Here is a 55,624-nt window from a genome sequence, read left to right as displayed (position 1 = left end):
TCGGACAGCCGCCTGGGCAACAACTCCCATGGCGAAAAGTGCATGGAACTGCAGTTGGAAAACCCCAGCTTCGTCATGCTCAACCAGCAGCGCAACGGCGCCAACCCCCAGACCCATCGCGACACCACCGCCCCGGAAATCATCCGCGCCTTTGGCCAGCGCCAGGTCGACTACTTCGTCAGCGGCATCGGCACCGGGGGCCATATCACCGGTATCGGTGAAACCCTCAAGGCCACCTGGCCGCAGATCCGCGTGATGGGTGTCGAGCCCGAGGAGTGCGACCTGCTCAGCGACCGTCATGCGCCGCACCATATCCAGGGCCTGTCCATCGGCCTGATCCCGAGCATTCTCAACCTGAATGTACTGGACGGCATGCTCAAGGTTTCGCGCCTCGATTGCCTGGAAATGATGAAGCGCATCATGCGTACCGATGCCATCAGCCTGGGGCTGTCGTCCGCCGCCAACATGGTGGCCATCGCCAGGCTTGCCCCGGAACTGCCCACCGACACCGTCGTCCTGACCATGGTGTACGACAGCGCCGACAGCTATCTGCCCTGTTTCGAATAACGACAATTGCGGGGGTGCCTTCCATGGGAGGCTTTATCGACATGCAACAGTTGCACGATGAGCTGCTGACGCACCTCATCAAGACCCTCTCGCCGGCACAGATCTCACAACTGCAGCCACACTTGGCGGCATTGATCCAGCCAGCGGCGCAGGAAGTGGCCGAGGACCTGATCGCCTATGCCTGGCGCGACCCGGCGTCCAGGGGCCGGGGCGAATTGATCCTGGAGTCCTACGCCTCGTTCAAGGCCGTGCTGTACTACCGCTTGGCGCATCGGGTATGGAACCTTCCCGACCAGCCCCACGGCCAGTTCTGCGCCATTGCGCTGACTTTGAGCAACCAGGGCAAGATCCTGTCCGGGGCCGAAATCCACCCGGCAGCCCGCATTGGCCGGCGCTTTGTGCTGGATCATGGCTTTGGCACGGTGATCGGCGAAACCTGCGAGATCGGCAATGACTGCTACATCCTGTGCGGCGTGACCCTGGGCGCCCGGGGCATCGCCAACAACCCCGACGGCAAGCGCCACCCACGCCTGGGCAACAACGTCGAAGTCGGCTCGGGCGCGAGGGTGCTCGGGTATGTGCTGATCGGCGACGACGTGTTTATCAGCCCTTCCTGCGTCATCACCCAGGACGTGCCTGCAGGCACCAAGGTCAAGGTGGTCAACCAGATCCAACTGCAAAAGAACGACGAATCAGATGCCAGCAATTACCTCGGGGCGTTTGCCCTCGACGAGCGCCTGCATGTGGTCGGCGAAGTCAGCACCAGCCACCGGGTCACGGTGCTGGATGCCGACTTCCATCCGCTGTCCAGCCTGGTGCTGGAGCCAACGGTCAAGGAACGTCATCACCTGCAATTTCGCCTGCGCACGCTGCAGGCACCCACTTGCTCACCGCGCCTGCCCCTGAACCTGAAAGTGTGTGGGCCGAAGTTCGAGGTCACCCTGCTTTCCCCACCCGGGCTTAGCGCAATGGTGCGGCGCCTGCTGCAAACCAGCCCACTGATCGTTGGAGGTTGAACATGTCCGTACACACCATGGAAACCCTGGCGCTGTTCGACAGCGCGCCTTACCAGAATGCCTTCAGCGCCCGGGTGATCGCCGTCAGCGAACAGGGCGTCGCCCTGGAACACACCCTGTTCTATCCCACCGGAGGCGGCCAGCCGGGCGACACCGGCTACTTCACCCTGCCCGACGCAAGCCAGGTCAACGTGACCGGGACGGTGCGCGACCCCGTGCTGCGCTCGATCATCTGGCATCAAGTGGAGCATTGCCCCGAATCATTGCGAGCAGGCGTGCAGGTAGACGCCGGCCTGGACTGGGAGCGGCGCTACCAGCACATGAAGATGCACACCTGCCTGCATCTGCTGTGCGCGATCATCGACGCACCGGTGACCGGTTGCAGCATCAGCGCCGACAAAGGCCGCCTGGACTTCGACCTGCCGGAAATGACCCTGGACAAGGAGCAAATCACCCGCGACCTGAATGCCCTGATCGAACAGGCCCATGCGGTCAAGTCGCTGTCGATGCCGGCCTCCGAGTATTCCACCCTGCTGCAGATCACCCGCACCCAGGCCGTCGCGCCACCGGTGGTCCAGGGAGCGGTGCGGGTCATCGAGATTGCCGGCATCGATATCCAGCCGTGTGGCGGCACCCATGTGGTCAACACCGAGGAAATCGGCCGGGTGTTCTGCGAGAAAATCGAGAAGAAGAGCAAGCACAACCGTCGGGTGATCCTGCGCTTTGAAACCTGAACCGGCCACCTGTAGGCGCTGGCTTGCCTGCGATATGAGCACCTCGGTATCGCAATCGCATCGCGGTGATGCTATCGCAGGCAAGCCAGTTCCTACAGGGGTCGGGGGCCTCCGGCGTCAGATGACGAGCAGATCTACAAACCGGTTCACCGGCGTTGCTTCAAGCCGTGCCTGATCCTTGCACAGTGTAAAAATCTCGGCGCTACGCTGCGCGGTGAAGCGTGTCGCCAGGTTGGCCTTGAACTTGTCTTCCAGCAAAGGAATGCCATCCGCCCGGCGCCGACGATGGCCAATCGGGTATTCCACCGCAACCTGCTCGGTGCTTGAGCCATCCGTGAAGAACACCTGCACCGCGTTGGCAATGGAACGCTTGTCGGCCTCCAGGTATTCGCGGCTGTAGCGCGGGTCTTCGACAATAACCATCTTCTCGCGCAATTGATCGATGATCGGGTGCGCGGCATGGAACTCATCTTCGTACTGCTCGGCCACCAGGTTGCCAAACGCCAGTGGCACGGCCGTCATGTATTGCAGGCAATGGTCGCGGTCAGCCGCATTGGCCAGTTGGCCGACCTTGGAGATGATACGAATGGCCGACTCGTGGGTGGTGATCACGATCCGCTCGATTTCATGCAGGCGCTGCTTGACCTGCGGGTGCAAGGTGACGGCCGCTTCACACGCGGTCTGGGCGTGGAACTCCGCAGGGAAGCTGATCTTGAACAGCACGTTTTCCATCACATAAGTGCCATAGGGCTGGGGCAGGCTGAATGCGCGCTTGTCCTCAGGCTTGAGGGCCAGATCCTTGTTGGTATGGCTGAACAGTACGTCGTAGAACCCCCACTGCGGCGCGCTCAGCACACCCGGGATGCCCATTTCGCCACGCATGGCGATATCCGCCAGACGCACGCCACGGCTCGACGCATCCCCCGCCGCCCACGACTTGCGCGAACCGGCATTCGGCGCGTGACGGTAAGTGCGCAGGGCCTGCCCATCGACAAACGCCTGGGACAGTGCCGCCAGCAGTTGCTCGCGATTGGCGCCCATCAACTTGGCACAGACCGCTGTGGACGCAATCTTGACCAACAGCACATGGTCAAGGCCGACGCGGTTGAAGGAGTTTTCCAGGGCAATCACCCCCTGGATTTCGTGGGCCATGATCATCGCTTCCAGCACAGCCCGCACGGTCAACGGCGCCTCGCCCTGCGCCACGCGCTTTTGCGACAGGTGATCGGCAACGGCCAGGATGCCCCCGAGGTTGTCTGAAGGATGGCCCCATTCGGCGGCGAGCCAGGTGTCGTTGTAATCGAGCCAACGCACGATACAGCCGATGTCCCACGCCGCCTTGACCGGATCCAGGCGATAGGACGTGCCCGGCACCCGCGCACCAAACGGCACCACCGTGCCTTCGACAATCGGCCCCAAATGCTTGGTGCACTCTGGGAAACGCAGGGCCAGCAGTCCGCAGCCGAGGGTGTCCATCAGGCAGTTGCGGGCGGTGTCCAGGGCGTCCCGGGAATCAACGCGGTAGTTGAGGACGTAATCGGCGATGTCCTGCAAAACCTGGTCGTAGTCGGGGCGGTTGTTCTGGTCGACGTTGGCGCTCATGGCAGTACTCCAAAATAGGTTGGGTGTGTTCCTTCCTCAGGCTCAGGGTTGGTTGTTTGTGGCAGGTCTGAGTGCCTGCTCTCGTACATAAATTCAGAAGCTACCGATAATCCCCAGTGGAAGCGGGTTTGTGTGGGAGCGGGCTTGCCCGCGAAAGCGGTGGATCAGTCAGTACAGATGCTGACTGAAAATACCGCAATCGCGGGCAAGCCCGCTCCCACACAAGCCCGCTCCCACATTGGGGCCGGTGCAAGGTTTAGAACGCGTCGCCGGGGACGCGCACGAAGCCTTCCATCAATACGCGCGCACTGCGGCTCATGATGGCTTTTTTCACCACCCATTCGCCGTTGACCTGGCTGGCTTCGGCACCCACGCGCAGGGTGCCGGACGGATGCCCGAACCGCACCGCATTACGCTCCACGCCGCCGGCCGCGAGGTTGACCAGGGTTCCGGAAATCGCCGCCGCCGTGCCAATCGCCACCGCCGCCGTGCCCATCATCGCGTGATGCAGCTTGCCCATGGACAACGCCCGCACCAGCAGGTCCACATCCCCTGCCTTGATCGCCTTGCCGCTGGAGGCCAGGTAATCCGCAGGCTTGGCCACGAACGCCACCTTCGGCGTGTGCTGGCGCTGGGCGGCTTCGTCCAGGTGTTTGATCAGGCCCATGCGCAACGCGCCATGGGCACGCACGGTCTCGAACATGGCCAGGGCTTTGGGATCGCCATTGATCGCGCCTTGCAGCTCGGTGCCGGTGTAGCCGAGATCTTCGGCGTTGATAAAAATCGTCGGGATCCCCGCGTTGATCAGCGTCGCCTTGAACGTGCCGACACCCGGCACTTCCAGGTCGTCGATCAGGTTGCCGGTGGGGAACATCGAACCACCGCCGCCCTCTTCTTCCGCTGCCGGGTCGAGGAATTCCAGTTGCACTTCGGCCGCCGGGAAGGTCACGCCATCGAGCTCGAAGTCGCCGGTTTCCTGCACCGCACCGTCGGTGATGGGCACATGGGCGATGATGGTCTTGCCGATATTCGCCTGCCAGACCCGCACCACGGCTACGCCGTTATGGGGCACGCGGCTAGGGTCAACCAGCCCGGCGCTGATGGCGAACGAACCGACCGCCGCCGACAGGTTGCCGCAGTTGCCGCTCCAATCGACAAAGGGTTTGTCGATAGACACCTGGCCAAACAAGTAGTCCACGTCATGATCGGCGCGGGTGCTTTTGGCGAGGATCACGGTCTTGCTGGTGCTCGACGTGGCACCGCCCATGCCGTCGATCTGCTTGTCATAGGGGTCGGGGCTGCCGATCACCCGCAACAGCAAGGCATCGCGGGCCGCGCCCGGGACCTGGGCCGATTCGGGCAGGTCCTTGAGGTTGAAAAACACGCCCTTGCTGGTGCCGCCACGCATGTAGGTGGCGGCGATCTTGATTTGCGCTACGTGTGTCATGGTCATCCTCTTCAGGCCGTCGCCGCCGATTCCAGGAAGTCCTGGGCAAAGCGTTGCAATACGCCGCCCGCCTCGTAGATCGACACTTCTTCGGCGGTGTCCAGGCGGCAGGTCACCGGCACTTCGACACGCTCGCCATTCTTGCGGTTGATCACCAGGGTCAACTGCGCGCGCGGGGTGCGTTCACCGATCACGTCATAGGTTTCGCTGCCATCGATCTGCAGGGTCTTGCGATCCGTGCCCGCCAGGAACTCCAGGGGCAACACGCCCATGCCCACCAGGTTGGTGCGGTGGATGCGCTCGAAGCCTTCGGCGGCAATCGCCTCCACTCCGGCCAGGCGTACGCCCTTGGCCGCCCAGTCGCGGGACGAACCCTGGCCGTAGTCGGCCCCGGCAATGATGATCAGCGGCTGCTTGCGTTCCATGTAGGTTTCGATGGCTTCCCACATGCGCGTGACCTTGCCTTCCGGCTCGATCCGCGCCAGGGAACCCTGCTTGACCTTGCCGTTTTCCACGACCATTTCATTGAACAGCTTGGGGTTGGCAAAGGTCGCGCGCTGGGCGGTCAAGTGGTCGCCGCGGTGCGTTGCATAGGAGTTGAAGTCGACTTCCGGCAGGCCCATTTTCGCCAGGTATTCGCCGGCGGCGCTGTCGAGCATGATCGCGTTGGATGGTGACAGGTGATCGGTGGTGATGTTGTCCGGCAGCACCGCCAGCGGGCGCATGCCCTTGAGCGGACGCGCGCCGGCCAGGGCACCTTCCCAATAGGGAGGGCGGCGGATGTAGGTACTCTGCGCACGCCAGTCGTACAGCGGCGTGACTTTCGGGCCGGTGTCCTCGTGGATCGCAAACATCGGGATATAAACCTGGCGGAACTGCTCCGGCTTGACCGAAGCCTTGACCACCGCGTCGATTTCTTCGTCGCTCGGCCAGATGTCCTTCAGGCGAATTTCCTTGCCGGTCGCATCCAGGCCCAGCACGTCTTTCTCGATATCGAAACGGATGGTGCCCGCAATCGCGTAGGCCACCACCAACGGCGGCGACGCCAGGAACGCTTGCTTGGCGTACGGATGGATGCGCCCATCGAAGTTGCGGTTGCCGGACAACACGGCGGTGGCATACAGGTCGCGGTCGATGATTTCTTGCTGGATCACCGGGTCGAGCGCACCGGACATGCCGTTGCAGGTCGTGCAGGCGAAGGCTACGACGCCAAAACCCAACTGCTCCAGCTCGCTGGTCAGCCCGGCTTCGTCGAGGTACATGGCCACGGTTTTCGAACCCGGCGCCAGGGACGACTTGACCCACGGTTTACGGGCCAGCCCCAGCTTGTTGGCATTGCGCGCCAGCAGGCCGGCGGCGATCACGTTGCGCGGGTTGCTGGTGTTGGTGCAACTGGTGATGGCAGCGATGATCACCGCGCCATCGGGCATTTGCCCCGGTACGTCGTCCCATTGCCCGGAAATGCCCTTGGCCGCCAGGTCGCTGGTGGCCACGCGAGCGTGCGGGTTGCTTGGGCCGGCCATGTTGCGCACGACGCTGGACAAATCGAAGCTCAAGCCACGCTCGTACTGCGCGCCCTTGAGGTCATCGGCCCACAGGCCTGTGTGCCGGGCGTACTGCTCGACCAGGGCAACTTGCTCGTCTTCACGCCCGGTGAGCTTGAGGTAGGCAATGGTTTGCGCGTCGATGTAGAACATCGCCGCCGTGGCGCCATATTCCGGAGCCATGTTGGAGATGGTCGCGCGGTCGCCCAGGGTCAGGGCCGAGGCGCCTTCGCCGAAGAACTCCAGCCAGGCACCGACGACTTTCTGCTGGCGCAGGAACTCGGTCAGCGCCAGCACCATATCGGTGGCGGTGATGCCCGGTTGCAGCTTGCCCGTCAGTTCGACGCCAACGCTTTCCGGCAAGCGCATCCACGACGCGCGGCCGAGCATCACGCTCTCGGCTTCCAGGCCGCCAACGCCGATGGCGATCACGCCCAGGGCGTCCACGTGGGGGGTATGGCTGTCGGTGCCGACGCAGGTATCCGGGAAGGCCACGCCGTCACGCACCTGGATCACCGGGGACATTTTCTCCAGGTTGATCTGGTGCATGATGCCGTTGCCGGGCGGGATCACGTCGACGTTTTTGAAGGCTTTCTTGGTCCACTCGATAAAGTGGAAACGGTCTTCGTTGCGGCGGTCTTCGATGGCGCGGTTTTTCTCGAAGGCGTCCGGGTCGAAACCACCGGCCTCGACGGCCAGGGAGTGGTCGACGATCAGTTGGGTCGGCACCACTGGGTTGACCTGGGCCGGGTCGCCGCCTTGCAGGGCAATGGCGTCACGCAGGCCGGCGAGGTCCACCAGGGCGGTCTGGCCGAGGATGTCATGGCACACCACACGCGCCGGAAACCAAGGGAAGTCAAGGTCGCGCTTGCGCTCGATCAGTTGGCTCAGGGAAGCGTTGAGGGTCGCCGGGTCGCAACGGCGCACCAGGTTCTCGGCGAGCACGCGGGAGGTGTAGGGCAAGGTGGCGTAGGCACCAGGCGTGATTGCCTCGACTGCCGCACGGGCGTCGAAGTAATCCAGGCGGCTGCCGGGGAGCGATTTGCGAAATTCAGTGTTCATCGTCAGGACTCGGTCACGGTAGTTACAAAAGGAAGACCTGCGCCGCCCCAGAATTGGAATGCGGTCAAAATGTGGGAGCGGGCTTGCTCGCGAATGCGGTGTGTCATTCAACACATTCAGTGACTGTTACCCTGCATTCGCGAGCAAGCCCGCTCCCACATTTTTGACTCGGTTACCCATTCGGGACTGGCGGCCTCCTCACTCAGCGACGTTCGATTGGCACGAACTTGCGCTGCTCGACGCCGGTGTATTCGGCGCTTGGACGGATGATGCGGTTGTTGGCACGTTGCTCGAACACATGCGCGGCCCAGCCGGTAAGGCGCGAGCACACGAAGATCGGGGTGAACAGCTTGGTCGGGATGCCCATGAAGTGGTACGCCGAGGCATGGTAGAAGTCGGCGTTGGGGAACAGTTTCTTCTGTTCCCACATGGTCTTGTCGATGGCTTCGGAGACCGGGAACAGCACCTTGTCGCCCACTTCATCAGCGAGTTTTTTCGACCAGCCCTTGATCACTTCATTACGCGGGTCGTTGTCTTTATAGATCGCGTGGCCAAAGCCCATGATCTTGTCCTTGCGCTCCAGCATGCCGAGAGTGCCCTTCACAGCCTCTTCAGCCGAGGAGAAACGCTCGATCATTTCCATCGCCGCTTCGTTGGCGCCGCCATGCAGCGGGCCGCGCAGCGAGCCGATGGCGGCGGTGACGCAGGAATACAGGTCCGAGAGGGTCGAGGCGCAGACACGCGCGGTAAAGGTGGAAGCGTTGAATTCGTGCTCGGCGTAGAGGATCAGCGACACGTTCATGACCTTGACGTGCAACTCGCTCGGCTTTTTGCCGTGCAGCAGGTGCAGGAAGTGGCCGCCAATCGACGGCTCGTCGGTCACACAGTCGATGCGCTTGCCGTCATGGCTGAAGCGGTACCAGTAGCACATGATCGCCGGGAAGGCCGCCAGCAGGCGGTCGGTGACATCGCGCTGCACGCTGAAGTCTTTTTCTGGCTCGATATTGCCCAGGAACGAGCAACCGGTGCGCATCACGTCCATCGGGTGGGCGTCGGCGGGAATGCGCTCCAGCACTTCTTTAAGCGCTTGGGGCAGGTCGCGCAGCTTGGCCAGCTTGGCGGTGTAGGCCGCGAGTTCGGCTTTGCTTGGCAACTCGCCGTACAGCAGCAGATAGGCAACTTCTTCGAACTGCGCATCGGCGGCCAGTTCGCGCACATCGTAGCCGCGATAGGTCAGGCCGGCACCGGCCTGGCCCACGGTGGACAGTGCGGTCTGCCCGGCCACCTGGCCACGCAGGCCGGCGCCACTCAGTACTTTTGCTTCAGCCATGGTTCTTCTCCAATTTTGTAGTTATCTGGGAGGCGCTGCGCTTATTTCTTGGCGGCGAACAGCGCGTCAAGCTTTTGCTCGAAGGTGTGGTAGTCGATGCGATCGTAAAGCTCCATGCGCGTTTGCATGGTGTCGATCACATTCTGTTGGGTACCGTCGCGACGGATCGCGGTGTAGACGTTTTCGGCGGCCTTGTTCATGGCGCGGAATGCCGACAACGGGTACAGCACGATGGAAACATCGGCAGATTTCAACTGTTCGGTGGTGTACAGCGGCGTCGCGCCGAATTCCGTGATGTTGGCCAGGATCGGCGCCTTCACACGGGAGGCGAACAGCTTGTACATCTCCAGTTCTGTGATGGCTTCGGGGAAGACCATGTCAGCGCCGGCCTCGATGCACGCGGCGGCACGCTCCAGGGCAGACTCCAGACCTTCCACGGCCAGGGCGTCGGTGCGCGCCATGATCACGAAGCTGTCATCGGTGCGGGCATCCACGGCCGCCTTGATGCGGTCGACCATTTCCTGCTGCGAGACGATTTCTTTGTTAGGGCGATGACCGCAGCGCTTGGCGCCCACCTGGTCCTCGATATGAATCGCAGCAGCGCCGAACTTGATCATCGACTTGACGGTGCGCGCCACGTTGAACGCGGAGGAACCGAAACCGGTGTCCACGTCCACCAGCAGCGGCAGGTCGCATACATCGGTGATACGGCGCACATCGGTCAGTACATCATCCAGGCCGGTGATGCCCAGGTCCGGCACGCCCAGGGAGCCCGCGGCCACACCGCCACCGGACAGGTAGATGGCCTTGAAACCGGCGCGCTTGGCCAGCAGGGCGTGGTTGGCGTTGATCGCGCCGACGACTTGCAGGGGGTGTTCGCTGGCGACTGCGTCACGGAAACGCTGGCCTGGGGTGCTGTTTTTATAGGAACTCATGACTCACCTCTGGAGGGGGCGCCGTCGGGGAAGTGACGGGCGATATTGCGTTTGGAAGCGCCGATATGGCGGCGCATCAACAACTCGGCCAGTTCACCGTCGCGATCGGCAATCGCGTCAAGAATGCGGTGATGCTCGGCAAATGCCTGGCGTGGACGATTGGGGGTGGCGGAGAACTGGATGCGGTACATGCGCACCAACTGATACAACTCGCCGCACAGCATTTGGGTCAAGGTACGGTTACGCGCGCCCTGGATGATGCGGTAGTGAAAGTCGAAATCGCCTTCCTGCTGGTAGTAACCGACCCCGGCCTGGAACGCGGCATCACGCTCGTGGGTGTGCAGGACCTGGCGCAGTTCCTCGATTTCTTCGTCGGTCATGCGCTCGGCGGCCAGGCGGCAGGCCATGCCTTCGAGGGACTCGCGGATTTCATAGAGTTCCACCAACTCGGCCTGGCTCAGGGACACCACCCGCGCGCCGACATGGGGCACGCGCACCAGCAGGCGCTGGCCCTCCAGGCGGTGGATCGCCTCGCGCAGCGGGCCACGGCTGATACCGTAGGTGCGCGCCAGCTCCGGTTCCGAGATCTTGCTGCCGGGGGCTATCTCGCCCTTGACGATGGCGGCCTGGATACGGCGGAAAACGTTCTCGGACATCGTCTGGGAATCGTCCTGCCCTGCTACCGGAATTTCCAGCTGACCCAGCATGATTGTCGACACCTTTAAAAGCAATGCCGCAAAAACTAGCCAATCAGCCCCTGATAGTCAAAGAATAAATACACATTGTCGACAATCATCTAATAACCCCTGTTGCACTCTATGGGGGCATGGCCGCCTGCCAGCGCTGGCGCCAGAAAACCTTCATGTTAGAATGCCCGCCGCATTTGCCTGACATCTCCGGATGAAAAGGCGCACGAGGGAGCTTGCGCAGCAATGCCAGTCGCCTTGAATCAAACATCGCACTGCACCGCCTCAGGATCTATGAGACTCAAGCCCTTCCCCCTATTGTTCTGCCTACTGATGTTCCCGGACCTTGGCTTCGCCGCCGAGAAGACCGTTTATGGCCTCAATGAATACGCCAAGTTGGCGGGTATTGACCTGGAAGTCGCCGCCAAGCTCGACACCGGTGCCAAGACTGCGTCCTTGAGTGCCCGGGATATCAAGCGCTTCAAGCGCAACGGTGAATCCTGGGTACGCTTCTACCTGGCCATCGACACCGCCCACTCGCACCCCATCGAACGCCCACTGGCCCGCGTCAGCAAGATCAAGCGGCGCGCCGGTGACTACGACCCCGATGAGGACAAGAACTACACCGCCCGTCCGGTGATTGCCCTGGACATCTGCATGGGCACCGCTTTACGCAGCATCGAAGTGAACTTGACTGACCGCAGCGCCTTCCAATATCCGCTGCTGATCGGCTCCGAAGCCTTGAAACGCTTTGATGCGCTGGTCGACCCCAGTCTTAAATACGCAGCGGGCAAACCTGCCTGCGCCACCGACGCTCATACCGCCGAGTAATTCCAATGCGCTCTCTTACTATGCACCTGAAGATTCTGATCGCCGTCCTGGTGGTACTGGGCATTTCGGTCACGGCCTATCAGATCTTCGTCCTCGGCATCCCAGTGACCGAAGACGCCACCGATGACCTGTGGAACATCGACGCCAAGGTCGAGTTCGTCGCCAACGCCAAGGACCCGGTAAAGGTCCAGATGTTCGTGCCGCCCCTGAGCCGCGACTTCGTCAGCCTCAATGAGAGCTTCATCTCCAATAACTACGGGGTGAGCGTCAACCGCATCGACGGCAACCGCAAGGTCACCTGGTCGGCCCGGCGCGCCAAGGGCAACCAGACCCTCTACTACCGCCTGGTGCTGACCAAGCGCTACAGCGGTGAAAAGGTCAAGGTCAAGGGCCCGACCTTCCGCGACAGCATCGCCGTGGAAGGCCCGGAAAAAATCGCCGCCGAGGCCCTGCTGGCGCCGATCCGCCAACACTCGGCCGACGTCGAGACGTTTATCAGCGAAGCCATCAAGCGCACCAACAACCTCAACGACGACAACGTCAAGCTGCTGCTGGCGGGCGATCCATCGACGCCGCACAAGGCCAAGATCGTCGAGTTGCTGCTGTCCATCGCCCACGTACCGGTGGAAAAGGTCCACACCCTCCGCCTGGTAGCCGACCAGCCGCAGACCCCGGAGTTGTGGCTGCGCAGCTTCAATGGCAACGACTGGCTGTACTTCAACCCGGAAACCGGCGAACAGGGCCTGCCCTCCGACCGCCTGCTGTGGTGGACCGGCGATGAAAACCTGATCACCGTCGATGGTGGCAAGAAAGCCGCCGTGACCTTCAGCCTGAACAACAGCGAGATGAACGCGATCCGCCTGGCCAAGCTGACCGACGAGAACACCGACGCCAACTTCCTCGAATACTCGCTGTATGGCTTGCCGCTGCAAACCCAGCAGACCTTCATGATCATGGTGATGATCCCGATTGGCGTGCTGGTGATCCTGATCCTGCGCAACCTGATCGGCTTGCAGACCCTGGGTACGTTCACACCGGTGCTGATCGCCCTGGCGTTCCGCGAGACGCAGTTGGGCTTCGGTATCGTGCTGTTTACCGTGATTACAGCGCTTGGGCTGTCGCTGCGTTCATACCTGGAGCACTTGAAATTGCAGATGCTGCCGCGCCTGTCGGTGGTGTTGACCTTCGTGGTAGTGCTGATCGCGGCCATCAGCCTGTTCAGCCATAAGCTGGGCCTGGAGCGCGGCCTGTCGGTGGCGCTGTTCCCGATGGTGATCCTGACCATGACCATCGAACGCCTGTCCATTACCTGGGAAGAACGCGGCGGTGGCCATGCGATGAAAGTCGCGATCGGCACCCTGTTCGCCGCGTCCCTGGCACACATCATCATGAGCGTGCCGGAGCTGATCTACTTCGTGTTCACCTTCCCGGCGATCCTGTTGATCCTCGTGGGCTTCATGCTGGCCATGGGTCGCTATCGTGGCTACCGCCTGACCGAGCTGGTGCGTTTCAAGGCCTTCCTCAAGGCTGATTCGTAATGTTCGGGTTCTGGAAGACCTGGAAGGCCCTGGAAGCGCGGGGCATCATGGGCATCAACCGGCGTAACGCCGACTACGTGCTCAAGTACAACAAGCGCAGCCTGTACCCGATTGTCGATGACAAGATCATCACCAAGGAACGGGCGATCCAGGCCGGCATCCACGTGCCGCAGATGTACGGGATCATTTCCACCGAGAAAGAAATCGACAAGCTCGACGAAATCATCGGTGGCCGTAGCGACTTCGTGATCAAGCCGGCCCAGGGCGCCGGCGGCGACGGCATCCTGGTGATCGCCGACCGCTTTGAAGGACGCTATCGCACGGTGTCCGGCAAGATCATCAGCCATGAGGAAATCGAGCACCAGATTTCCAGCATCCTTACCGGCCTGTATTCCCTGGGCGGTCACCGTGACCGCGCATTGATCGAATACCGCGTGGTGCCTGACCAGATCTTCAAGAGCATCAGCTACGAAGGCGTGCCGGATATCCGCATCATCGTGCTGATGGGCTACCCGGTGATGGCCATGCTGCGCTTGCCGACCCGTCAATCCGGCGGCAAGGCCAACCTGCACCAGGGCGCGATTGGCGTCGGTGTGGACCTGGCGACCGGCCTGACCCTGCGCGGTACCTGGTTGAACAACATCATCACCAAGCACCCCGACACCACCAACGCGGTGGACGGTGTGCAACTGCCCAACTGGGACGGTTTCATGAAACTCGCCGCCGGCTGCTATGAGCTGTGCGGGCTGGGTTACATCGGCGTGGACATGGTGCTGGACCAGGAAAAAGGCCCGCTCATCCTCGAACTCAATGCTCGGCCTGGGCTGAATATCCAGATCGCCAACGACTGCGGCCTGACCTTGCGCACCCACGCCGTGGAAGCGCGCCTCGAAGAGCTGAAAGCGGCCGGAGTGACAGAAACGGCGGAAGAACGTGTGAAATTTGCCCAGCAAATGTTTGGGCATATTCCGCCCGTGGAAGGCTGAACCCAAACCCGGCTCCGCCCTCCACCCAACAATCCCCGACATCCCCTCTAGGAGCAAATCCTACAGGGGACTACAATGCCATCCCCACGCCCATGGCTGATCCACCCCCCGCATGTCGACTTGCTCCGTACACCCACTGCCCTACCACGCCAACCCCGCCGAGTATTTTGCGGCGATCCGCCATGCACCCGGCGCCGTGCTGCTGGACAGCGGGCGACCGGCCGCCGAGCGTGGTCGTTATGACCTGCTCAGCGCCTGGCCAGAAGTAACACTGGCGGTGTGGCCGGACGAAAGTGGTAGCGATTTTTTACAACGGCTGCGGGAAAATCTGACGCTGCTGGGCAAGGCCAGCCTGCCGGCCCCCTATGAACTGCCGTTTGCCGGCGGGTTGATCGGCTACCTGAGCTACGACTTTGGCCGCCACCTGGAACGACTGCCGCATCAGGCTATCGACGACATCGGCTTGCCCGATGCCCGTTTTGGCCTGTACGCCTGGGCGTTGGTCAGCGACCACCAGGCGCGCACCAGTCAACTGGTGTTCCACCCCAAACTGCTGGAAAGCGAACGGCAGCGGCTGCTGACCCTGTTCAGCCAACCTGCCGTACACACCCCTGCCAGTTTCAAGCTGCACACCCGGATGGCTCCGGACCTCAGCGCCGTAGCCTATGAACAGGCCCTGGCCCGTATCCAGGCCTATATCCAGGCCGGTGACTGCTATCAGGTCAACTTCGCCCAACGCTTTCGCGCAGCGTGCAACGGTGATCCGTGGGTCGCCTATTGCGCCCTGCGCGCAGCGTGCCCAACGCCGTTCTCCGGCTTCCAGAGCCTGCCGGACGACGGCGCGGTGGTGAGCCTTTCACCGGAGCGTTTCGTGCGGGTCAGCCAGCGCCAGGTGGAAACCCGCCCGATCAAGGGCACCCGCCCCCGGGGGCTGACGCCTCAAGAAGATGCCGCCAATGCGGCCGAACTCCTGGCCAGCCCCAAGGACCGTGCAGAGAACCTGATGATCGTCGATCTGCTGCGCAATGACCTGGGCCGCACCTGCCGCACCGGATCGGTCAAGGTGCCGGAGCTGTTCAGCCTGGAAAGCTACCCGAATGTGCATCACCTGGTCAGCAGCGTCACCGGTGAACTGGCCGACGACAAAGACGCTCTGGACCTGATCGCCGGCAGCTTCCCGGGCGGCTCGATCACCGGCGCACCGAAGATCCGCGCGATGCAGATCATCGACGAACTGGAACCGACCCGGCGCGGGCTGTACTGCGGCTCGTTGCTCTACCTGGATGTGCGCGGCGAGATGGACAGCTCCATCGCCATTCGTAGCCTGCTGGTCAAGGATGGCCAGGTCTGTTGCTGGGGCGGCGGCGGGATCGTCGCGGACTCCGAGTGGCAGGCGGAATATCAGGAATCGATGACCAAGGTGCGGGTGTTGCTGGAAACGCTGGAAGGACTCTAAGCGCACCTCCCAGGGAAAAAACCTGAATCAGAACGGCCGTGGACAGCATCGGGGCGCAGGGATAGCGTCTCGCTTCGATATTACTTGGCCGTCTGTGAGGGATCACATGAATCGACTGCTTGCTGCCTTTGTCGTTGTATCGCTTGCTGCGTTGAAACAAAGCCCATTTCCTACACATCGCGCTCCCTACCAGGACTTGAAAACCCCGGAAGTGACGCCTAATATCTCCCAAATTGGGAGGTTCAATAGATGCGAATAATCGCAAGAGCCGCCTTAAGGGAGTTCTGGGAAAAGCAGCCCGGCTTATACCGACTCAAAAACACCACTGGTTGAATGGTATCGCCATCTAGAGAAATCCACTTATCACACGCCACAGGACCTGAAGAGGGTGCTTCGAACCGCAAGCACGCTCAAAGGAGCAAGGGTCGTGTTCAATATTGGTGGCAATAAGTATCGGGTGGTTGTGGCGATCGACTATTTGCGGCAGCTGGGTTTCATACGGTTTGTTGGCACCCATGCCCAGTACGACCAGATCAACGCGGAGACTGTGTGATGAACATCAAACCTATTCGTACCCCAGAAGACCTGGCCGCTGCGCTGGCGCGGGTGGATCAGCTGTGGGGGGCAGAGATCGGCTCGCCGGCAGGTGATGAGCTGGAAATTCTCGCGCTGCTGATCGAAAAATACGAAGACGAACACTTCCCCATGCTGCCTTCCGATCCGGTGGAGGCGATCAAGTTTCGCATGGACCAGATGGGCCTGACGGCGCGCGACCTGGAGCCCTTTATCGGCTCCAGCGGTCGCGTCTCCGAAGTGCTGAACCACAAGCGCAAGCTGAGCCTGGCCATGATCAAGCGCCTGCATGAAGGTTTGCGCATTCCTTATGAGCGGTTGTTTGAAGGGGCTTGAGGGCCTTGTCGCGGGCAAGCCCGCTCGCACATTTTTGCCCTGCAAACACAGTCGAAAATGTGGGAGCGAGCTTGCTCGCGATGAGGCAGTGAGCCTCGCTAAATCACTTACAGGCTCAACGAACGATTCGACGCCTTGATGAACTCCCGCTTCAAGTCCTCAAAGGTATGCACCGCCGGGAATTGCGGGAACTCGCGAATCACATTCTCCGGCGCATGGAACAGAATCCCACGATCAGCCTCACCCAGCATAGTGGTGTCGTTGTACGAATCACCCGCAGCAATGACCCGGTAGTACAGGGTCTTGAAGGCCAGCACCGACTGGCGCTTGGGGTCTTTCTGGCGCAGTTGATAGCTCACCACCCGATCGTTTTCATCGGTAATCAAGCGATGGCAAAGCAGGGTCGGGAAGCCCAGTTGACGCATCAACGGCTGGGAGAACTCATAGAAGGTGTCCGACAGGATCACCACCTGGAAGCGCTCGCGCAGCCAATCGACGAACTCGATGGCACCTTCCAGCGGCTTGAGGGTGGCGATCACTTCCTGGATATCCGACAGTTTCAAGCCGTGCTCGTCGAGAATCCGCAGGCGCTGCTTCATCAATACGTCGTAGTCAGGAATGTCCCGGGTGGTAGCCCGCAAGGATTCAATACCGGTTTTTTCAGCGAAGGCGATCCAGATTTCCGGAACCAGCACCCCTTCCAGGTCGAGACAGGCAATTTCCACAAGACACTCCCATTTTGATTTTTTTTCAGTTGAGCGAGTAAAAGGACTGCCGAACTCTAGCGATTCGCGCTGGCCGCCGCAACGCAGAGCGGATTTTGTTAACATCTCACTCCTATAGAGCGCTCAGCGCCACTGACCTGTAGGAACCGTCCTGATGAACCAAGCCTTCGACGTCGCTGAACTCGCCGCGACCTATGCCAACAAGTCCGCCCAGGACATCCTCAAGCTGGCGTTCAGCCAGTTCGGCGATGACCTGTGGATTTCCTTCAGCGGTGCCGAGGACGTGGTGCTGGTGGATATGGCCTGGAAGCTGAATAAAAACGTCAAGGTCTTCAGCCTCGACACCGGCCGCCTGCATCCGGAGACCTACCGGTTTATCGAGCAGGTGCGCGACTTCTACAAAATCGATATCGAGTTGATCTCGCCGGACCAGAGCAAGCTGGAACCCTTCGTCAAGGAGAAGGGCCTGTTCAGCTTCTACAAGGACGGCCATGGCGAATGCTGCGGCGTGCGCAAGATCGAACCGCTGCGCCGCAAACTCTCCGGCGTCAGCGCCTGGGCCACCGGCCAGCGCCGCGACCAGAGCCCCGGCACCCGCAGCCAGGTGGCGGCCCTGGAAGTAGACACGGCGTTCTCCACGCCGGAACGCACCCTCTACAAGTTCAACCCGCTGGCACAAATGACCAGTGAAGAGATCTGGGGTTATATCCGCATGCTGGAGTTGCCCTACAACAGCCTGCACGAGCGCGGCTTTATCAGCATCGGCTGCGAGCCGTGCACTCGCCCGGTGTTGCCGAACCAGCATGAGCGCGAAGGCCGTTGGTGGTGGGAAGAAGCAACCCAGAAGGAATGCGGGCTGCATGCGGGGAATATCATCAGCAAGGCCTGAAACCGGCCCCCTCCGATATAGCGCTGTGTGGCGAGCCCGCTCGCCACAACAAGCCCGCACATTTCATTCACCCCGCCGAAAAATCCCGTACACAATATTGTCACTAACAGTGCCATTTTTGTGTGCACTTCAATTATTTCGCACCGAAAAGTTACACCCCACTTCGACCAACTTCCTACATCCTCCACACCTACATTCCCGCAACAAAATAAATACCTGTTCAAGCGGTCAATTTATAGTTGTTTAAATTCAGCTATTTATTAATAGAACCTGCAAAAACGAAATTAGCCAAGCTTTTGATAGATAAAAACCTGGCACACAAGTGGCTAAGGGAGTTGAAGTATTTGTATACAACTTCAACAACAACCTTCATACACTTTGTGTCCGCATGCCAGGCGCCCTGCAACCCAGCGCCTGCTGCAGATGCCAGGAGCCTGCCGGAATGCGCACCACTCTCTCCAATAATCTCGCACTGGATCTGCCCTCCTCCACAGCCAGCCCCACGGCCGCAAACCCCGGCCCGCTGGTGCTCAGCCCACGCCTGCACAACAAGGACCTGGCGCCCACCAAGGTCGAAGGCCGGCGCTGGGGTGGCTATAGCATCTTTGCCTTGTGGACCAACGATGTGCACAACATCGCCAACTATTCCTTCGCCATCGGCTTGTACGCCCTGGGTCTGGGTGGCTGGCAGATTCTGTTGTCACTGGGGATCGGCGCGGCGCTGGTGTATTTCTTCATGAACTTGTCGGGTTACATGGGCCAGAAAACCGGTGTGCCGTTTCCGGTGATCAGCCGTATCAGTTTCGGCATTCATGGCGCACAGATTCCCGCGCTGATCCGCGCAGTCATTGCCATCGCCTGGTTTGGTATCCAGACCTACCTGGCCTCGGTGGTATTCCGGGTACTGTTGGTGGCGATTCATCCAGGATTCGCCGACTACGACCACAACGCGATCCTCGGCCTCTCAACCCTGGGCTGGGCGTGTTTTGTGATTATCTGGTTCGTGCAACTGGTGATCCTGGCCTACGGCATGGAAATGGTCCGCCGCTACGAAGGCTTTGCCGGCCCGGTGATCCTGCTGACTGCTGCGGCGCTGGCCGGTTGGATGTACTTCCAGGCTGGCGGCAATATCGCCTGGTCCATCCGCGAGCCCCTGAGCGGTGGTGAGATGTGGCGCAATATCTTTGCCGGTGGCGCCTTGTGGTTGGCGATCTACGGCACCCTGATCCTCAATTTCTGCGACTTCGCCCGTTCATCGCCCTGCCGCAAGACCATCCAGGTCGGCAACTTCTGGGGCCTGCCGGTGAACATCCTGGTGTTCGCGATCATCACCGTGCTGTTGTGCGGCGGGCAGTTCCAACTCAATGGCCAGGTGATCGAAAGCCCGACCCAGATCATCGCGGCCATTCCCAATACCTTCTTCCTGGTGCTGGGATGCCTGGCATTCCTGATCGTCACCGTGGCGGTGAACATCATGGCCAACTTCGTTGCCCCGGCCTTTGTATTGAGCAACCTGGCGCCCAAATACCTGAACTTCCGCCGCGCCGGGCTGATCAGCGCGTTTCTCGCGGTGCTCATCCTGCCGTGGAACCTCTACAACAGCCCGCTGGTGATTGTGTACTTTCTCTCCGGCCTGGGCGCCCTGCTGGGCCCGCTGTATGGCGTGATCATGGTGGATTACTGGTTGGTCCGTAAGGGCCGGATCGACGTGCCGCAGTTGTACAGCGAAGATCCCAACGGCGCGTATTACTACAGCCGCGGAGTCAACCTGCGGGCGGTGGCCGCGTTTGTCCCGGCCGCGGTGATTGCCATTGTGCTGGCCCTGCTACCGGGTTTTGCCAGTGTCTCACCGTTCTCGTGGCTGTTTGGCGCCGGCATTGCCGGGATGCTGTATTGGCTGATCGCCAAGCGCCAGCCGTTCTATGCCGATATCAGCGGCGAGAGCATCGCTGTCGACAACGTCAGCCATTGATCAAGGAGCATTCCATGCGCATTCTCGTCGTCAACGTCAACACCACCGAATCCATCACCGAAGCCATCGCCCAGCAGGCCCGCAGCGTGGCGGCGGCGGGCACCGAAATTGTCGGGCTGACCCCGTTTTTCGGCGCCGAATCGGTAGAAGGCAATTTCGAAAGTTACCTGGCGGCCATCGCGGTGATGGATCGGGTGATGACCTACGATCAGCCATTCGATGCGGTCATCCAGGCCGGTTATGGCGAACATGGCCGCGAAGGCCTGCAAGAATTGTTGAACGTGCCGGTAGTAGATATCACCGATGCCGCCGCCAGCACCGCCATGTTTCTCGGCCATGCTTACTCAGTGGTTACCACCCTGGACCGCACGGTGCCGTTGATCGAAGACCGGCTCAAGCTTTCCGGGCTGTATGAGCGCTGCGCCTCGGTGCGGGCCAGCGGTATGGCGGTGCTGGAACTGGAGGAACACCCGTTGCGAGCCATGGAAGCCATCGTGCGCCAGGCCGAGTTGGCCATCAGCGAAGACAAGGCCGAAGTGATCTGCCTGGGTTGCGGCGGCATGGCCGGGCTGGATGAACAGATCCGCCAGCGCACCGGGGTACCGGTGGTGGATGGCGTGACCGCCGCCGTAACCCTGGCCGAAGCACTGGTGAGGCTGGGGTTGTCGACTTCGAAGGTGCGCACCTATGCGACCCCCCGGCCAAAGAACATCATCGGTTGGCCGGGCAGGTTCGCACGCTGAATCGCCGATTTCGGTCAGTTCAAGACGTCATTGAGCACTTCATAAATGATCCCGGTGGCAATGGTTACCAGGATCAGGTCGGTGCCCGCCTGCTGCCATTCGTAGCCGTCGTAATGGGGCAACCGCCCCAACAGGCGCCCATCGAGCTTCTTGGCAATCCCCGGTGGCAGGGGTTTGCCACGGGCGAGGTTTTTCTGGATGCCCGGCGGCAGGGACGAACCGCCGCGCCAATAGTCGCGGTTGTCACCGAGGATTACCCGCACGCCCCCGATGTCAATTTGCGGGCCATTGTAATGGGCTCCCGCGCCCTTCTTGCCTCCACCCTGGCCCTGATTACCCTGGCCGCCCTTATTGCCATGGGCACTGCCTTTGTCCTTGCCGTTGCCGTTGCCGTTGCCGGGATCGGCCAACAGCGCCGGGGAGCCTGCAATCAACGCCAAGCTGGTAAATACGAGTAAAGCGCGTGATATGGACATGATCCGTCTCGACAGTCGCAAGCCCAATTGGCTCGTATCAGCTTAGAACAGTAGTGGGTAACACGTTCAGTGGCGAGCGCTAAACCGCACTGAAGCGCTGCGCCAACTGCTGCTGGGCAAACTGCTCGAGGATGAAATCAACAAACACTCGGGTCTTGCCCGGCAGCAGTTTGTGCTCGGCGTAATACAGGGAGATGTTGCCGTCATCGACGTACCAGTCGGGCAACACCCGTACCACGGCGCCACTGTCCAGAAACGGCACGGCCATCGGCATGCTGACCAGGGCAATGCCCAGGCCTTGGGTGCAGGCACAGCACGCGGCTTCGGAGTCGCCCATGGTCATGCGCGGCTTGAGCATCAACGGCCGCTGTTCGCGGGCGCGGTTGCTCAATTGCCAGGTCCGCACGCGGCCGGTTTGCGGCGATCGGATCAGGATGCCGTTGCACAGCGCCAGGTCTTCGGGAGCACGCACGGGCAGGCGTTGCGCCAGGTAATCGGGCGAGGCCACCAGAATCCGGTGAGCGGGGGTCAACTTGCGCGCAACCACGCCCTGGGGCAGCTCGAACCCGCCGCCGATGGCCGCGTCAAAACCCTGGCCGATCAGATCAACCTGGCGATTATCAAAATGCCAGTCAGGGCTGATATCGGGAAACCGCCGCAGGAACTCTGCCAGCAGCGGTACCACATAGCGGTTGCCGAATACCGTACCCATACTGACTTTGAGCGTGCCCACGGGCCGGCCTTCAGCGCTGGCCAGGTTGGCCACGGCATTCTGGATAGTGGTGAGACTGGCGCTGACCTCTTGCAGGAACAACTTGCCGGCTTCGGTCAATGTCAGGCGCCGGGTGCTGCGCTGGAACAGCCGCACGCCCAGGCGTGCCTCCAGCTTGGCGACGCTCTTGCCGACAGCCGCCGGCGTCAGGCTCAGGTGCCGGGCCGCTTCGGCAAAGCTACCGCCTTCGGCGCTGCGCACGAAGCATTCGATACTGCCGAAGCTCTCCATACCACCTCACTCTAAACTTTTGGTTTACACAGACTATAGCAATCACGGCCTACCGGGACCGGCCAGTGCGGTCGATACTCGCCTCCAACGACGCGGCAACCCTGCCTCGAATGATCTGGAGATCGACATGACCACACAAAACCTCAGCGGCAAAGTTGCCTTGATCCAGGGCGGCTCCCGCGGCATCGGTGCCGCCATCGTCCAGCGCCTGGCGGCCCAGGGCGCAGCTGTGGCCTTTACCTATGTCAGCTCTGCCGCCAAGGCCGAAGACTTGCAAAACAGCGTCATCCGCGCTGGCGGCAAGGCCCTGGCAATTCACGCCGACAGTGCCGATGCGAGCGCCATCCGCAATGCAGTCAGTGCCACTGTCGAAGCGTTCGGGCGCCTGGATATCCTGGTGAACAACGCCGGTGTGCTGGCGGTCGGCCCGCTGGAGGATTTCACACTGGAAGACTTTGACCAGACCCTGGCCGTCAACATCCGCAGCGTGTTTATCGCCACCCAAGAAGCGGCCAGGCACATGGGTGAAGGTGGTCGCATCATCAATATCGGCAGCACTAACGCCGAACGCATGCCATTTGCTGGTGGCGGCCCTTATGCCATGAGCAAGTCCGCACTGGTGGGCTTGACCAAAGGCCTGGCGCGCGACCTGGGGCCACGTGGGATTACCATTAACAACGTGCAACCAGGCCCGGTGGACACCGATATGAACCCGGCCAACAGTGAGTTTGCCGAGAGCCTGATTGGCCTGATGGCGGTGGGCCGCTATGGGCAGGTGGAAGAGATCGCCAGCTTTGTGGCTTACCTGGCTGGGCCAGAGGCTGGCTATATCACCGGTGCAAGCTTGTCCATCGATGGTGGCTTCAGCGCCTGACCCTTGTAGGAGCCGGCTTGGCGGCGATAGCCGTCATGAGGACGCCATCGCCGCCAAGCCGGCTCCTGCGATTCAGCGCAGCGGCGGCAGGCCGTAGGCAGCCAGATCGAAGTCCGCGAGTTTGCGGATGATCTGGTCGGCGTGAGCGTATTTACTGTCGGCCATGGCTTCATCAGGCACCGCGATGGCAGTCATGTTCGCGGCCTTCGCAGCGGTCACGCCAAACGGTGAGTCTTCAAACACCAGGCAATCCTCGGGCGCAACGCCCAGGCGGCGGGCGGCGGTGAGGAAAATGTCCGGCGCGGGCTTGGCAGCGCCAACCTCCGGATCGTCGGCGGTGACGATGGTACCGAACAGGCCAAACCACTCCCGGTGCAGCGTGGTCTTGTGGCCAAACGAATTGCGCGACGAACTTGTACCCACGGCGATGGGGATGTTATGCGCCTTCAAATGCCGCACCAACGCCTCGGCGCCCGGCATGCCCAACGCCTTGGGAAAACGCTCGCTCATCAACGGCTCGCGGATGCGCAGGAATTCTGCAGGCGTGATCGGCAAGTCCAGGGCCTCGACCACATATTCGGCCAGGTCCTGGGCGCCACGGCCGATGATGTGCTGCTTGATACCCCAGTCGTAGGTGCGGCCATAGCGCTCGGCGATGATCTGCGTGACTTCGGTGTAGATGCCTTCGGTGTCCAGCAACAACCCGTCCATATCGAAAATCACGGCCTTGATCGGGCCGACAGCAGTACGCGATGCGCTCATCACAAAAGATCCGTGGCAAAGGACTAAAAGGATTCAGCACAATAACGGCCCTGCCAGCCTGCAAGCAACTCATTATCCCTTAGACTGGCGGCCTACCCGTTCAAGCGAACCCGATATGCTTTTGCGCATTGCTGCCGACAGCCTGGTGCTGTTTCACCTGTGTTTTATCCTGTTTGTGCTGTTCGGAGGCCTGCTCGCCCTGCGCTGGCGCCGGGTCATCTGGCTGCATTTGCCCGCCGCAGCCTGGGGCATGGCCGTCGAGTTCTTCCACCTGCCCTGCCCCCTGACACGCTGGGAAAACCTGCTGCGCCATCTCGCCGGGCAGGAGGGGTACGGCGCAGGTTTTATCGAGCATTACATCATTGCCCTGATCTATCCCGCCGGGCTGACACCACAGATCCAACTAGGCCTGGGCGCGCTGGTGCTGGTGATTAACATTGCGGTGTATACGCGCCTGGTCAGGCGCTGGTAGCGACTCAACGCAGGCATGGGTAGCCCGATCACAACTCTTCGCCTGACCATCGCGCCAGAAATTCAACGATCAATGAGGTGGTCTGCTGCTGGATCACCTCACGCGGTCGGGCCCCCGCGCCATCCCGGCAGATCATGCCATCGCCCGGCGAACTCTCTTCGATCAACGCCTCCCCGCCCGCCTTGCACACCGCCATAAAGCTGAAGTGAGTGGCGTCGCTGATTTCGACATAACGGGTCGCTGCCGACGGCAGGCGCTTGGCCAGATCAGCGGACTCCAGCTCGGCGGGAAGCTCGGTCGAGGGCACGCCCGCCACAATCACCAACGTCGGCACCGACACCGCCGCCAGGCTTTGATCAGTAAACCCACGGGACAGGCCCAGGTCCAGCGACACGATGGCGCTGACCCGCTTGTCGCTCAAATCCGCCGCCAACTGCGCCTGGGCTGCCGGGGTACTGGCGGGGTTCATCTGCTGGTAGACCGCGCAAGGGGCCAACTGCGAGTGAACCTTGCAGTCCTGGGCAAACCGCGCGGGGTCGAATCGTGCGCCGGCGACTTCCAGCGCCGTCCAGCCGCCGAGTGAATGACCTACGACCGCTATGCGGCTCGGCTGCACGTTGCCGAATTGATTTGGCTGCGCCAGTACCGCGTCGATAGCGCGGCGGATATCCACCGGCCGCTGCCATAACTGCGCAGCGGCTGGAGCACTGCGGTCTTTGCTGGTAGTGCCAGGGTGATTGACCGCCGCCACGATAAACCCCTGATGCGCCAAGGCACTGGCCAACCACGCCTGGTTGCCCCAATTGCCACCAAAGCCATGGGAAAGCACCACCAGTGGATGCTTGCCGATCGACGGTGGCGCATCGCGCACGGCTGAGGCGCCAATGAATACGGCGTTATCGGCGATCAACTCGGGCGTGGTGGTGGTGGCGCTGGGGTACCAGACGACCATCTCCAATGGGCGGTCGTTGCTTGGGTCTGCCAGCGTGGAGGCCTGGAAGCCGATGGAATTATTGCTGGCGAGTGCGGGAGTGGTTGCACAGATCAGAAGCAGAGCGCCGAGGGATGCTTTCAATGGATCTTCCTTGATTGGGCCAACTGCGAGAGCGTTGGAATATAACGGAACAGATTCGCTGCGTATGCCCATATCACCCGCTTTCAGGCGCCGGAAAATCAAAAACCACCGACTTTATCTAGCCGAATCATGGGGTTGTGTTGTAGAAATCCCACGGTAATAACGTGCGCGAGCGCATTACCTATGCGCTGTGCCCTCGACTCAGATCCGGCTCAAACAACAAGACCATATAAAAATGAAAATACTGCTCATCGCTTCGCTGGGATTGCTATCGCTCATTCAAACTTCACTATCCATTGCGGATAATGCCAATGGAAAAAACCTCTTTTTGCAACGATGTGCCATGTGCCACGGAACAGATATCAAGGGAACAGGGCCCTTGGCAAATAAGAGCAATCCCCCTACGCCGAACCTCACAACAACCGCCTTCAAGAAACGGCTGCATGATTATCCGGGCGTTATTGTCTCCTCGATAATACTTAGGCCAAATGGAGACTTGATTCCAAGAACCCTAAAAGAGAATGGTGTGAAGTTGTCGCCACACGCTTGGAGCATTCAGGACTTACGCGATTTAAATCAATACATGAGCCGGGTGATTTCAAAAAGCTGATAACGCTTAGAAAAGAGCAGCCTCAAAAAGGCTGCGCACCGGGCTTCAAGGCTTACCTAAGCGGCGATCAACACTGCACCTGCGTCCTGTTCTGGCACTTCAAGGCAAAGGCGCAGCATTGACGGTATACCAACCCGACGGGGTCTTGGCACATACCTGCGGTCTTAGCGGCGTCTCCACTGTGGTATTGGCCTGAGTGGAGAGTTGGCGAACGGCAATCACGCAGCCGGCCTTGAACGTGCTGAGCTTAATAACTTGAAGTTCCATCTCATAGTCTTTGCCAGGCTCGGGGATGAGCGTGACGGGCGCTGGAAAGCAGGAGATTTGCGATCCGCCCATGGCAAACCCCGCAATAAAGGGTTTACCGGCCGCAATAACATGCTCATCAAACACCTTGGGCGACTGATTGATGGCTTTGCTCGCCTTGCTGGCAGGCATGCCAATCACACTGTTCTGGCTGTCGGTCGCCCGAAAAGGGTAAAGACCCGGCGAGTCGACATGCGCAGGTTGCCACCCAGCTTCTTCAGGCGTTTTGGTCAGCAGGGACTCGTTGTAAAACATTTCGCAGGTCTGACCACTGATAAAGCCCGCGTTGGTGGTATCACCCGTGATCAGGCGAATACGAGCAGTGTTGGCCGGGTCATATTGGCTGATTTGTACTTCGTTGCGAACATCGGTTTTAGTTGTGGCGCAGCCAATAAGAGCCAGGCTGACGGCCAGCGGGAAAAGTAAACGCATGGGTAACCTTCATATCCTGTGAGGGTTGGTGGCCGCGACGATACTATAAGGACGCGCAGTTGCCCACTTGCCACCCGGCCACGCAGAAATGCTGCTTCGCTCAAAAAGACCGGCTGGCCAATGGGGTGGGGAACCGTTCGCAGACATGGAAAACCAGTCATCTGCCCCGTGTCGCCTTTTTCCAGATGCCAGAAACCACAAACCCCCGGCTTTCTCTAGGAAAACCGGGGGTTTGTGTTTGTAAAATGTGGCGGTGAAGGAGAGATTCGAAACTACCCATTCGCGGTTTTCGAAACCAAGCCCCCCGGTTTATAAGGGCTGCAGCCCGGTGGTGCGCACAGAATCTGTCCCATGGCAGTCCCATGGCTTAAATGCACCAGGTTGCAGAAAACGGTCACAACAGGCGTTTTGAACGATTTATGTTGAGCCATGGGAAAAAGGTAATTTTGGTAATGAGCTGTCAAAAACCGGATAAAGACCAATAAAATCAGTCAGTTGATATAATTTATAGAGGTAATAAGAAGGTAAGTAAGTGGTTAGAAAATTACTTTCAGAGCTAGTAATGCCAGTGAGCTGCCAAACCCAGTAAAATGGGGGGCTGAACAAAATATTACCTCTCTCGTTACCTTATATTACCCTCCGAGGTAATAGCTGAAAGCCACGTTCCATAAGGGCCTCAGCCCGTTCAGACCTGCCAATTACTAAAATTACCCTTTCCCATCCCTCGCCTGGAAAATAGCCATGCGCCCACCCTTTCGGCGTTTTTTTCCACACGCTCTGGATTGGTAATGACAGCCTGAAGTTGATGGTGATGCTGTGCAATGCCGCAGAATGCTGGAAACCACGACAGGCTGGGCCTCACAGTCGCTTTTGCGTAGGGTTCGACAGCGACTGGTCGAGCCCTAATATGAACGGTTCCGAAAACGAAAACACCGCCTGCCGCAGGTTTTCACAGCCATAGCCCTCGTAAACCGGGCACCTCGTCTGCGTGACCACTCCCCTACCGCCTTGTGGCGCATGTGCAAGGCCACTGCACTTTTTTGCAAAGCCTTGCACTCTGTGCAATTGCGAAACCTCCCCCAGAGCCCGCAGCGGGCTTGAGCTGGGGCGTCGTTTGCACCCCACTACCCGTTTGCACAAAAAAGGGACACAAAGCCCGTCGGCGGGAGGGGGATAAGTGCTTTTTCATCGAATTTTTCTTATTGCAGCTCCTTTCTGGCTTGTCATAAGGATTCCGACGCTTGACTTGCCTAACGTCCTGTTCAGGACAAAAAGTGCTTGATCAAATTTGATGGGTTGACCCATACTTTGACTGTAGCCACAACGTAGCTACATTTTTGTGAGGGAGTGATATCATGTCCGCATTACTGAAAACCACTGACGTGCGTTGCCGCATCGACGAGGATTTGAAGAATCGCGCCACTGCTGTGCTGAATGCTTGTGGGTTGAGCCTCAGTGACGCTATGCGTCTTTTCCTCCGTCAGGTAGTGACAACGCAAGGGCTGCCTTTTGAAGTGCGTGTCCCTTCGGAGAAAACCGCTCGTGCCATGGCGCAAGCGCGTGAAATTCGTGGCCAGTTCGACTCGATCGACGACATGCTAAGGGATGCTGATGGCAAAGCCGGAGAAGAAGCAAAAGCGCGCTGATCTGCCAAAGCAGTGCGCGCAGACATCTGAGTTCAAGAAGTCCTGGGAGCGTTACAAGCGTGCAGGGCTTCGAGACTTGAATGAAGTCCGTGATGTAATGGTGATGCTGTTCCTTGGCCAGCAGCTTCCCCCGGAGTATCTAGACCATGAACTGAAAGGTGAGTGGGCAGGCTTCAGAGAGTGTCATATAGGTGGAGACTTTCTTCTAATTTATGATGTAGCTCGCGCCGGGTTGGTGACCTTTGTAGATCTAGGCAGCCATGCCGAGTTATTTAAATAAATCACATAAACATCCGGGCCCGCTAATTAGCGGGCTTCTGTTTTGCGTGGCCGTACAACCGCCTAAATAATCATCAACTATAAAGGCCGCTCATAATGAAGTACACAAAAACACTAAAAAAACTGTGTAGACACCCAAAGTTAACCTCAGAGCTGATAATAGGCGCTTTTAAAAAACATGAGAACCTTGGCGTAGAAGTGGCTAGCACGCACATAGGAGTACCAGGCTTTGAAATAGCTACCGATGAAGGACTGTGTTTCGTCACAGAGCGCCCAATTTCTTATTACAATGAGAAGGCAGGCCGCATAACTCGCTATCAAGAAAGCGCCATCCCATTTTCTCTACCTATACCCCTGCACCTAGGGCAAGGGCAGGTTGATCAAGCAATATCCGAAATAAGCCACGCAAGCAATCCGAAAGACGCAGCAGATTACTGGCTAAATGAGATTTTCTGTCCCGAAATTGCAGCCACCTACTTTAATAAGTACTTTTCCAACAGCAATTCACTTAAAGACTATCGCATTATAATTTTCGAAGCAATTGAGGCCTATTATCTAGGAATGGATCATCTAGCAATAATGTCTCTAATACCTGTATTTGAGGCAGGCTTGCGGAACATCCAAAACTCGATGCTGAGCACTCAACAAAACAACATAAGCGCTGATGTTTTTGAAAAGCAACTTAGAGACATAATAGTTCAGTGGGGCAGGCGTAGGCTAAACGCTTACATCTGGCATCCCGGCAAGGACTATAACTCGGTGTTAGAGATAGACTTTCTAACTCACATATGTCCTCAGTCTGACGTAGTGAACGCATTTAGGAACTATTTCAGACACGTTCTCTACAAGCCCAGCTATGGTAATGCTGACGGTTTCAATCGCCACATAATTATGCATTTACTAAAAAATGACTTTAACAATCCAGCGAACTTTCCAAGAATCTTTATCTGTTTAACGCACATAACGTTTATGGAAAGCCTCAACAATCAGAACGTACCATTTTTTTGGCCCGGTATCGACGAAAAGGATTATGCCGTGGCAGACTATTTGATTCAGATATCGAAGAGTTTTGGAGATCCTCGACGCCCCTCTTTGAAGCTCTTGGGAATAGATGGATATTAACCTTTACACGCGACTTTATTAGAGTATAAAAACATGCAACCAGCTGACATTATTGATGCCATTACAAAAGCCTCTGAGAGTTTTATTTCGACAGAAGTATTTGTAGCTCTGATCGCTGCATACATAGGAGCAAAAGCAACCAGCAAGGCAACAACAAAAGCGCATGAATACTCAACTAAAAAAACAGTAGACGATGAGCTTCTGAAAACCCGCAACACACTTCAACTAATCAAGATCGAGCTTACTTCTGCCTGGGATATATATATTTCAGAATATGGGTCTGACCTTCTGGAGTTATCAGAAGGCGACGCATGCGTCGATATCTTTCCTATCGGAGAAAATCCTTTTCCTATTTATGACTCTGCGCCCTCCTGCTTAGCGAATATTGACCCAATGATATCGGCAAATATTATCCGCATCTATATGAGAGTCAAGGGACTGATCTCAATGATCAATCTGAATAATACTGACTGCCAAACCATATATGACGCCGGAAGGAATGCAACTCAAGAACTAGCAAACAAATTTGTTGCCGAAGGAAAGGAGCTTAATGAAGAGCTTGCTAAAAAACTAGAGGAGTATCATGATTATTACGCCCATCAGGAAGCCAAAAAACTACGAATGGACCGAACTGCTTACTCTATGAAGTTGCTAACAATCGAACTTCAAAGCTCACTAGCGATTGCAATGGCTGATATTGATCGCCTTACTGCCACTACGAATCAATAACAGATATTACAGAGTAATCAAATCAACTTTAGCGCCCATGCTTTTAGAAGACTCAGCATACTGAGTAAAAGCAACTGCATTAGAAGGAGCAGGTGTAGGACCGTGTGTGTGTGCTGCTATTTGAGAATTCATGTGTTCCACGAGTTTGAGCAAATCACAAAGGATCTGAAAAATATTCACGCTTTCAGACCCGATATGGTTCTTTGGTGCCACCAACCGCTGGCTGACCGAAGCCACGCTTTTACGCAGCCCCTCAATCCTTTCTTCCATATCACCACCCACCGTGGCGTTGTGCTTTTGCCCCACCACCAGGTTCAAGTCCCGCCCGGTCGCCTGGTGCAGATCATCCACCGCCGCCAGGCTCGCAGATCCGCCCGACAGCAGTTTAAGTGCTCCCAGCGCCTCGATCGTCTTGATTCCACCCACTGACTCAGTTGAATGGTCGTCCACCGTCCTGGTGTGATTCTGGAACGTCTCCGTGTTCCCCATCGCCTCTACTTCCCGCTCGATCGCCTTGTCGTGAATCTTGCCGTCAGTCTGACGTAGCCAGTTGCCGTCAGCATCCACACGCTGCTGACAGGCTTCGCTGTGCTGCCACACCTGGTCACCCTTCGGCACGCGGGGCATGCTCAGGCCGTGGGGCAGGATGGTTTGGATATAGGGCTTGTGCGGCAGGCCGTAGGCGAAACACACCACGACTCGGGTGCCTTCTTCGGGAAAGGCATAGATACCCATTTCCTCGCCGCCGGTGGGCAATGGTAGGGGCACACCGGCCAGGATCGGCAGCTTGCTGTCTGGCTCGCCATCCGGCCCCAGTACCTCTATATCAACCGCATAGCGCGGTCGGAAGTCGTCACAGATCCCGGCGCCGGCCGGGGCGTCGGCCACGCCGACAACCCGGGCAAAGCGTGGCAGGTGATATCCGCCGGTCAGTTCAGGGAATTGTCGTTCTACGCTGCGCTTGATTGCGTCGTCCATCGGATGGCCATCTGGTTATCGACGAGGGCCACACTGGTGATGCGCTCGCCGTGGTTGATCGTTGCACCTGGTCGTAACCCGGGAAGGGCCGCAATCATTGCGCTTTGGTTGCCCTGATAGTCGTCGAACAGTTCCGCCGGCAGCTGCAGCGGCGGGCGAACGCCAAAGAAGCTGTCGGCCCAACTGCCCACGAACACCTCCCCGTCACCCTGCTGCTGCCAGATAAAGTCGGGGATGTTGAACACCCGGGCCAGGCTGTCCATCGCTTGATAGCCGGCGGCCAGGCTGTAGAAGAAAGGCGCCTTAACCCCGGCGTAGGGCTTGTCCGGCACGCGAAAGCGCAGGCCGGTGTGCTGGCTGATCTCGACCAGGACGGCGCGCAGATCAACGTGGCGCAGGTTCAGCGGCTGCGGGTTGGCCAGGATTGCCGCCAGTTCGCGGCAAAACAGCACCTGGTGGGTGCTGCTGGCCGTGGTGGAGCGTTCGACGTAGCCGATAAAGTGGCGCTGCAGCGTGCTGTCGTTGTAGCCGATATCGAGCGTCACCAGGCCTTTGACCGGGGCGGTGGCCTGGATGGTGAAGGTCGCCCGGCCGGGGCTCTTGGCGTCCAGCCGCACTTCGTTTTTGACTAGGACATAGGGCACGCCACCGATGGCCAACACTTTGTGCAGCTTCATGGGGTGTTACTCCCGCCCAGCCATCCATCCACCTTTTTTAGCGTGGCTTCAAAGCCTGTCAGTTCCTCGGGGCCTTCGCTGGAGTCTCCACCGCCGCCGGTACCGCCCACCGCCCCGCCGGGGCCTGACTGGGCTGTCACCTTGTTACCTGGGCGCCGGCCTTCGACTTTCTCAGGGTTGGACAGCTTTTCGGTCAGGGTGAACTGGATCAGCCAACCGCGCAGGTTGTCGTCTTTACATGAGTGGGGTCGAAGCTCGAGGGAAATCCGTGAGAATCTATTTTCAGTACAACGGGGAAAAATGCCGGGAAGCAATCCCGGGGGGCAACACACCGGCCAACGTGGCCCAAGCTAAGCGCATGGTCGAAATCATCGAATACGAAATCCAGGCCGGCACCTTCGACTACGCACGGCACTTTCCCAACTCGGTCAAGTTAGTGGAAAACACATTCGGCCACTACCTGGACCTGTGGCTAAAGATCAAAGCCAACAGCGTCGCGGCGTCCAGCTATCGGGGCTACGCCAACAAGGCGGAGGTTCACGTACGGCCGCGCTGGGGAAAGGTACAGATCCACAATATCGACCACCTGGACCTGCAGGAATGGATACAGGTAACCCTGTCCAAAACGCTCAAAAACAAGACCATACGCGACATCATCAGCAACGTACGCCAGGTGTTCCGGCTCTATCGCACCAGGATGAAAGTGGCGCACGACCCGACTGAGGGTTTAATGGTGCGACTGCCAGATCCCGAGGCACCCGACCCATTCACCAGGGCGGAAATCAAACAGATCTTGGACACCCACACCAACCGCACGCAAGAACTGTTAATGGTCCAGTTCATGATATGGGCCGGCCCCCGTGTATCCGAGACCATCGCCCTGGCATGGGAGGATGTGGATCTGGCGCAAGGGACCGTGACATTCCGCAGGTCCAAAGTGCGCGGGGCTTACAGGGTGACGAAGACCAGGCGTTCAACGCGCAAGGTTCGACTACTCGCCCCGGCCTGGGATGCGCTGCAGAAGATCGACGCACTGAATCGGAAAAGAAAGGCGGAAACCGTCGATATTGTCGAGCGTGACAACAAGACGGTACGGCAGCACAAGCTGCACTTTGTCTTCTTGAATACGAAAAGCGGTTTACCGCACGTCAGCGACTTAGTGGTCAGGGATAGGTTTTTCAAGGCTCACTTGCTCGCGGCCGGGGTTCGCTATCGTGGGCCCGGTCAGTGCCGGCACACTTACGCCAGTCAGTTGCTGACCACGGGGATAGCGTCGATAGACTGGATCGCGGAGCAGATGGGGCATACCAACGGAAACATGATCCGTCAGCACTATGGAACGTGGATCAATGAAGACGGACCGGACGTGGTCGGAATGTTGCAAATGGCCTTGAAACTGTCACCCATCACAGCTCCACACTGAGCAACTTAAGTAAGTCCGGGTGACTGGTGAGGGAGGTGCCCGCCCCGGCGCCACGCTTCGCCTTGAGCCACGCTGATGGCCACGCCCATGGCTTCATCGACCTTTTTGTCGATCAACTTCCCCGCGAGTAGGCCCAAGGCAAAGCCCTTGGCGATCGCCACATGATAGGCAATCGACTGTGGGTCGATCGACTGGGTAATGCCAAACAGGGAGCGATCCCAGTGATGACGCAAGAGATCCGTCGTTAGTGCGTCAGCGATGATCGTGGCGTATGGGGGGATATGCGGTGAGTTGGACATTGAGGACGATTCCTTTCGAGTGAGTGGAGCTCTGTTCGTAAACTAAGCGGCTGGATTCTGGCGATCCAGTCTAGGGGATTCCGGCATACATGGGCAAAAAAAGCCCACCAAACCAGGGCGAGGTGTGGGGCCTATTGAATATATGTGGCGTTCTATCTATCTGTCATGGACGCCAACAATCGGTGGCCAATCATTCCTGTTTGCAGAGTCGGGCGCGCTCCCCTAGGACTGCCGTATTCGCAGAATCGCATCTGTGATCGTTTCAGCATTTCTATCCAGGGTTTCCATGGCCACGACTGCGTTATCGGCAACACTCTCCACCCCATTCTCTGATAGCCATTTGGTGATCTCTTCTATAGCCGCACCCAGAGCATGCTGGTTGTGTAAAGGCAACGTTAAGGCATCTGCTGTTGCGATGTTGTAGTCTGAGTTATCTGGCATGGCGGTCTTCCTTGGGAGTGGTTCAGGAAGCCTAGATCATCTGCTGCTGGTTAAGAATAGGTTCTTTTAAATAGAGCTTTGAAACGCAAGCAGTGCTAGCGAATGGTCGCTACGAGCCGACTCCTGCCCGTCGCCATTGGCAGAAATCGGCCCGGCGCTGACCTCCGCCGTATAACGTCAACGGCGGAACCGAAATACTAAAAATGGCCGCTATCATTGTAAGTTCCACTTATTACATTTAGAGTCCTATGGGAAGAGTAGCCATATCAAAAGGGTTAAGTCATTAACTTGAGGTAAAAAATGGAAGTTTTAATTTCGCTAGACAAAAATGAAGACCCCAACAAAAGAATAACTTTATTAAAAAACACTGAGTACTCGAATTACTTTAAAAACAGAGAACAAGAAATAGCTTTTTATTTCAAAATCAATAACGTAATATTTGACAAATATCTTGGAATAAAAAAAATTCACATGACTGATATGCGCAAGGCGAAGGAGCTGAAAAATGCATACTTGCGCATGTTTCATCCTGATCGCAAGGCACAGGATGAATCGGGCGTGAATTACAATGAAATATCCGCAGATATCGATGCTACATTTCATCGCGTCTCGGGTGGAAAAATATGACAACTAATCTTCCATCTACCCATTTTTACACATTAGCAAATCTTGATATCGATCTGCGGCGACAAGTAGTTGAGTACAACGTGGCCCTGTTCAACTGTTTAAGTTCAAGGACTTTATCGGCGATAAAAAATGCGTTTACTCGGGGGGTGCTGGTTTGGCGAAACGGGTTATGCTATATAAAAGTTTCCGAGTTAAATAATTTGCTTAGGACCAGCTCTGGCGCGTCGAACTCCTACTGGCAACAGGGGATCGCAGGGTACTCCTCACCTTCAGTGCCGCACACACTAGGGGGTGATATATACATATCGGGCCCTGATTTTTTTGGCCTACTTGATGCCAGAATACAGTCAACAACCGGCACCATAAATCTTCACCTGAAATATGTAAGAGCTCTTTACATATCTATCACATCCTCACCCACTTTTCATGAACTTAGATCGTCATTCATAGGCGATATCAATGGCCAGCGCAGCCAACTGAAGAACCAACGCATTAGCCGCTACAGTATCAATTGCTGCGAATTTACTGGCGTAGTTATCTTTGACACCTCGACAGTTCAATTTGCTCATGTGGAAAGTGTTGCTACTGCACCGCTGCTGGCGTTAAATATCGATAATGGAGTTATAATCCTTAAAGAAATTCATGCTGAGTTGACACGTCTCGGCGTCCAAGATTTTGCGGGCATGTATGACTTTTGCATTAGAAACAACTACTCCATCACTTGGGCGGAAAACTATGATCTTTAGCAGTTAAATATGACTGAATGATCGCTGCTATCTCACCCAAGCTTACTCACTGAGTTTCAGCTTCGCTTTTAGCCTTAGCGCCCACTTGGGAGAAATACACACTTTAAGTCGGAAGCGGTCGTTCATGAACGACCGCTTTTGGCTGTGGATTCAAACGATGGATGCAACAGATTGGTTTCGTCAGATGGAGCTGATCGGAGGCTGCCACGAATTTACCAGATCGTAAGCGGCCGGTTGGGATTACACCGCAGTACATTCACCAAGCTCTAATTTCCGCACCAGAATAGAGCATCTGTCCCATATCTGTCCCATATGGCCCTTTTTCAGACCGCAAAAACCACAAACCCCCGAATTTCTCTAGGAAAATCAGGGGTTTGCGTTTTCTCAATTTGGCGGTGAAGGAGAGATTCGAACTCTCGATACAGTTTCCTGTATACACACTTTCCAGGCGTGCTCCTTAAGCCACTCGGACACTTCACCGTATCTCGTCAAACTGATTCAGTCTGTCGAGGCGCGCTAATGTAGTCGAAAGCTTTTCCGATGGCAAAGGTTTTTTTCAGAATTTTCATGCGCTTAGACGGTTATCTCGGCCCACGCGCCTCTGGTAGGGGGTGAAGGGTGACGATTGTGCCATTCTCAAGGCCTGTCGACAGGCATGCAGAGTGGCTGGCGAGCGCTGTCGTGGCCTGCTCCAGGCCGGCGGGTGGGGAAAAGGCTGACTGGCCAGTCAGTCACGGCGCTTTACCGGGGCGGTCATGCTGGGTAACGTCTGCGGCCTGCCCTTCTATTAAACGTATTACAAGGAATCGCGTCATGAGTGAGTTGATTGCCTACCACCTCGAAGACGGTATCGCGACCCTGACCTTGAGCAACGGTAAGGTCAATGCCATTTCCCCTGCCGTGGTCAGTGCGTTTAATGAAGCGCTGGACCAGGCCGAGAAGGATCGCGCGGTGGTGATCATCACCGGTACGCCGGGGATTCTGTCCGGTGGTTATGATTTGAAGGTGATGACGGCCGGCCCTAAAGAAGCGGTCAGCCTGGTGACGTCGGGCTCGACCCTGGCGCGCCGTCTGTTGTCGCACCCCTTCCCGGTGATTGTGGCGTGCCCGGGGCATGCAGTGGCCAAGGGGGCGTTCTTGTTGTTGTCGGCCGATTACCGGATTGGTGTCGAGGGGCCATTTAGCATTGGCCTGAATGAAGTCATGATCGGCATGACCATGCACCACGCTGGCATTGAATTGGCACGTGATCGCCTGCGTAAGTCGGCGTTTAATCGTTCGGTGATCAATGCCGAAATGTTCACCCCGCAGGAGGCATTGAATGCCGGTTTCCTCGACAAGGTGGTAGCGCCAGAGGAGTTGCACGCGGCGGCCCTGGAAGCAGCGCGGCAGTTGAAGAAGATCAATATGAACGCTCACAAGCACACCAAGCTGAAGGTGCGTAAAGGCCTGTTGGACCTGTTGGATAACGCGATCATCCAGGACCAGGAGCATCTGGGCTGAGTCACCCACGCCTGTATCAAATAAAGCCCGACCACGTGTCGGGCTTTTTCTTACGTGCCATTCAGAATTGCCTCGCAACCGCTCTAGATGGCATCTGTCTCAATCTGTTGAAACATGTACTTAAACATCGCCCATCTCCTACCTCTACAGGGGTAATTGCCGAATACAGTGCACGTCCGTACACTGCGCCACCTTTTGTCCCGATGGTCCGTGTCGATGCTCTATTTTTTACGCATGTTATTGATGGGCCTGCATTTTCTGATCGCCGGTGTTCTGGGGGTGTTGCTGGGTGTGTGCCGGCCGTTCAACCCAGATAACAGCCGCCTGTGCGCGCGCCTCTATGCACTGCCGGCCATGTGGATCCTGCGGCTGCGGGTCAAGGCGCAAGTGGACTCGCTGCGCAACAAGCCCAGCAGCTGCGTGATTATTGCCAACCACCAGTCCAACTACGATTTGTTCGTGTTCGGCAACGTAGTGCCCTACCGCACCGTGTGTATCGGCAAAAAAAGCCTGAAGTGGGTGCCGCTGTTCGGGCAACTGTTCTGGCTGGCGGGCAATGTGTTGATTGACCGTGGCAATGCCCAGAAGGCGCGAAGGTCGATGTTGTCCACCACTCATACCCTGCAACACGAGGACACGTCGATCTGGGTGTTTCCGGAGGGCACCCGCAACCTGGGTGAATCTTTGTTGCCGTTCAAGAAGGGCGCGTTCCAGATGGCGATTGCCGCCGGGGTGCCGATTGTGCCGGTGTGCGTCAGTACCTATGTGAAGCAGATGAAGCTCAATCGCTGGAACAGTGGCGATATTTTGATCCGGTCATTGGCGCCAATTCCTACGACTGGTTTGACGATGGATGACATGCCCGGGCTGATGGAGAAGTGCCGGGAGCAGATGGTCGAGTGTATTGAAGCCATGGATCGAGAATTGCAAAACCGCTGAATCGTAGGAGCTAGCAAGCCGGCTCCTACAATGTGGTGTTTCAGGCTAAGCTGGCCGGTTACTGCCACTTGTAAAGAAGCGATCAGCATTATGGGTAGAGTTGTTGCGGCGGCCGTCTATAGCGCCGGGAAAAAAGTCAGGGATATCACCCTCGATGAAGGCGCCGCCTGGGCGGCCAAGCCCGGTCACTTTGTGTGGATCGGCCTGGAAGAGCCCGACGCCCAGGAGCTGGCCAACCTGCAACGCCAGTTCAACCTGCATGAACTGGCCATCGAAGACGCCCTGGAAAAACACAGCCGGCCGAAACTGGAAACCTTTGGCGACGCGCTGTTTATCGTGACCTACTCGCCGGTGCGCCACGAGGGCAAGCTGGAGTTTATCGAGACCCATATCTTCGCCGGCAACGGCTATATCATCACCGCCCGCAACGGCCACTCGGCGTCCTACGGCTATGTGCGCCAGCGCTGTGAGGCACGGCCGCTCTTGCTGGAGCATGGGGAAGATTTCGTACTCTATGCGCTGTTGGATTTTGTCACCGAAAACTACCAGCCCGTGAGCGAGGCGATTCACGCCGAGATCGATGCGCTGGAGCACAACGTGTTGTGCAACTCCCTCAATGAGCGCGATATCCAGAACCTGCACGGCCTGCGCCGTGACGTACTGCGGCTGCGCCGGCACGTGGCGCCGATGGTAGAGATCAGCGAGGAACTGCAGAAGCTGAGCTTCCCGTTTATCGACAAGAACATGCGCCCGTACTTCCGCGATGTAGAGATCCACGTCACACGGCAGATGGAAGACCTTTCGACCCTGCGCGACATCGCCAGCCAGACTATCGAGATCGGCGTGCTGCTCGAAGCCTCGCGCCAGAGCGTGGTGCAGCGCAAGTTTGCGGCCTGGGCGGCGATCCTCGCCTTCCCCACGGCAGTCGCGGGGATCTATGGGATGAACTTCCAGAACATGCCGGAGCTGCAATGGCACTACGGCTATTTTGCGGTATTGGGATTTATCGCGGTGGGGTGCACAGGCTTGTGGGCCAGCTTCAAGCGTTCGGGGTGGCTGTAGCCTGCCCACCCCGGCCGGCCAGGGTCAGGCAACCTGCGGCTTGTGGGCCACAAAGCGCATCATCCATTCCGCCACGGTGACGCCGTGGTGGTCGCGGGCAAGGCTGGCGACGCCTTGCTGATAGATCTGCTCGCCAAGGTTGAGCTGGCGAATATCGAGCAAGGCGCGGGAGTAGTCGTGGATAAACTCCGGATGCCCCTGAAAGCACAGCACCTGGTCATTGATGTGATAAGCGGCAAACGGGCAGAAATCGCTGGAGGCAATCACCGTAGCGTTTTCCGGCAACGCCGTGACCTGGTCCTGATGGCTGATCAACAGGGTCAGTTCTTCCACCACCGGGCTCATCCACGGGGCCTTGGCGGCCAGTTGATAGTTGTGGGTGCCCACGCCCCAACCCTGGCTCGCACGCTCGCTCTTGCCGCCCAGCAGCAGCGCCAGCAGTTGATGGCCGAAGCAGATGCCGAGCAGCTTGTCGCCCCGCTCGTAGCGGTTCAACAGGTAGGCCTTGAGGGTTTCGATCCACGGGTCGGTGGCGAAGGAATCCGCCTTGCTGCCCGTCACCAGGTAGGCGTCGAACACCTCGCTGTCAGCCGGGTAGTCACCTTGCATCACGTTGTAGACGATGAACTCGGCGGCAATCGGCTGCTGTGAAAACAGGCGCTGGAACATCTGCCCGTAACCTTGATATTGATCGACCAGTTCCGGACGCAGGATATCGGTTTCCAGAATGCAGACGCGTAGCGACATAAAAAATACCTGACACGGTGATGGGAATAACGCACACCCACCAGCCTGCCCTGAAATACCCTTTCAAGGCAAGCCCCACCCACGCCCTGTAGGAACCGGCTTGCCGGCGATGAGGCCCTTGAGTTCAACGTGGAATTCAAGATCGCCATCGCCGGCAAGCCGGCCTCCTACGGGGGATCGGTGTGTGGCTAGAACGTGGTGCCTTGGGCGGCCTTTTCCAGCAGCAAGGCCGGCGGGTTGAACCGCTCGCCGTATTGCTCGGCCAGGTAACGCGCCCGCGCCACGAAGTCGTTCAGCCCGTACTGGTTGATAAACTGCAACGCCCCGCCGGTCCAGGCGGCAAAGCCGATGCCGAAGATCGAACCAATGTTGGCATCGGCGGTGGACATCAATACGCCCTCCTCCACACACCGTACCGTTTCGATAGCCTGGATAAACAGCAGGCGGTCGCGCACGTCCTGCGCCGAAATCTGCTGGCCGGGTTTTTCAAAGCGCACCTTGAGCTCCGGCCACAGGTATTTCTGGCCACCACTGGGGTACTCGTAGAAGCCACCACCCGCCGCCTTGCCTGGGCGCTTGTACTCATTGAGCAACAGGTCGATCACCGCAAAGGCCGGATGCTCGGGCAGTGCCTTGCCTTCGGCCTGCAGATCCTTGGCTGTCTGCTGGCGGATATGGCTCATCAGGCTGAGGGAAACTTCGTCAGAGATTGCCAGCGGGCCAATCGGCATCCCGGCCTTGCGCGCTTCAGTCTCGATCATCGGCGCAGCCACGCCTTCGCCAAGCAAGGTGATGCCTTCGTTGGTGAAAGTACCAAACACCCGCGAGGTGAAGAACCCACGGCTGTCATTCACCACAATCGGGGTTTTCTTGATTTGCAGTACGAAATCAAAACCGCGGGCCAGGGTTTCATCGCTGGTATTGGCGCCCTTGATGATTTCCACCAGCGGCATTTTTTCCACCGGGCTGAAGAAGTGCAGGCCAATAAACTTGCCTTGATCAGGCACCGCGCTCGCCAGGCCGCTGATGGGCAAGGTGGAGGTATTGGAAGCAATCACCGCCTCGCCCCCTACCACACGCTGGGCCGCCGCCGAGACCTTGGCCTTGAGGTCGCGGTCTTCGAATACCGCTTCGATGATCAGGTCGCAACCGGCCAGGTCGGCGTCGCTGTCTGTCGGATGGATCCGCGCCAGGGTGCTGTCGCGCTGCTCAGCCGTCAGTTGCCCACGGCTGACTTTCTTGTCCAGTAGCGCCGCCGAGTGGGCCTTGCCCTTCTCTGCCGCCGCCAGCGTCACATCCTTGAGCACCACATCCACCCCCGCCGATGCGCTGGTGTAGGCAATCCCTGCGCCCATCATGCCGGCACCGAGGATGCCGACCTTGCGCGTGACATACGGCGCAAACCCCGCAGGCCGTGAGCCTCCGGCGTTGATCTGGTTAAGCTGGAACCAGAAGGTGCCGATCATGTTCTTCGCCACCTGGCCAGTGGTGAGTTCGGTGAAGTAGCGGGTCTCGATCAGGTGCGCGGTGTCGAAGTCCACTTGGGCGCCTTCCACGGCAGCACAGAGGATTTTCTCCGGCGCCGGGAAGCAACCATTGGTTTTGCTGCGCAGGATCGACGGTGCAATGGCAAGCATCTGCGCAACTTTTGGGTTGGACGGCGTGCCGCCGGGGATCTGGTGGCCCTTGATATCCCAAGGTTGCCTGGCCGCAGGATTGGCCAGGATCCAGGCCCGGGATTTGGCCAGCAGCTCATCCCGGTCTGCCGCCAACTCGTCGATCAAGCCCGCTTGCAAGGCCTTTTGCGCGCTGACCTTCTTGCCTTCGAGCAAATACGGCAAGGCCTTCTCCAGGCCCAGCATGCGCACCATGCGCACTACTCCGCCGCCGCCCGGCAGCAGGCCGAGGGTCACTTCCGGCAAGCCGATCTGTACGCCAGGATGATCCAGCGCCACCCGATGCTGGCACGCCAGGCACAGCTCCCAGCCACCGCCGAGGGCTGCGCCGTTGATCGCGGCCACCACCGGTTTGCCGAGGGTTTCCAGGCTGCGCAATTGCGCCTTCAGGCCCAGGACCATGTCGTAGAACGCCTTGGCGTGCGGCTTGTCGACTTTGATCAGTTCATTGAGGTCGCCGCCGGCAAAGAAGGTTTTTTTCGCCGAGGTGATGATGACCCCGGCGATCTCATCCTTATCAGCCTCCAGCCGCGCAACAGTGGCGGCCATGGCCTCGCGGTAGGCCGCGTTCATGGTGTTGGCACTCTGGCCAGGCATGTCGAGGGTCAGCACCACGATCTGGTCCTGGCCTTTTTCGTAACGAATGGCATCGGTCATGACAGATTCCTTAGGCTCAGAGGCGTTCGATAATGGTGGCGATACCCATGCCGCCGCCCACACAGAGCGTGGCCAGGCCGTAGCGCTGCTGGCGCGCCTCCAGTTCATCGAGCAAGGTGCCGAGGATCGCACAGCCCGTGGCCCCCAGCGGGTGGCCCATGGCAATCGAACCGCCATTGACGTTGACCCGGGCGGCGTCGATGCCCATGTCCTTGATGAACTTGAGCACCACCGAGGCAAAGGCCTCATTGACTTCAAATAGGTCAATGTCCTCGACTCGCAGGCCGGCCTTGGCCAGGGCCTTGCGGGTGGCGGGCGCTGGGCCGGTGAGCATGATGGTCGGATCGGTGCTGGTCACCGCCGTGGCGACAATGCGCGCCCGCGGTTGCAGGCCCAGTTCGCGGCCCCGGGCTTCGGAGCCGATCAACATCAAGGCCGCGCCATCGACAATTCCGGAGCTGTTACCCGGTGTGTGCACATGGTGGATGCGCTCGACATGGCTGTAGACCCGCAGGGCAGTGGCATCGAAGCCCATCTGGCCCATCATTTCGAAGCTGGGCTTGAGCTTGCCTAACCCTTCGAGGGTCGAATCGCCACGGATGAATTCGTCGTGATCCAACAGCACGATACCGTTCTGGTCCTGCACTGGGACCAGGGATTTCTTGAAGGAACCGTCTGATCTGGCCCGCGCCGCTTTCTGCTGGGAGTGCAAGGCGAAAGCATCGACATCTTCGCGGGTGAAACCCTCCAGGGTGGCGATCAGGTCGGCGCCAATCCCCTGGGGTGTGAAGTGGCTGTGCATATTGGTCTGCGGGTCCAACACCCAGGCCCCGCCGTCGCTGCCCATGGGCACGCGCGACATGGATTCGACACCGCCCACCACCACCAGATCCTCGAAGCCGGAGCGCACCTTCATCGCGCCGAGGTTGACCGCCTCCAGGCCCGACGCGCAGAAGCGGTTGACCTGCACACCGGCGACGCTCACATCCCAATCAGCCACCAGCGCAGCGGTCTTGGCGATATCCGCGCCCTGGTCCCCGACTGGCGTAACGCAGCCAAGCACGATGTCATCCACTTGGCGGGTATCCAGGTCGCTGCGCTGTTGCAGCGCAGTGAGCAAGCCGGCCACCAGGTTCACCGGCTTGACGCTATGCAACGCGCCATCGGCCTTGCCTTTGCCCCGGGGCGTGCGTATCGCATCAAAGATCAAAGCTTGGGTCATGACGTCCTCGAACCACTGTGCAATGGAGCTCTCAAGGCGAGAGCCGACCGTGCCCTTACCTTAAGCGCCACGAGGGCAGATTCAATGACCAATGCGCTCATTGACCTTGACGACCGCGCTCAGACGAACGGTAGCGGACTGTCGGAAACACCGGGTTAATCGTTTTAGCTGTCTAGCCAAGGGCCTGGCGCGAAGATGGCTATATGCCTCATACCCTTTTAAAAGGATTTAAATATAACTTGATATGAAAGCGATCTAAGCCACGCCGCACATGGGCTCTAAGGTTGAATCAGCAAGAAGTGTATGAAGCTGCTGCCGGGTCTTGCTGGAGCAGCTGTAAGAAAAATGCCATCTAGTCGGCTTAACGTAACGAATGGATGGTGCTTGCATCGGCGCATTTGACGCTCAGGAATAACAACAAAAGGCAGTCAGCCATGTTCAAACAATCGAAAGTTCGCCAGGCGGGGCTAATTCTCTTCGCCACTACTCTGATTCTGATTTTGCCCAATCTCACCAAGATCATTGGCTGAGCAGGCAGGTCACACCTCGACATTGCAGCCTTTGGCAGCACCGCCCGGGCAACCGCGTAAAGCGTTCCCGTGGCTGGGGCTGTCTTTTTTTGCATACAGTTGAGCGGCGGTTTTCCGCTATCGTAGCCCGTATCGCCATTGCCACATGGGCTGCGCCTTGAAACAAATCATTGTCCTACTAATGGTCCTGGCCGGCCCCGCCAGCGCCGCCGAGTTAACCATCGAGCTGGATCACAGCCGCACCACCTGGCACACCGCCGAGCTGCTCAAGCATCCGGCTGCCCAGACCGTGCAGATCGTCGATGACGTTTCCTACAAGCGCAATATGACCTATCGCGCGGTACCTATGGCCGCACTCTTACCGGGCCTGACCGTGCAGAACCATGTGCAGGCGGTGGCGCTCGATGGTTTTGCCGCCGAACTGGCCGCCGCGCCGCTGCTTGCGCAAAGCGGCGCGCAGGCGTGGCTGGCGGTTGAAGATCCGGCCCGGCCCTGGCCACCCTTGGCCAATGGCAAGCCCAGCGCCGGGCCGTTCTATCTGGTGTGGACCCAGCCCCGGGCGAGCGGGATCAGCCCGGAACAATGGCCCTTCCAGATCTCGACGATCAAACAACTGAAAACCGTTGCCGAACGCTTCCCGGCGCTGCTGCCCGACCCGGCTCTGGCGGCGGATGATCCGATCAACCAGGGGTTCGCCCTGTTTCAGAAAAACTGCCTGGCCTGCCATCGTCTAAATGGCGCGGGGGACGCGCAGGTAGGACCGGACCTGAATATGCCCTACAGCCCGACCGAGTACTTCGGTAGCGACTTCCTCAAACGCTACATCCGCGATCCCCAGAGCCTGAGGCATTGGCCGCAGGCGAAGATGCCGGCGTTTGCCGCCAGCGTGTTGCCTGATGCCGAACTGGACCTGCTGGTGGGGTATTTGAAGCATATGGCCGCTCGCAAAACCGGCGCGGCCTTGTAGGAACCGGCTTGCTGGCGATGGCGATCTTTCGGGCCTTGTCGCCGGCAAGCCGGCTTCTACATAGGGTGTGGTGGGTTATTGCTGCTGCACCAGGATCACCGGGGTCGGCGCCACGAATACCCGCGCGTGCATCTGCTCATGCCCGCCGCCACGCCGCATGCCGCGCACCGGGCAGGCGTCGAGGTAATCCAGGCCCACGGCCAGTTTCAAATGGCGCTCGGGGCGGGCCAGTTGGTTGGTCACATCGAAGCTGTACCAGGCGTCATCCAGCCAGGCTTCAGCCCAGGCATGGCTGGCCAGGTGCTCGCTGTCCTCGCTGTACAAATACCCCGACACATACCGCGTAGCGATCCCCAGGCTGCGGGCGCAGGCCAGGAAGGCGTGGGCGTGATCCTGGCAAACGCCGGCACGCCCGGCGAACGCCTCGGCCGCACAGGTCTCCACTTGCGTGGCTCCAGGCACATAGACGATGTGCTGGTTGAGGGCGTGCATCAGGTCGATCAGTGCATTGCGATCCCGGCGCTTGCCGCAGTGCTGTTGGGCAAAGGCGCGCAGGGCCTCGTCCGGTTCGGTCAGGCGCGTGGCACGCTGGTAGGGAAATGGCGATTGGCTGTCATGTTCGGCCTCGCGCCACTCGTCAATATCCACCTGGCCGCGAGCACCGATGATGATCGATTCATGGGGCTCATCCATGGTCAGCACATGCAGGATATTGCCGAACGGGTCCAACTGGGCCCGCACCGGACGCGGCAAATCGAGCTGCCAACTGAGTACATGCTGGCGCTCGCTGTCGTGAGGCGTCAGGCGCAAATATTGGATGCTGGCGCGCACCTGGTCTTCGTAGCGGTAGGTGGTTTCGTGGCTGATGGAAAGTCTCATGCCGCCTCCAGGTAGGAATGATGAATGGCGTTACCCAGCTGGCGTACCAGTGGAATGAAATCGGTCAGCCAGGCGTGCAGGCCTTCCTCGAGGATTTCGTCAATGGCCGTAAAGCGTAGGCGTGCGTCCATCTCGGCAGCCAGGCGCTGGGCCGGGCGGCCATTGATGCCAGGCAGGCTGGCGAGAATCTGGTCGATTTCTTCACTGCACGCGCGCAAAGAACGCGGCACGTCGGCGCGCAGCAGTAACAGTTCGGCCACCTGGCGAGCACCGGGCGCATCACGGTAGATCTCGGTGTAGGCCTCGAAGGACGACAAGGCGCGCAGCAGCGCACTCCATTGGTAATAGGCATGGGCGGTGCCATCAATCACCACTTCGGCCTGGTCCCCGGCCATCTCGTAGCGGGCGTCCAACAGGCGCAGGGTGTTGTCGGCCCTTTCGATAAAGGTGCCAAGGCGAATAAAACGAAAGGCGTCGTTGCGCATGATGGTGCCGTAGGTCGCGCCGCGAAACAGGTGGGAACGTTCCTTGACCCACTCGCAGAAACGGCTCATGCCATAACGGCTCAGGCCTTCCTGGGCGATGACGCGAATATCTAGCCAGGTGGCGTTGATGTTTTCCCACATGTCCGCGGTAATTCGCCCACGCACGGCATGGGCACTGGCGCGGGCCGCCCCCAGGCAACTGTAGATACTCGCCGGGTTGGCGGCGTCCAGGGCGAAGAAATGCAGCAGGCGCTCGGCGTGTAACTCGCCGTGACGCTCGCGGTAGTCGTCCAGGGTGCCGGTGATCAGCAGGGGCATGGCCAGTTCGTGCAAGCCATCGCCGCGCCCATCCTGGGGCATCAGTGACAGCGAATAGCTGACATCCAGCATGCGCGCGAGGTTTTCCGCGCGCTCCAGATAGCGTGACATCCAATACAAATCCGAGGCAGTTCTGCTCAACATGGTTTTATTCCTCGACCACCCAGGTGTCTTTGGTGCCGCCGCCCTGGGACGAGTTGACCACCAGCGAGCCTTCGCGCAGCGCCACACGGGTCAGCCCCCCCGGTACTACGCGGGTTTCCTTGCCAGACAGGACGAACGGCCGCAGGTCGATATGCCGGGGCGCAATGCCGTTTTCGACAAAGGTCGGGCACGTCGACAGGCACAGGGTCGGTTGGGCGATGTAGGCATGGGGCTTGGCTTTGATCCGCGCACGGAAGGCTTCGATCTCGGCGGCCGTGGCGGCCGGGCCGACCAGCATGCCGTAGCCACCGGAACCTTGGGTTTCCTTGACCACCAAATCCGGCAGATTAGCCAGCACATGGGAAAGCTCGTCAGGCTTGCGGCATTGGAACGTCGGAACGTTCTTGAGGATCGGCTCTTCATCCAGGTAAAAACGGATCATGTCGGTGACGAAGGGATACACCGACTTGTCATCCGCTACCCCGGTGCCAATGGCATTAGCCAGCACCACGTTGCCCGAACGGTAGGCGGCCAACAGCCCCGGCACGCCGAGCATCGACTCCGGGTTGAAGGCCAGCGGGTCGAGGTAGGCATCGTCGAGGCGACGGTAGATCACGTCCACCGCCTTGGGACCGTCAGTGGTACGCATGAACACGCAGTCGTCACGCACGAACAGATCGGCGCCTTCCACCAGTTCCACGCCCATTTCCCGGGCGAGGAAGGCATGTTCGAAAAACGCGCTGTTGAATCGCCCGGGCGTCAGCACGACCACACTGGGGTTCTCCAGCGGGCTGGCGCTTTTCAGGGTGTCGAGCAACAGGTTGGGGTAATGATCGATCGGGGCGATGCGCTGGGCAGCGAACAGTTCGGGAAACAGGCGCATCATCATCTTGCGGTCTTCGAGCATGTAACTCACACCGCTGGGGGTGCGCAGGTTGTCTTCCAGCACGTAGTAGCTGCCGTCGCCATCCCGTACGAGATCGACACCCGAAACGTGGGAATAGATATCACGGTGCAAATCCAGGCCCTGCATCGCCAGTTGGTATTGCTCGTTGGCCAGTACTTGCTCGGCCGGAATGATCCCGGCCTTGATAATCCGTTGGTCGTGATACAGGTCGGCAAGGAACAGGTTCAATGCCTTGACCCGCTGAATGCAGCCTCGCTCGACCACTCTCCATTCGCTGGCGGGAATGCTGCGCGGGATGGTATCGAAGGGAATCAGGCGCTCGGTGCCCTGCTCGTCGCCGTACAGGGTGAAGGTGATACCGGCGCGGTGAAACAGCAAATCGGCTTCACGCCGGCGCTGGGCCAGCAGTTCGGGCGGGGTTTCAGCCAGCCAACGGGCGAACTCGCGATAGTGAGGCCGGACCTGGCCGGCCTCATCGTACATTTCATCGTAATAAGTGCGGATCATGCCGAACTCCTTGTCACCCGGACGCAACGGACTGTCGCAAGGCCCGTGCCAGCGGCATAAACACTTAAGTATCAATCAGTTGGATATAGTCAAAGGCAGCGCCGCACCGTCCTGGTGCAGCAAATGCCCGGGCCTCGCCCCGCACGCTTCATAGAGACGCAGGCATTGCCTATCACCAGCATAGTCAGAGTTGATTTCACTGCCGGGGAATGCCTGCGGATAATCACCCACATTCGCTGAACAGGATTCGTCCTACAGCATCTCCACAGCACCGTCGGTAATTTGCCTGTGCAAATACTGATCGGTTCCCCTTCTCACCGATCTTCCCTTTTGGCCACCCTGCTCCGGTGGCCTTTTTTTGTGCCGGTTTTTTCATATTTAGTTCCCGGCACTTTGCACCGCCACAAACAAAATCGGCCGACCCAAGGGTCAGCCGATACGCTACGTTATTGATCATGTGTCTACATGGGTAACCCACGAACCTCGTGCTTGACGCCCCACCCTTCGATAATCCCGCCCAAGGGCTCGACTACCGCCTCAAAGTCCTGCTCGAAATCACCGATACCGTCATAGGTGGCGAACATGACCTTGCTCAATTCCAGGAACCAGGCACCGTCATCCCGTGCGCTGACCTGGGCATTGATGGACTCCCCACGAAACCGACCCGCAGCCCGGCGCGCACGTTCCTCATCCGGGAAAATGGCGTAGAACTCGATGGGGTGGAAACGCGAGAAGTCAAAGCCGCCCTCTTTCATGCGGCGTAACACGTGGGTGCTGATGTCTTCTTGATAGGCTGTGCTCATGAAACGTCCTCCTCAACCGATGGATAGACTTTCCGTGCTTCCCAGGGCCTGCGCGTGAACGGCGCAGGTGGACGGCAATGACATCACCGCAGGAAAACAAGCATGTAGCTGACAAGACCAGACCTTAGCGATTCATTCGCTGATCTCTCTTGCAGAGTAGCGCGAAGCTATCAGCTCCACCAGCAGCGCTTTAACGACGTACAGGGAATGTTCAGGGGGCGGGAGAAATGTCGAGGATCTGGATACTGTTCTGGTCCTTCAGACTTTTGACCGTCGGCTCGGCGATCCGGCCGTCCAGGTCGTTGAGGTCCAGTTGAGCGGGGATGGGCAGCAATTTGGCGCGAATCATCTGTGCGGCGTCTTCGAGGCTGGGCTTCTGGGCGCAGCTGAACTGCTCTACGGACTGCACACCGTGATCATCAACGAAGGTAACTTGCCAGTTTTGCATCAGTGCCTCCTCGATAAAGCCCATGGATGGGCTCACATCTATCTGGACCTTGAGGGCGCGATGATCGTTCCACTCAAGGCTGGAGGCACTGCTCGGCTGCGCTTAAGGCTTCTCGGCGCTTTCCTTGAGGGCTTTCAAGGTATTGAAGGGCGCTTCAACCACGAACTTGTTGGCCAACCAGGACGGCACGCTGCCACCAGGCTCGGTGTGGACCTGGTAGGTCACTTCAGTCTGGTCGGCGCCTTTGGGCACCAGTTTCCAGAAGCCTTCGACCTGGGCCACGCGCACATAGCCTTTCTCTTCCGGCAGATAGGTGGGCACTTCCAGCAACTTGCGGGTCACGCTGCCGTCGGCCGCCTGGGTAGTGGTGATTTCCAGGATCGAGTCACGATCGGTGACTGGGAACGGGGCTTTGAATTGGGTGTAGGTCCAGCTCTTGTCGCCTTCCTTCTTGAGCAGCTTCTGCGACTTGCATTCGTGAATCCACTTACAGGCACCGACTACATCGTCCTGCAGGGCCTTGATCTTGGCCAATGGCGCCTTGATCACAGTCACGCCGCGATAAGCCTTGTATTTGGACCCGGCCACTTCACTCAAGGCAACCTTGATACCTTCCTCGTCCTTGGCAACCTGCCACTCTTCTGCCTGTGCAGCAGCCGCAAACAACACTGTAAAACCGCACAACACAGCCATTCGTTTCAGCGAACCCATTGTTGTATTCCTTATTGTTGAAGTTCTGACATTAAAGCCCACTACGCCGCCGTCATCTGCTCCCACCAGCCGATCAACCTGATCGCTTCTTCCTGGCTAGTACCACAGACCTCAAGATCCGCCGCGAAGGCACCGCACACCGCGGGCCGTTCAGGCAGGCCAAACAATTGGCACAGCTGTTCGACCGACAGATGCAGGCAGCGTTCGCCCGCGGGTTTGCCATTGGGCATACCGGGCAACGGCGAACTGATGGAAGGGGCTATACAGCAGGCGCCACAGCCTTCACGGCATTTCATGACCAGCAGGTCCTCGACGACAAAGTGTTGATGGCCGGGCTAGAGTACGCCCTAAAACATCCGTTTTAAAATGGTCTAACAGGGGTTTTTCGCAGAAAACAAAAGTGACTGACCAGTCTGCGACAGAAGGTCAGGGGATCAGGTCACTTTGGCAGGCAAGATTAATTCTTGAACTCAAAATCCAGAGCCGCGCCTTCCACATCGCGCCGCTCTTCATTGCGCATTTGCAGTTGCATTTCGTTGCTCAGCAAGCGCCCGTTGATCTGGAATGCGCTGTTATCCACCGGTTTCTCATCGAACATGGGCGGTAACAAAGGGACGTTCTTGGGTTGCGGCATGGTGCCGAGGGGTTGCAAATGCCGCACCATTTCCTGGGGTAGGCTGAGGTCCAAACGCGCTGGTGGCAGCTGGGTCTGCGCTACTTCACGCGCCGACTTGGACTTGCTCGCGATGGGTGCGCGCTTCTTCACCTTCGCCGCTTTTTTGGCCGCGGCGGCTTGTTTTGCCTGGACCGTTTTTTTAGCCGGCGTCGGCTTTTGTTCGGCGGCTGCCAGCACCACTGGCGCACTGGCAGGCGCTGCCAGTGCGCCAGTGGTGCTGCACAGGCTCGCCAGACAGATCAACAGCGCGGCAGGAAAAATAGAGGTCATATCGCCAACAGCATTAACGGCAGAAGGCCATATGCTCGCTTGTTGAGCGCGGCATGACAAGCGCGGTGATTAGCCAGCTACCGTTCATGCCCCGTTTTGGCGCTTCAAAAACCACCCGCAGCCTCTTGGCATAACTGGTTGGCCAGCATGCCCAGGGTCATCAGGGCGCGCTCCGCCTCGCGATTCCACGGCGTGCCGCAATTGAGCCGAATACAGTGGTTGAACTGTTCGGTATTGCTGAAGATCAGCCCCGGCGCAATGCTGATGCCCTGCTGCAAGGCGCGCACGTGTAGCTCCTGGGTATTGACCCTGCCCGGCAGGCTGACCCACAGGATAAAGCCGCCCGTCGGCCGGCTCATCTGCGTGCCTTCCGGGAAATACTGCTGCACCGCCAACTGGAAGGCACTGAGATTCTTGCGGTACTCCTGGCGAATGTAGCGCAGGTGGCGGTCGTAACCGCCGTTCTCCAGGTACGCCGCCACCCCCATCTGCGTGACGCTGCACGCCGAATGCGTGCTGAACATCTGCAGGCGCTGGATCTCCTGCTGGTATTTGCCGGCAATCATCCAGCCGATACGCACGCCCGGGGACAGGGTCTTGGAGAAACTGGAGCAGTAGATCACCCGATCCAGGCGGTCATAGGCCTTGAGGGCTTTGGTGCGGCCCAGTTCGAACATCAACTCGCCGTAGATATCGTCTTCGACGATCTGGATATCGAAGTCAGAGGCCAGGCGCAGCAGTTGTTTCTGCCGTTCTTCGGGCATGGTGCCGCCCAGGGGGTTGCTCAGGCGGGTGGTCAACACCAGGGCCTTGATCGACCATTGGTTGGCCGCCAATTGCAGGGCCTCCAGACTCATGCCGGTGGCCGGGTCGCTGGGAATCTCGATGACTTTGAGGCCAAGCAAGTCGGCCAGTTGCAGCAGCCCGTAGTAGGTCGGTGATTCAGCGGCGATCAGGTCGCCGGGGCGGGTCAGCACCCGCAAGGACATCTGCAATGCATCGACACACCCGTGGGTGATCACCACTTCGGACGGATCGACCACCACCCCGGCATCGCGCATACGGATAGCGACCTGGCGCCGCAGCGGCTCGAACCCCGGGCTGAACATATAGCTGAACGCCCGTGGGCTCTGGAAGCGCGTGACCTTGGCCAGTTGCTGGTGCAGCGCCCGCACCGGCAGGTAATCGACACTGGGCACAGCGGCCCCCAGCGGGAACACCCCTTCGCGACGGGATTCCACCAGGACCTGCTGGATGATACTACTGCGAGTGACCAGGCCGGGGCGCTCGACCCGGGCGATATCCGGCGTCGGGGCGGTCAGGGCCGGTGTCTGGTGCACGTAATACCCGGACTGCGGCCGCGCACGGATCAAGCCCTGGTCTTCAAGGTTGGCGTAGGCCTGTAACACTGTGGCATGACTGACATTGAGCTGGGAGCTCATCTTGCGCACCGATGGCACGCGCTCACCCGGTTGATAGACACCGCGCCGGATATCCTCAGCCAACTGCTGAGCGATACGTTGGTAAAGCAAGAGATTGGTCATGACGCAGCACTCGATTTCACGGGTATTTTATTTTTGTGTGAAACATACCGGCACAGTTTAGAAGTGTACGGGGACAGTTGCCACAATAGTCGAGGACGAGCGGCAGTGATAGAAAAAACTGTATGGGTTGAGAACTGGATTGCGGGCATGAAAAACCCGATCAAGGATCGGGTTCTATAGCGGGCGCGCCACATACCCTGTAGGCGCTGGCTTGCCTGCGATGCTGGCGATGCGAGTGTTCAGATGTACCGCGCCCATGCTATCGCAGGCAAGCCAGCTCCCACATCGACCGCACGCGCCCTGGGTTAGCGCGCAGCGCCGAGTTGGCCCTTGTCATCGGAGAAGACGATTTCCACACGCCGGTTCTGCGCACGACCACGCTCGGAGGCATTCGCTTCCACCGGGTACTGATCGCCATAGCCTTCCACCTGGATGCGTTTTTCATCAATCCCCAGGTCGACCAGTACGTCCGCCACGGCCTGTGCACGGTCACGGGACAGTTTGAGGTTTTCCTGCTCGCCGCCGGTACTGTCGGTATAGCCCTCGATCCGCACCACCCGCTTGGGGTTCAGTTGCAGGAATTGCACGATCTTCAGCACTGTACGGTTGGCAGAGTTTTTCAGCTCCGCCTGGCCGGTGTCGAACAGTACGTCGCCCAAGGTCATTACCAGGCCACGATCGGTCTGGGTGGTGGTCAGGCTGGCGATCTGCTCCTCCAGCCACTTGCCCTGCTGCTGCACGCTCAACAACTTGGCCTCGCGCAGCGCCAGTTGCAGGCGTTGACGTTCCAGCTCGAGCTTGGCCGCACGTTCTTCGTTGAGCACCAGCTCGGTATGCTCCCGGGCGATGGCGCTGTAGCGCTGGCTCAGGTAGGCGTAATGCACGACGTCGCCACCGCTGCCCCAGTAGCTGGACAGACGGTCGGCGCGGGCCAGGGACTCACCGGCGCGGATCACGTCCTTGGGCGCAATGCGCAATACATTGGAGTCTTCCTTGACCTTCTGGAAATCACTGCCCGCCTGCTGCAACACGGTGTCGCTATTGGGATGGCTGGCACAGCCTGCCAGCACCAAGCTGCTCAACAGCAGCCCACATGTCAGGCGGTTCATTGGGCATCTCCCAACTGCTTGCGCAGGCGGGTGATACGGGTGTTGAGGACATTCAACTGTTCCTGACTCTTTTGTGTCAGTACCCGCGCTTCGGCCAGGCGGGCGTCGAGTTCGGCCTGTTCAGCCTGCATGCGGGCGTCCTTGTAGGATTCGTCAGCCATGTCGGCCTTGGCCTGGGCCAGCTTCGTCTCGGCGAGTTTCAACTCAGGCACGTCGTCAGCAACGGCCCCAACGGCGGCGGCTTGCTCCAGGGCTTGCTGGGTCAGGCGCATTTGCTCATTCGGCGCAGGATCTGCGGCACAGCCCGCCAGCGTTACTACGGCGAGGGCGGCGAAAAGAGGTCGAATAGTCACTAAAAATCCCTACTTTGTTGGGGTACCGACGGGTTGCTGCAACTGCGTCTTCCAGCGTTCGATATTGCGCTGCAACGCGGCTTCCGTCAGACCGGACGCTGCCAATTCTGTCATCTTTTTGGCGAGCTGTCCGCGCAACCACGGATCATTGCAGGCCGAGTTGTGGGAAATCGCCAGGAACAACCCCGGCTGATCAATCGGCAGTTCACGGGCCAGCAGGTCTTTGCTCATGCCCAAGGTCTGGGCCATGGCCATGCCGGAGTATCGTCCAGCCAGCACGTAGTCCACTTCGCCAAGCAGCAGCTTCTGCAAGGCCGGGGTCACGGTTGGCAGGCGTTCCAGGGTCAGGTGTTCACTGGCAAAGGCTTCAAATTCAGGGGACAGGCGCGCCCGCTCCGAGACCGCGCCCTTGTGGCCATGCAGGTCTGCTGCACTGCTATAGACCAGGGGCGAGTCGATGCGGGTCCACACCCGGTAATCGGCCTGTATCAGTGCCGGATGGATGTAGTCCAGGGTCTCCAGTTCGCTGACACTCAACGGCGCATCGACCAGCATGTCCATGCGCCCGCTGCGTACTTCCTCAAGGGCCAGGGAGCGCTTGCCGCCATACAGCAGGTCGACTTTCAGCCCCAATTCCTTGGCCACTTGTTGCAACACATCGGCATTGGCGCCGATCAGGTGGGTGGGGTCTTGCGGATCACGCCACAGATAGGGCGGCGCATCCGGGCTGCCGGTCACCACCAGGCGCTCGCATTTGCCGGCTGCGATAGACAAGGTCGGCAGCAGTGACAGGCCCAGCAGTACAGTCCAGCGACGCAGTTCCATGGCGTGGTTCCCGATCAAAAGTGGCGTGCAAAAAAAAGCCCGGTCATAAGACCGGGCTCTTTATAAGTGAAGCGGCTGGTTTAGACCAGCTTCTCCAACTCAGGTACGGCTTCGAACAAGTCCGCCACCAGGCCGTAATCAGCCACCTGGAAGATCGGTGCTTCTTCGTCCTTGTTGATCGCAACGATCACTTTGGAATCTTTCATACCGGCCAAGTGCTGGATCGCGCCGGAGATGCCGACGGCGATGTACAGCTGTGGCGCCACGATCTTGCCGGTCTGGCCGACCTGCATGTCGTTGGGTACGAAGCCTGCGTCGACCGCCGCGCGCGAAGCGCCGACTGCCGCGCCCAGCTTGTCGGCCAGGGCGTACAGGTGCTTGAAGTTGTCACCG

The 55,624-nt window shown here is 58.8% G+C and carries 57 protein-coding genes, 1 tRNA gene and 2 pseudogenes (1 of these 60 cut by a window edge); 26 read left to right on the top strand and 34 right to left on the bottom strand.

Annotated features, from left to right (window positions below; translation table 11 throughout):
- The 3 genes in view from BHC62_RS12250 to BHC62_RS12240 are tightly spaced (at most 23 nt apart) and all read left to right on the top strand, a layout consistent with a single transcriptional unit that may run on beyond the window.
- Positions 1 to 567: the 3' portion of a PLP-dependent cysteine synthase family protein gene (locus tag BHC62_RS12250; RefSeq protein WP_029298292.1), read on the top strand. Its footprint begins 348 nt before the window's first position; only the last 567 of its 915 coding nucleotides appear in the window; its start codon lies off the left edge, out of view; its stop codon occupies positions 565 to 567.
- A 23-nt stretch (positions 568 to 590) separates the two neighbouring features.
- Positions 591 to 1,583, top strand: coding sequence for a serine O-acetyltransferase (locus tag BHC62_RS12245; protein WP_029298293.1), 993 nt, complete (start codon positions 591 to 593; stop codon positions 1,581 to 1,583).
- A gap of 2 nt (positions 1,584 to 1,585) precedes the next feature.
- Positions 1,586 to 2,317, top strand: coding sequence for an alanyl-tRNA editing protein (locus BHC62_RS12240; protein WP_070995166.1), 732 nt, complete (start codon positions 1,586 to 1,588; stop codon positions 2,315 to 2,317).
- 117 nt (positions 2,318 to 2,434) lie between these two features.
- On the opposite strand, the gene prpD is transcribed toward BHC62_RS12240, so the two are convergent.
- The 6 genes from prpD to BHC62_RS12210 form a co-directional block, all read right to left on the bottom strand.
- Positions 2,435 to 3,919 (bottom strand): 2-methylcitrate dehydratase, encoded by a 1,485-nt coding sequence (gene prpD / locus BHC62_RS12235; protein WP_070995165.1) that lies wholly within the window; start codon positions 3,917 to 3,919, stop codon positions 2,435 to 2,437.
- 256 nt (positions 3,920 to 4,175) lie between these two features.
- Positions 4,176 to 5,366 (bottom strand): 2-methylaconitate cis-trans isomerase PrpF, encoded by a 1,191-nt coding sequence (prpF, locus tag BHC62_RS12230; protein WP_070995176.1) that lies wholly within the window; start codon positions 5,364 to 5,366, stop codon positions 4,176 to 4,178.
- A gap of 11 nt (positions 5,367 to 5,377) precedes the next feature.
- Complete coding sequence (acnD, locus tag BHC62_RS12225; protein WP_070995164.1) at positions 5,378 to 7,972, bottom strand: Fe/S-dependent 2-methylisocitrate dehydratase AcnD; 2,595 nt, start codon at positions 7,970 to 7,972, stop codon at positions 5,378 to 5,380.
- A 202-nt stretch (positions 7,973 to 8,174) separates the two neighbouring features.
- Entirely contained in the window at positions 8,175 to 9,302 is a 1,128-nt protein-coding gene (gene prpC, locus BHC62_RS12220) for a 2-methylcitrate synthase (RefSeq protein ID WP_029298298.1), read from the bottom strand.
- 41 nt (positions 9,303 to 9,343) lie between these two features.
- On the bottom strand, positions 9,344 to 10,237 hold the full coding sequence (prpB, locus tag BHC62_RS12215; RefSeq protein WP_029298299.1) for a methylisocitrate lyase: 894 nt from the start codon (positions 10,235 to 10,237) through the stop codon (positions 9,344 to 9,346).
- Positions 10,234 to 10,944: a GntR family transcriptional regulator gene (locus BHC62_RS12210; protein ID WP_070995163.1), complete on the bottom strand. Its 711-nt coding sequence runs from the start codon at positions 10,942 to 10,944 to the stop codon at positions 10,234 to 10,236. Before BHC62_RS12210 ends, prpB begins: the two co-directional genes overlap by 4 nt.
- 273 nt (positions 10,945 to 11,217) lie before the next feature.
- Between BHC62_RS12210 and BHC62_RS12205 the strand changes: the two genes are divergently transcribed.
- The 6 genes and pseudogenes from BHC62_RS12205 to BHC62_RS12180 all read left to right on the top strand — a co-directional run bounded on the left by BHC62_RS12205 (position 11,218) and on the right by BHC62_RS12180 (position 16,643).
- Positions 11,218 to 11,754: an ATP-dependent zinc protease gene (locus BHC62_RS12205; RefSeq protein ID WP_070995162.1), complete on the top strand. Its 537-nt coding sequence runs from the start codon at positions 11,218 to 11,220 to the stop codon at positions 11,752 to 11,754.
- 5 nt (positions 11,755 to 11,759) lie between these two features.
- Positions 11,760 to 13,292: an inactive transglutaminase family protein gene (locus BHC62_RS12200; protein WP_029298302.1), complete on the top strand. Its 1,533-nt coding sequence runs from the start codon at positions 11,760 to 11,762 to the stop codon at positions 13,290 to 13,292.
- The gene (locus BHC62_RS12195; protein WP_029298303.1) at positions 13,292 to 14,278 is read left to right on the top strand and encodes an alpha-L-glutamate ligase-like protein; all 987 of its coding nucleotides are present in this window, start codon (positions 13,292 to 13,294) and stop codon (positions 14,276 to 14,278) included. Before BHC62_RS12200 ends, BHC62_RS12195 begins: the two co-directional genes overlap by 1 nt.
- A 112-nt stretch (positions 14,279 to 14,390) precedes the next feature.
- Complete coding sequence (gene pabB, locus BHC62_RS12190) at positions 14,391 to 15,734, top strand: aminodeoxychorismate synthase component I (protein ID WP_070995161.1); 1,344 nt, start codon at positions 14,391 to 14,393, stop codon at positions 15,732 to 15,734.
- 249 nt (positions 15,735 to 15,983) lie between these two features.
- Positions 15,984 to 16,287 (top strand): annotated as a pseudogene (locus BHC62_RS12185) (type II toxin-antitoxin system HigB family toxin).
- Positions 16,287 to 16,643: a type II toxin-antitoxin system HigA family antitoxin gene (locus BHC62_RS12180; protein WP_070995160.1), complete on the top strand. Its 357-nt coding sequence runs from the start codon at positions 16,287 to 16,289 to the stop codon at positions 16,641 to 16,643. Before BHC62_RS12185 ends, BHC62_RS12180 begins: the two are co-directional and overlap by 1 nt.
- 107 nt (positions 16,644 to 16,750) lie before the next feature.
- On the opposite strand, the gene thrH is transcribed toward BHC62_RS12180, so the two are convergent.
- Entirely contained in the window at positions 16,751 to 17,368 is a 618-nt protein-coding gene (thrH, locus tag BHC62_RS12175; RefSeq protein ID WP_029298307.1) for a bifunctional phosphoserine phosphatase/homoserine phosphotransferase ThrH, read from the bottom strand.
- A gap of 154 nt (positions 17,369 to 17,522) precedes the next feature.
- On the opposite strand from thrH, the gene BHC62_RS12170 reads away from it, so the two are divergent.
- The 3 genes from BHC62_RS12170 (at position 17,523) to BHC62_RS12160 (ending at position 20,972) form a co-directional block, all read left to right on the top strand.
- Positions 17,523 to 18,257 carry a phosphoadenylyl-sulfate reductase gene (locus tag BHC62_RS12170; protein WP_070995159.1) on the top strand — a complete coding sequence of 245 codons (735 nt, stop codon included), beginning with the start codon at positions 17,523 to 17,525 and terminating at the stop codon, positions 18,255 to 18,257.
- A 442-nt stretch (positions 18,258 to 18,699) separates the two neighbouring features.
- Entirely contained in the window at positions 18,700 to 20,229 is a 1,530-nt protein-coding gene (locus tag BHC62_RS12165) for an NCS1 family nucleobase:cation symporter-1 (RefSeq protein WP_070995158.1), read from the top strand.
- A 14-nt stretch (positions 20,230 to 20,243) separates the two neighbouring features.
- On the top strand, positions 20,244 to 20,972 hold the full coding sequence (locus BHC62_RS12160; protein ID WP_070995157.1) for an aspartate/glutamate racemase family protein: 729 nt from the start codon (positions 20,244 to 20,246) through the stop codon (positions 20,970 to 20,972).
- 14 nt (positions 20,973 to 20,986) lie between these two features.
- On the opposite strand, the gene BHC62_RS12155 is transcribed toward BHC62_RS12160, so the two are convergent.
- Together BHC62_RS12155 and BHC62_RS12150 are read right to left on the bottom strand one after the other, a co-directional pair.
- On the bottom strand, positions 20,987 to 21,451 hold the full coding sequence (locus BHC62_RS12155) for an anti-virulence regulator CigR family protein (protein ID WP_371128917.1): 465 nt from the start codon (positions 21,449 to 21,451) through the stop codon (positions 20,987 to 20,989).
- Between the two features lie 76 nt (positions 21,452 to 21,527).
- Positions 21,528 to 22,451 (bottom strand): LysR family transcriptional regulator, encoded by a 924-nt coding sequence (locus tag BHC62_RS12150; protein ID WP_029298312.1) that lies wholly within the window; start codon positions 22,449 to 22,451, stop codon positions 21,528 to 21,530.
- 127 nt (positions 22,452 to 22,578) lie between these two features.
- Between BHC62_RS12150 and BHC62_RS12145 the strand changes: the two genes are divergently transcribed.
- A complete protein-coding gene (locus BHC62_RS12145) occupies positions 22,579 to 23,325 on the top strand; it encodes a 3-oxoacyl-ACP reductase family protein (protein ID WP_070995155.1) in 747 nt (248 codons plus the stop codon).
- A gap of 72 nt (positions 23,326 to 23,397) precedes the next feature.
- On the opposite strand, the gene BHC62_RS12140 is transcribed toward BHC62_RS12145, so the two are convergent.
- The gene (locus tag BHC62_RS12140) at positions 23,398 to 24,087 is read right to left on the bottom strand and encodes an HAD-IA family hydrolase (RefSeq protein WP_029298315.1); all 690 of its coding nucleotides are present in this window, start codon (positions 24,085 to 24,087) and stop codon (positions 23,398 to 23,400) included.
- A gap of 115 nt (positions 24,088 to 24,202) precedes the next feature.
- Here BHC62_RS12140 and BHC62_RS12135 point away from each other — a divergent pair, with 115 nt between their 5' ends.
- Positions 24,203 to 24,559 carry a DUF2784 domain-containing protein gene (locus BHC62_RS12135; protein ID WP_029298317.1) on the top strand — a complete coding sequence of 119 codons (357 nt, stop codon included), beginning with the start codon at positions 24,203 to 24,205 and terminating at the stop codon, positions 24,557 to 24,559.
- 28 nt (positions 24,560 to 24,587) lie between these two features.
- Here BHC62_RS12135 and BHC62_RS12130 read toward each other — a convergent pair whose 3' ends face one another.
- A complete protein-coding gene (locus BHC62_RS12130; RefSeq protein WP_070995154.1) occupies positions 24,588 to 25,634 on the bottom strand; it encodes an alpha/beta fold hydrolase in 1,047 nt (348 codons plus the stop codon).
- Positions 25,635 to 25,869: 235 nt separating this feature from the next.
- Between BHC62_RS12130 and BHC62_RS27400 the strand changes: the two genes are divergently transcribed.
- Positions 25,870 to 26,244, top strand: coding sequence for a cytochrome c (locus BHC62_RS27400; protein WP_071610032.1), 375 nt, complete (start codon positions 25,870 to 25,872; stop codon positions 26,242 to 26,244).
- Positions 26,245 to 26,343: 99 nt separating this feature from the next.
- Here BHC62_RS27400 and BHC62_RS12125 read toward each other — a convergent pair whose 3' ends face one another.
- Positions 26,344 to 26,982 (bottom strand): hypothetical protein, encoded by a 639-nt coding sequence (locus BHC62_RS12125; RefSeq protein ID WP_070995153.1) that lies wholly within the window; start codon positions 26,980 to 26,982, stop codon positions 26,344 to 26,346.
- Positions 26,983 to 28,337: 1,355 nt separating this feature from the next.
- Here BHC62_RS12125 and BHC62_RS12120 point away from each other — a divergent pair.
- The 4 genes from BHC62_RS12120 (at position 28,338) to BHC62_RS12105 (ending at position 30,758) form a co-directional block, all read left to right on the top strand.
- On the top strand, positions 28,338 to 28,628 hold the full coding sequence (locus BHC62_RS12120) for a type II toxin-antitoxin system RelB/DinJ family antitoxin (RefSeq protein ID WP_070995152.1): 291 nt from the start codon (positions 28,338 to 28,340) through the stop codon (positions 28,626 to 28,628).
- Positions 28,588 to 28,908, top strand: a complete 321-nt coding sequence (locus BHC62_RS12115) for a type II toxin-antitoxin system YafQ family toxin (protein WP_371128916.1) — start codon at positions 28,588 to 28,590, stop codon at positions 28,906 to 28,908. The genes BHC62_RS12120 and BHC62_RS12115 overlap by 41 nt, the downstream gene beginning before the upstream one ends.
- 95 nt (positions 28,909 to 29,003) lie before the next feature.
- On the top strand, positions 29,004 to 30,029 hold the full coding sequence (locus BHC62_RS12110; RefSeq protein WP_070995150.1) for a hypothetical protein: 1,026 nt from the start codon (positions 29,004 to 29,006) through the stop codon (positions 30,027 to 30,029).
- Between the two features lie 33 nt (positions 30,030 to 30,062).
- Complete coding sequence (locus BHC62_RS12105; RefSeq protein ID WP_070995149.1) at positions 30,063 to 30,758, top strand: hypothetical protein; 696 nt, start codon at positions 30,063 to 30,065, stop codon at positions 30,756 to 30,758.
- Between the two features lie 6 nt (positions 30,759 to 30,764).
- On the opposite strand, the gene BHC62_RS12100 is transcribed toward BHC62_RS12105, so the two are convergent.
- The 3 genes and pseudogenes from BHC62_RS12100 to BHC62_RS28950 all read right to left on the bottom strand — a co-directional run.
- Complete coding sequence (locus BHC62_RS12100; RefSeq protein WP_070995148.1) at positions 30,765 to 31,736, bottom strand: hypothetical protein; 972 nt, start codon at positions 31,734 to 31,736, stop codon at positions 30,765 to 30,767.
- Positions 31,709 to 32,413 carry a hypothetical protein gene (locus BHC62_RS12095; RefSeq protein ID WP_070995147.1) on the bottom strand — a complete coding sequence of 235 codons (705 nt, stop codon included), beginning with the start codon at positions 32,411 to 32,413 and terminating at the stop codon, positions 31,709 to 31,711. The genes BHC62_RS12100 and BHC62_RS12095 overlap by 28 nt, the downstream gene beginning before the upstream one ends.
- Positions 32,410 to 32,649 (bottom strand): annotated as a pseudogene (locus BHC62_RS28950) (DNA-binding protein); the annotation flags it as partial. The pseudogene BHC62_RS28950 and the gene BHC62_RS12095, both read right to left, overlap by 4 nt.
- Positions 32,650 to 32,651: 2 nt before the next feature.
- Between BHC62_RS28950 and BHC62_RS12090 the strand changes: the two are divergent.
- Entirely contained in the window at positions 32,652 to 33,836 is a 1,185-nt protein-coding gene (locus BHC62_RS12090) for an Arm DNA-binding domain-containing protein (protein WP_070995146.1), read from the top strand.
- A gap of 5 nt (positions 33,837 to 33,841) precedes the next feature.
- Here BHC62_RS12090 and BHC62_RS12085 read toward each other — a convergent pair whose 3' ends face one another.
- On the bottom strand, positions 33,842 to 34,135 hold the full coding sequence (locus tag BHC62_RS12085) for a hypothetical protein (protein WP_070995145.1): 294 nt from the start codon (positions 34,133 to 34,135) through the stop codon (positions 33,842 to 33,844).
- Positions 34,136 to 34,357: 222 nt separating this feature from the next.
- Positions 34,358 to 34,576: a hypothetical protein gene (locus BHC62_RS12080; RefSeq protein ID WP_070995144.1), complete on the bottom strand. Its 219-nt coding sequence runs from the start codon at positions 34,574 to 34,576 to the stop codon at positions 34,358 to 34,360.
- Positions 34,577 to 34,876: 300 nt separating this feature from the next.
- Here BHC62_RS12080 and BHC62_RS12075 point away from each other — a divergent pair, with 300 nt between their 5' ends.
- Together BHC62_RS12075 and BHC62_RS28110 are read left to right on the top strand one after the other, a co-directional pair.
- On the top strand, positions 34,877 to 35,203 hold the full coding sequence (locus tag BHC62_RS12075; protein WP_070995143.1) for a hypothetical protein: 327 nt from the start codon (positions 34,877 to 34,879) through the stop codon (positions 35,201 to 35,203).
- Positions 35,200 to 35,949 (top strand): hypothetical protein, encoded by a 750-nt coding sequence (locus BHC62_RS28110; RefSeq protein WP_071610031.1) that lies wholly within the window; start codon positions 35,200 to 35,202, stop codon positions 35,947 to 35,949. Before BHC62_RS12075 ends, BHC62_RS28110 begins: the two co-directional genes overlap by 4 nt.
- Before the next feature lie 390 nt (positions 35,950 to 36,339).
- On the opposite strand, the gene BHC62_RS12070 is transcribed toward BHC62_RS28110, so the two are convergent.
- A tRNA-Ser gene (locus BHC62_RS12070) sits at positions 36,340 to 36,429 on the bottom strand.
- Between the two features lie 333 nt (positions 36,430 to 36,762).
- Between BHC62_RS12070 and BHC62_RS12065 the strand changes: the two genes are divergently transcribed.
- The 3 genes from BHC62_RS12065 (at position 36,763) to BHC62_RS12055 (ending at position 39,453) form a co-directional block, all read left to right on the top strand.
- Positions 36,763 to 37,452, top strand: coding sequence for a crotonase/enoyl-CoA hydratase family protein (locus tag BHC62_RS12065; RefSeq protein WP_029299621.1), 690 nt, complete (start codon positions 36,763 to 36,765; stop codon positions 37,450 to 37,452).
- Positions 37,453 to 37,668: 216 nt separating this feature from the next.
- Positions 37,669 to 38,391, top strand: coding sequence for a 1-acylglycerol-3-phosphate O-acyltransferase (locus BHC62_RS12060; RefSeq protein ID WP_070995142.1), 723 nt, complete (start codon positions 37,669 to 37,671; stop codon positions 38,389 to 38,391).
- A gap of 90 nt (positions 38,392 to 38,481) precedes the next feature.
- Positions 38,482 to 39,453, top strand: a complete 972-nt coding sequence (locus tag BHC62_RS12055; RefSeq protein WP_029299625.1) for a magnesium and cobalt transport protein CorA — start codon at positions 38,482 to 38,484, stop codon at positions 39,451 to 39,453.
- Between the two features lie 24 nt (positions 39,454 to 39,477).
- On the opposite strand, the gene BHC62_RS12050 is transcribed toward BHC62_RS12055, so the two are convergent.
- The 3 genes from BHC62_RS12050 to BHC62_RS12040 form a co-directional block, all read right to left on the bottom strand.
- The gene (locus BHC62_RS12050; protein WP_029299627.1) at positions 39,478 to 40,200 is read right to left on the bottom strand and encodes an amidotransferase; all 723 of its coding nucleotides are present in this window, start codon (positions 40,198 to 40,200) and stop codon (positions 39,478 to 39,480) included.
- Positions 40,201 to 40,388: 188 nt separating this feature from the next.
- Positions 40,389 to 42,533, bottom strand: coding sequence for a 3-hydroxyacyl-CoA dehydrogenase NAD-binding domain-containing protein (locus BHC62_RS12045; RefSeq protein ID WP_070995141.1), 2,145 nt, complete (start codon positions 42,531 to 42,533; stop codon positions 40,389 to 40,391).
- 16 nt (positions 42,534 to 42,549) lie between these two features.
- Entirely contained in the window at positions 42,550 to 43,755 is a 1,206-nt protein-coding gene (locus BHC62_RS12040; RefSeq protein WP_070995140.1) for an acetyl-CoA C-acetyltransferase, read from the bottom strand.
- Positions 43,756 to 44,442: 687 nt separating this feature from the next.
- On the opposite strand from BHC62_RS12040, the gene BHC62_RS12035 reads away from it, so the two are divergent.
- Complete coding sequence (locus BHC62_RS12035) at positions 44,443 to 45,252, top strand: cytochrome c (RefSeq protein WP_070995175.1); 810 nt, start codon at positions 44,443 to 44,445, stop codon at positions 45,250 to 45,252.
- A 75-nt stretch (positions 45,253 to 45,327) separates the two neighbouring features.
- Here BHC62_RS12035 and BHC62_RS12030 read toward each other — a convergent pair whose 3' ends face one another.
- The 13 genes from BHC62_RS12030 to BHC62_RS11970 all read right to left on the bottom strand — a co-directional run.
- The gene (locus BHC62_RS12030; RefSeq protein ID WP_029299635.1) at positions 45,328 to 46,131 is read right to left on the bottom strand and encodes a transglutaminase family protein; all 804 of its coding nucleotides are present in this window, start codon (positions 46,129 to 46,131) and stop codon (positions 45,328 to 45,330) included.
- On the bottom strand, positions 46,128 to 47,078 hold the full coding sequence (locus BHC62_RS12025) for an alpha-E domain-containing protein (protein WP_029299637.1): 951 nt from the start codon (positions 47,076 to 47,078) through the stop codon (positions 46,128 to 46,130). The genes BHC62_RS12030 and BHC62_RS12025 overlap by 4 nt, the downstream gene beginning before the upstream one ends.
- Before the next feature lie 4 nt (positions 47,079 to 47,082).
- A complete protein-coding gene (locus BHC62_RS12020; RefSeq protein WP_029299639.1) occupies positions 47,083 to 48,492 on the bottom strand; it encodes a circularly permuted type 2 ATP-grasp protein in 1,410 nt (469 codons plus the stop codon).
- A 461-nt stretch (positions 48,493 to 48,953) separates the two neighbouring features.
- Positions 48,954 to 49,295, bottom strand: coding sequence for a ribonuclease E inhibitor RraB (locus tag BHC62_RS12015; protein WP_029299641.1), 342 nt, complete (start codon positions 49,293 to 49,295; stop codon positions 48,954 to 48,956).
- Positions 49,296 to 49,506: 211 nt separating this feature from the next.
- Positions 49,507 to 49,743, bottom strand: a complete 237-nt coding sequence (locus tag BHC62_RS12010) for a hypothetical protein (RefSeq protein ID WP_029299643.1) — start codon at positions 49,741 to 49,743, stop codon at positions 49,507 to 49,509.
- A 102-nt stretch (positions 49,744 to 49,845) separates the two neighbouring features.
- Complete coding sequence (locus tag BHC62_RS12005) at positions 49,846 to 50,454, bottom strand: START domain-containing protein (protein WP_070995139.1); 609 nt, start codon at positions 50,452 to 50,454, stop codon at positions 49,846 to 49,848.
- A 41-nt stretch (positions 50,455 to 50,495) separates the two neighbouring features.
- A complete protein-coding gene (locus tag BHC62_RS12000) occupies positions 50,496 to 50,750 on the bottom strand; it encodes a YkgJ family cysteine cluster protein (protein WP_029299645.1) in 255 nt (84 codons plus the stop codon).
- A 161-nt stretch (positions 50,751 to 50,911) separates the two neighbouring features.
- Complete coding sequence (locus BHC62_RS11995) at positions 50,912 to 51,400, bottom strand: translation initiation factor 2 (RefSeq protein ID WP_070995138.1); 489 nt, start codon at positions 51,398 to 51,400, stop codon at positions 50,912 to 50,914.
- 104 nt (positions 51,401 to 51,504) lie between these two features.
- A complete protein-coding gene (locus BHC62_RS11990; RefSeq protein WP_029299649.1) occupies positions 51,505 to 52,944 on the bottom strand; it encodes a PLP-dependent aminotransferase family protein in 1,440 nt (479 codons plus the stop codon).
- Positions 52,945 to 53,249: 305 nt separating this feature from the next.
- Complete coding sequence (locus BHC62_RS11985; protein ID WP_070995137.1) at positions 53,250 to 54,053, bottom strand: OmpA family protein; 804 nt, start codon at positions 54,051 to 54,053, stop codon at positions 53,250 to 53,252.
- Positions 54,050 to 54,406, bottom strand: a complete 357-nt coding sequence (locus BHC62_RS11980; RefSeq protein WP_029299652.1) for a DUF4398 domain-containing protein — start codon at positions 54,404 to 54,406, stop codon at positions 54,050 to 54,052. Before BHC62_RS11980 ends, BHC62_RS11985 begins: the two co-directional genes overlap by 4 nt.
- Before the next feature lie 9 nt (positions 54,407 to 54,415).
- Complete coding sequence (locus BHC62_RS11975; RefSeq protein ID WP_070995136.1) at positions 54,416 to 55,231, bottom strand: ABC transporter substrate-binding protein; 816 nt, start codon at positions 55,229 to 55,231, stop codon at positions 54,416 to 54,418.
- An 80-nt stretch (positions 55,232 to 55,311) separates the two neighbouring features.
- Positions 55,312 to 55,624, bottom strand: a 313-nt coding sequence (locus tag BHC62_RS11970; RefSeq protein WP_218124026.1) for an FAD-binding protein, incomplete at its 5' end; no start/stop codon positions are given.

Origin of the sequence: Pseudomonas sp. 06C 126 (assembly GCF_001855215.1) — a bacterium.
Lineage (GTDB): Bacteria > Pseudomonadota > Gammaproteobacteria > Pseudomonadales > Pseudomonadaceae > Aquipseudomonas > Aquipseudomonas proteolytica.
The sequence above is the reverse complement of the archived record's forward strand: the minus strand, read 5'-3'. Positions and strand labels throughout refer to the sequence as shown.

Bases quoted from the DNA above. Each gene is read 5' to 3' on its own strand.
- BHC62_RS12125 (WP_070995153.1), bottom strand. From the start codon at position 26,982: ATGCGTTTACTTTTCCCGCTGGCCGTCAGCCTGGCTCTTATTGGCTGC.
- BHC62_RS11990 (WP_029299649.1), bottom strand. From the start codon at position 52,944: ATGACCAATCTCTTGCTTTACCAACGTATCGCTCAGCAGTTGGCTGAG.
- prpF (WP_070995176.1), bottom strand. From the start codon at position 5,366: ATGACACACGTAGCGCAAATCAAGATCGCCGCCACCTACATGCGTGGC.
- BHC62_RS12010 (WP_029299643.1), bottom strand. From the start codon at position 49,743: ATGCAAAACTGGCAAGTTACCTTCGTTGATGATCACGGTGTGCAGTCC.
- BHC62_RS12095 (WP_070995147.1), bottom strand. From the start codon at position 32,413: ATGAAGCTGCACAAAGTGTTGGCCATCGGTGGCGTGCCCTATGTCCTA.
- BHC62_RS12150 (WP_029298312.1), bottom strand. From the start codon at position 22,451: ATGGAGAGCTTCGGCAGTATCGAATGCTTCGTGCGCAGCGCCGAAGGC.
- BHC62_RS12025 (WP_029299637.1), bottom strand. From the start codon at position 47,078: ATGTTGAGCAGAACTGCCTCGGATTTGTATTGGATGTCACGCTATCTG.
- BHC62_RS11985 (WP_070995137.1), bottom strand. From the start codon at position 54,053: ATGAACCGCCTGACATGTGGGCTGCTGTTGAGCAGCTTGGTGCTGGCA.
- BHC62_RS12045 (WP_070995141.1), bottom strand. From the start codon at position 42,533: ATGACCGATGCCATTCGTTACGAAAAAGGCCAGGACCAGATCGTGGTG.
- BHC62_RS12135 (WP_029298317.1), top strand. From the start codon at position 24,203: ATGCTTTTGCGCATTGCTGCCGACAGCCTGGTGCTGTTTCACCTGTGT.
- BHC62_RS12170 (WP_070995159.1), top strand. From the start codon at position 17,523: ATGAACCAAGCCTTCGACGTCGCTGAACTCGCCGCGACCTATGCCAAC.
- BHC62_RS12040 (WP_070995140.1), bottom strand. From the start codon at position 43,755: ATGACCCAAGCTTTGATCTTTGATGCGATACGCACGCCCCGGGGCAAA.
- BHC62_RS12065 (WP_029299621.1), top strand. From the start codon at position 36,763: ATGAGTGAGTTGATTGCCTACCACCTCGAAGACGGTATCGCGACCCTG.
- BHC62_RS11975 (WP_070995136.1), bottom strand. From the start codon at position 55,231: ATGGAACTGCGTCGCTGGACTGTACTGCTGGGCCTGTCACTGCTGCCG.
- BHC62_RS12140 (WP_029298315.1), bottom strand. From the start codon at position 24,087: ATGAGCGCATCGCGTACTGCTGTCGGCCCGATCAAGGCCGTGATTTTC.
- BHC62_RS12005 (WP_070995139.1), bottom strand. From the start codon at position 50,454: ATGGGTTCGCTGAAACGAATGGCTGTGTTGTGCGGTTTTACAGTGTTG.
- prpB (WP_029298299.1), bottom strand. From the start codon at position 10,237: ATGAGTTCCTATAAAAACAGCACCCCAGGCCAGCGTTTCCGTGACGCA.
- BHC62_RS12200 (WP_029298302.1), top strand. From the start codon at position 11,760: ATGCGCTCTCTTACTATGCACCTGAAGATTCTGATCGCCGTCCTGGTG.
- BHC62_RS12085 (WP_070995145.1), bottom strand. From the start codon at position 34,135: ATGTCCAACTCACCGCATATCCCCCCATACGCCACGATCATCGCTGAC.
- BHC62_RS12100 (WP_070995148.1), bottom strand. From the start codon at position 31,736: ATGGACGACGCAATCAAGCGCAGCGTAGAACGACAATTCCCTGAACTG.
- BHC62_RS27400 (WP_071610032.1), top strand. From the start codon at position 25,870: ATGAAAATACTGCTCATCGCTTCGCTGGGATTGCTATCGCTCATTCAA.
- prpD (WP_070995165.1), bottom strand. From the start codon at position 3,919: ATGAGCGCCAACGTCGACCAGAACAACCGCCCCGACTACGACCAGGTT.
- BHC62_RS11995 (WP_070995138.1), bottom strand. From the start codon at position 51,400: ATGACCTCTATTTTTCCTGCCGCGCTGTTGATCTGTCTGGCGAGCCTG.
- BHC62_RS12075 (WP_070995143.1), top strand. From the start codon at position 34,877: ATGGAAGTTTTAATTTCGCTAGACAAAAATGAAGACCCCAACAAAAGA.
- BHC62_RS12120 (WP_070995152.1), top strand. From the start codon at position 28,338: ATGTCCGCATTACTGAAAACCACTGACGTGCGTTGCCGCATCGACGAG.
- BHC62_RS12030 (WP_029299635.1), bottom strand. From the start codon at position 46,131: ATGAGACTTTCCATCAGCCACGAAACCACCTACCGCTACGAAGACCAG.
- prpC (WP_029298298.1), bottom strand. From the start codon at position 9,302: ATGGCTGAAGCAAAAGTACTGAGTGGCGCCGGCCTGCGTGGCCAGGTG.
- BHC62_RS12115 (WP_371128916.1), top strand. From the start codon at position 28,588: ATGCTGATGGCAAAGCCGGAGAAGAAGCAAAAGCGCGCTGATCTGCCA.
- BHC62_RS12015 (WP_029299641.1), bottom strand. From the start codon at position 49,295: ATGAGCACAGCCTATCAAGAAGACATCAGCACCCACGTGTTACGCCGC.
- BHC62_RS12050 (WP_029299627.1), bottom strand. From the start codon at position 40,200: ATGTCGCTACGCGTCTGCATTCTGGAAACCGATATCCTGCGTCCGGAA.
- BHC62_RS12180 (WP_070995160.1), top strand. From the start codon at position 16,287: ATGAACATCAAACCTATTCGTACCCCAGAAGACCTGGCCGCTGCGCTG.
- BHC62_RS12245 (WP_029298293.1), top strand. From the start codon at position 591: ATGGGAGGCTTTATCGACATGCAACAGTTGCACGATGAGCTGCTGACG.
- BHC62_RS12110 (WP_070995150.1), top strand. From the start codon at position 29,004: ATGAAGTACACAAAAACACTAAAAAAACTGTGTAGACACCCAAAGTTA.
- BHC62_RS12210 (WP_070995163.1), bottom strand. From the start codon at position 10,944: ATGCTGGGTCAGCTGGAAATTCCGGTAGCAGGGCAGGACGATTCCCAG.
- BHC62_RS12055 (WP_029299625.1), top strand. From the start codon at position 38,482: ATGGGTAGAGTTGTTGCGGCGGCCGTCTATAGCGCCGGGAAAAAAGTC.
- BHC62_RS12160 (WP_070995157.1), top strand. From the start codon at position 20,244: ATGCGCATTCTCGTCGTCAACGTCAACACCACCGAATCCATCACCGAA.
- BHC62_RS12060 (WP_070995142.1), top strand. From the start codon at position 37,669: ATGCTCTATTTTTTACGCATGTTATTGATGGGCCTGCATTTTCTGATC.
- BHC62_RS12090 (WP_070995146.1), top strand. From the start codon at position 32,652: ATGAGTGGGGTCGAAGCTCGAGGGAAATCCGTGAGAATCTATTTTCAG.
- BHC62_RS12105 (WP_070995149.1), top strand. From the start codon at position 30,063: ATGCAACCAGCTGACATTATTGATGCCATTACAAAAGCCTCTGAGAGT.
- pabB (WP_070995161.1), top strand. From the start codon at position 14,391: ATGTCGACTTGCTCCGTACACCCACTGCCCTACCACGCCAACCCCGCC.
- BHC62_RS12205 (WP_070995162.1), top strand. From the start codon at position 11,218: ATGAGACTCAAGCCCTTCCCCCTATTGTTCTGCCTACTGATGTTCCCG.
- BHC62_RS12165 (WP_070995158.1), top strand. From the start codon at position 18,700: ATGCGCACCACTCTCTCCAATAATCTCGCACTGGATCTGCCCTCCTCC.
- BHC62_RS12020 (WP_029299639.1), bottom strand. From the start codon at position 48,492: ATGATCCGCACTTATTACGATGAAATGTACGATGAGGCCGGCCAGGTC.
- BHC62_RS12000 (WP_029299645.1), bottom strand. From the start codon at position 50,750: ATGAAATGCCGTGAAGGCTGTGGCGCCTGCTGTATAGCCCCTTCCATC.
- BHC62_RS12240 (WP_070995166.1), top strand. From the start codon at position 1,586: ATGTCCGTACACACCATGGAAACCCTGGCGCTGTTCGACAGCGCGCCT.
- BHC62_RS12195 (WP_029298303.1), top strand. From the start codon at position 13,292: ATGTTCGGGTTCTGGAAGACCTGGAAGGCCCTGGAAGCGCGGGGCATC.
- BHC62_RS12080 (WP_070995144.1), bottom strand. From the start codon at position 34,576: ATGCCAGATAACTCAGACTACAACATCGCAACAGCAGATGCCTTAACG.
- BHC62_RS12145 (WP_070995155.1), top strand. From the start codon at position 22,579: ATGACCACACAAAACCTCAGCGGCAAAGTTGCCTTGATCCAGGGCGGC.
- BHC62_RS28110 (WP_071610031.1), top strand. From the start codon at position 35,200: ATGACAACTAATCTTCCATCTACCCATTTTTACACATTAGCAAATCTT.
- acnD (WP_070995164.1), bottom strand. From the start codon at position 7,972: ATGAACACTGAATTTCGCAAATCGCTCCCCGGCAGCCGCCTGGATTAC.